This window comes from Serratia sp. PL7, assembly GCF_945957435.1.
In genome coordinates, this window is sequence record NZ_CAMFLB010000016.1 from 1 (window position 1) to 57,671 (window position 57,671).

Annotated in this window: 47 protein-coding genes and 1 riboswitch (1 of these 48 running past the window's edge); of the genes, 30 read left to right on the forward strand and 17 right to left on the reverse strand. The window is 55.2% G+C overall.

Features of this window, described 5'->3' with window-relative positions:
- The first annotated feature begins 488 nt into the window (after positions 1-488).
- The 4 genes from metA to aceK all read left to right on the forward strand — a co-directional run bounded on the left by metA (position 489) and on the right by aceK (position 6,552).
- A complete protein-coding gene (gene metA / locus N6G83_RS37355; RefSeq protein WP_024528042.1) occupies positions 489-1,418 on the forward strand; it encodes a homoserine O-succinyltransferase in 930 nt (309 codons plus the stop codon).
- Between the two features lie 375 nt (positions 1,419-1,793).
- Positions 1,794-3,392, forward strand: coding sequence for a malate synthase A (aceB, locus tag N6G83_RS37360; protein WP_173408592.1), 1,599 nt, complete (start codon positions 1,794-1,796; stop codon positions 3,390-3,392).
- A gap of 46 nt (positions 3,393-3,438) precedes the next feature.
- Positions 3,439-4,746, forward strand: a complete 1,308-nt coding sequence (gene aceA / locus N6G83_RS37365; protein WP_024528040.1) for an isocitrate lyase — start codon at positions 3,439-3,441, stop codon at positions 4,744-4,746.
- A gap of 60 nt (positions 4,747-4,806) precedes the next feature.
- A complete protein-coding gene (gene aceK / locus N6G83_RS37370; protein ID WP_024528039.1) occupies positions 4,807-6,552 on the forward strand; it encodes a bifunctional isocitrate dehydrogenase kinase/phosphatase in 1,746 nt (581 codons plus the stop codon).
- A 33-nt stretch (positions 6,553-6,585) separates the two neighbouring features.
- On the opposite strand, the gene edd is transcribed toward aceK, so the two are convergent.
- The 3 genes from edd to iclR form a co-directional block, all read right to left on the reverse strand.
- Positions 6,586-8,400 (reverse strand): phosphogluconate dehydratase, encoded by a 1,815-nt coding sequence (edd, locus tag N6G83_RS37375; protein WP_024528038.1) that lies wholly within the window; start codon positions 8,398-8,400, stop codon positions 6,586-6,588.
- A 65-nt stretch (positions 8,401-8,465) separates the two neighbouring features.
- The gene (gntK, locus tag N6G83_RS37380; RefSeq protein ID WP_024528037.1) at positions 8,466-9,005 is read right to left on the reverse strand and encodes a gluconokinase; all 540 of its coding nucleotides are present in this window, start codon (positions 9,003-9,005) and stop codon (positions 8,466-8,468) included.
- 258 nt (positions 9,006-9,263) lie between these two features.
- Positions 9,264-10,094: a glyoxylate bypass operon transcriptional repressor IclR gene (gene iclR / locus N6G83_RS37385; protein WP_024484007.1), complete on the reverse strand. Its 831-nt coding sequence runs from the start codon at positions 10,092-10,094 to the stop codon at positions 9,264-9,266.
- Between the two features lie 275 nt (positions 10,095-10,369).
- On the opposite strand from iclR, the gene metH reads away from it, so the two are divergent.
- Together metH and N6G83_RS37395 are read left to right on the forward strand one after the other, a co-directional pair.
- Complete coding sequence (gene metH, locus N6G83_RS37390) at positions 10,370-14,050, forward strand: methionine synthase (protein ID WP_024528036.1); 3,681 nt, start codon at positions 10,370-10,372, stop codon at positions 14,048-14,050.
- A 37-nt stretch (positions 14,051-14,087) separates the two neighbouring features.
- Positions 14,088-14,654, forward strand: coding sequence for a glycerol-3-phosphate responsive antiterminator (locus N6G83_RS37395; protein WP_024528035.1), 567 nt, complete (start codon positions 14,088-14,090; stop codon positions 14,652-14,654).
- A gap of 34 nt (positions 14,655-14,688) precedes the next feature.
- Here the strand turns inward: N6G83_RS37395 and N6G83_RS37400 are convergent, their stop codons facing one another.
- Positions 14,689-16,137, reverse strand: a complete 1,449-nt coding sequence (locus N6G83_RS37400) for an FGGY-family carbohydrate kinase (RefSeq protein WP_024528034.1) — start codon at positions 16,135-16,137, stop codon at positions 14,689-14,691.
- 20 nt (positions 16,138-16,157) lie between these two features.
- On the reverse strand, positions 16,158-17,438 hold the full coding sequence (locus tag N6G83_RS37405; RefSeq protein ID WP_024528033.1) for an MFS transporter: 1,281 nt from the start codon (positions 17,436-17,438) through the stop codon (positions 16,158-16,160).
- Between the two features lie 464 nt (positions 17,439-17,902).
- Between N6G83_RS37405 and N6G83_RS37410 the strand changes: the two genes are divergently transcribed.
- From N6G83_RS37410 to N6G83_RS37430, 5 genes are all read left to right on the forward strand, one after another.
- Positions 17,903-18,688, forward strand: a complete 786-nt coding sequence (locus N6G83_RS37410; protein WP_024528032.1) for an SDR family oxidoreductase — start codon at positions 17,903-17,905, stop codon at positions 18,686-18,688.
- Positions 18,689-18,758: 70 nt separating this feature from the next.
- Positions 18,759-20,213, forward strand: a complete 1,455-nt coding sequence (locus N6G83_RS37415; RefSeq protein ID WP_024528031.1) for an FAD-binding oxidoreductase — start codon at positions 18,759-18,761, stop codon at positions 20,211-20,213.
- Between the two features lie 55 nt (positions 20,214-20,268).
- Positions 20,269-21,603 (forward strand): MFS transporter, encoded by a 1,335-nt coding sequence (locus tag N6G83_RS37420; protein WP_024528030.1) that lies wholly within the window; start codon positions 20,269-20,271, stop codon positions 21,601-21,603.
- A 12-nt stretch (positions 21,604-21,615) separates the two neighbouring features.
- Positions 21,616-22,419: an electron transfer flavoprotein subunit beta/FixA family protein gene (locus N6G83_RS37425; RefSeq protein WP_024528029.1), complete on the forward strand. Its 804-nt coding sequence runs from the start codon at positions 21,616-21,618 to the stop codon at positions 22,417-22,419.
- Positions 22,416-23,354 (forward strand): electron transfer flavoprotein subunit alpha/FixB family protein, encoded by a 939-nt coding sequence (locus tag N6G83_RS37430; protein ID WP_199062688.1) that lies wholly within the window; start codon positions 22,416-22,418, stop codon positions 23,352-23,354. Before N6G83_RS37425 ends, N6G83_RS37430 begins: the two co-directional genes overlap by 4 nt.
- Here N6G83_RS37430 and N6G83_RS37435 read toward each other — a convergent pair.
- Both N6G83_RS37435 and N6G83_RS37440 read right to left on the reverse strand, forming a co-directional pair.
- Positions 23,351-23,623, reverse strand: coding sequence for a 4Fe-4S dicluster domain-containing protein (locus tag N6G83_RS37435; protein WP_024528027.1), 273 nt, complete (start codon positions 23,621-23,623; stop codon positions 23,351-23,353). The genes N6G83_RS37430 and N6G83_RS37435 overlap by 4 nt on opposite strands.
- Positions 23,620-24,873 carry an FAD-dependent oxidoreductase gene (locus N6G83_RS37440; RefSeq protein ID WP_024528026.1) on the reverse strand — a complete coding sequence of 418 codons (1,254 nt, stop codon included), beginning with the start codon at positions 24,871-24,873 and terminating at the stop codon, positions 23,620-23,622. Before N6G83_RS37440 ends, N6G83_RS37435 begins: the two co-directional genes overlap by 4 nt.
- A gap of 308 nt (positions 24,874-25,181) precedes the next feature.
- Here N6G83_RS37440 and N6G83_RS37445 point away from each other — a divergent pair, with 308 nt between their 5' ends.
- Positions 25,182-26,831 carry a Na/Pi cotransporter family protein gene (locus tag N6G83_RS37445; RefSeq protein ID WP_024528025.1) on the forward strand — a complete coding sequence of 550 codons (1,650 nt, stop codon included), beginning with the start codon at positions 25,182-25,184 and terminating at the stop codon, positions 26,829-26,831.
- A gap of 90 nt (positions 26,832-26,921) precedes the next feature.
- Here the strand turns inward: N6G83_RS37445 and panS are convergent, their stop codons facing one another.
- Complete coding sequence (panS, locus tag N6G83_RS37450; RefSeq protein WP_024528024.1) at positions 26,922-27,842, reverse strand: ketopantoate/pantoate/pantothenate transporter PanS; 921 nt, start codon at positions 27,840-27,842, stop codon at positions 26,922-26,924.
- 239 nt (positions 27,843-28,081) lie between these two features.
- A complete protein-coding gene (gene lysC / locus N6G83_RS37455; protein ID WP_024528023.1) occupies positions 28,082-29,449 on the reverse strand; it encodes a lysine-sensitive aspartokinase 3 in 1,368 nt (455 codons plus the stop codon).
- 110 nt (positions 29,450-29,559) lie between these two features.
- Positions 29,560-29,753: riboswitch (Lysine riboswitch) on the reverse strand.
- A 337-nt stretch (positions 29,754-30,090) separates the two neighbouring features.
- Between lysC and pgi the strand changes: the two genes are divergently transcribed.
- Positions 30,091-31,737: a glucose-6-phosphate isomerase gene (gene pgi / locus N6G83_RS37460; protein WP_024528022.1), complete on the forward strand. Its 1,647-nt coding sequence runs from the start codon at positions 30,091-30,093 to the stop codon at positions 31,735-31,737.
- Between the two features lie 62 nt (positions 31,738-31,799).
- On the opposite strand, the gene N6G83_RS37465 is transcribed toward pgi, so the two are convergent.
- Positions 31,800-33,236, reverse strand: coding sequence for a capsule assembly Wzi family protein (locus tag N6G83_RS37465; protein WP_024528021.1), 1,437 nt, complete (start codon positions 33,234-33,236; stop codon positions 31,800-31,802).
- Positions 33,237-33,344: 108 nt separating this feature from the next.
- Here N6G83_RS37465 and N6G83_RS37470 point away from each other — a divergent pair, with 108 nt between their 5' ends.
- Positions 33,345-33,602, forward strand: a complete 258-nt coding sequence (locus N6G83_RS37470; RefSeq protein WP_260524121.1) for a hypothetical protein — start codon at positions 33,345-33,347, stop codon at positions 33,600-33,602.
- The gene (gene psiE / locus N6G83_RS37475) at positions 33,484-33,867 is read left to right on the forward strand and encodes a phosphate-starvation-inducible protein PsiE (protein ID WP_260524119.1); all 384 of its coding nucleotides are present in this window, start codon (positions 33,484-33,486) and stop codon (positions 33,865-33,867) included. The genes N6G83_RS37470 and psiE overlap by 119 nt, the downstream gene beginning before the upstream one ends.
- Before the next feature lie 88 nt (positions 33,868-33,955).
- On the opposite strand, the gene malG is transcribed toward psiE, so the two are convergent.
- The 3 genes from malG to malE form a co-directional block, all read right to left on the reverse strand.
- A complete protein-coding gene (gene malG / locus N6G83_RS37480) occupies positions 33,956-34,846 on the reverse strand; it encodes a maltose ABC transporter permease MalG (RefSeq protein WP_024528020.1) in 891 nt (296 codons plus the stop codon).
- 12 nt (positions 34,847-34,858) lie between these two features.
- A complete protein-coding gene (malF, locus tag N6G83_RS37485; RefSeq protein WP_024528019.1) occupies positions 34,859-36,436 on the reverse strand; it encodes a maltose ABC transporter permease MalF in 1,578 nt (525 codons plus the stop codon).
- Between the two features lie 93 nt (positions 36,437-36,529).
- Complete coding sequence (gene malE / locus N6G83_RS37490) at positions 36,530-37,726, reverse strand: maltose/maltodextrin ABC transporter substrate-binding protein MalE (protein ID WP_024528018.1); 1,197 nt, start codon at positions 37,724-37,726, stop codon at positions 36,530-36,532.
- A gap of 354 nt (positions 37,727-38,080) precedes the next feature.
- Here malE and N6G83_RS37495 point away from each other — a divergent pair, with 354 nt between their 5' ends.
- From N6G83_RS37495 to ubiA, 6 genes are all read left to right on the forward strand, one after another.
- A complete protein-coding gene (locus N6G83_RS37495; protein WP_248006601.1) occupies positions 38,081-39,055 on the forward strand; it encodes a hypothetical protein in 975 nt (324 codons plus the stop codon).
- Positions 39,048-40,163 carry a maltose/maltodextrin ABC transporter ATP-binding protein MalK gene (malK, locus tag N6G83_RS37500; protein WP_024528016.1) on the forward strand — a complete coding sequence of 372 codons (1,116 nt, stop codon included), beginning with the start codon at positions 39,048-39,050 and terminating at the stop codon, positions 40,161-40,163. The genes N6G83_RS37495 and malK overlap by 8 nt, the downstream gene beginning before the upstream one ends.
- A 29-nt stretch (positions 40,164-40,192) precedes the next feature.
- Positions 40,193-41,488 carry a maltoporin gene (locus N6G83_RS37505; RefSeq protein WP_211134992.1) on the forward strand — a complete coding sequence of 432 codons (1,296 nt, stop codon included), beginning with the start codon at positions 40,193-40,195 and terminating at the stop codon, positions 41,486-41,488.
- 113 nt (positions 41,489-41,601) lie between these two features.
- A complete protein-coding gene (malM, locus tag N6G83_RS37510; protein ID WP_211134994.1) occupies positions 41,602-42,504 on the forward strand; it encodes a maltose operon protein MalM in 903 nt (300 codons plus the stop codon).
- 301 nt (positions 42,505-42,805) lie between these two features.
- The gene (gene ubiC / locus N6G83_RS37515) at positions 42,806-43,327 is read left to right on the forward strand and encodes a chorismate lyase (protein WP_024483987.1); all 522 of its coding nucleotides are present in this window, start codon (positions 42,806-42,808) and stop codon (positions 43,325-43,327) included.
- Positions 43,328-43,344: 17 nt separating this feature from the next.
- The gene (gene ubiA / locus N6G83_RS37520) at positions 43,345-44,211 is read left to right on the forward strand and encodes a 4-hydroxybenzoate octaprenyltransferase (RefSeq protein ID WP_024528013.1); all 867 of its coding nucleotides are present in this window, start codon (positions 43,345-43,347) and stop codon (positions 44,209-44,211) included.
- Positions 44,212-44,280: 69 nt separating this feature from the next.
- Here ubiA and plsB read toward each other — a convergent pair whose 3' ends face one another.
- The gene (gene plsB, locus N6G83_RS37525) at positions 44,281-46,746 is read right to left on the reverse strand and encodes a glycerol-3-phosphate 1-O-acyltransferase PlsB (protein WP_074031501.1); all 2,466 of its coding nucleotides are present in this window, start codon (positions 46,744-46,746) and stop codon (positions 44,281-44,283) included.
- Between the two features lie 322 nt (positions 46,747-47,068).
- On the opposite strand from plsB, the gene N6G83_RS37530 reads away from it, so the two are divergent.
- The 4 genes from N6G83_RS37530 to N6G83_RS37545 all read left to right on the forward strand — a co-directional run bounded on the left by N6G83_RS37530 (position 47,069) and on the right by N6G83_RS37545 (position 50,137).
- Positions 47,069-47,437 carry a diacylglycerol kinase gene (locus N6G83_RS37530; RefSeq protein ID WP_021180816.1) on the forward strand — a complete coding sequence of 123 codons (369 nt, stop codon included), beginning with the start codon at positions 47,069-47,071 and terminating at the stop codon, positions 47,435-47,437.
- 123 nt (positions 47,438-47,560) lie between these two features.
- Entirely contained in the window at positions 47,561-48,169 is a 609-nt protein-coding gene (lexA, locus tag N6G83_RS37535) for a transcriptional repressor LexA (RefSeq protein ID WP_021180815.1), read from the forward strand.
- A gap of 111 nt (positions 48,170-48,280) precedes the next feature.
- Positions 48,281-49,621, forward strand: a complete 1,341-nt coding sequence (gene dinF / locus N6G83_RS37540) for an MATE family efflux transporter DinF (protein ID WP_211135014.1) — start codon at positions 48,281-48,283, stop codon at positions 49,619-49,621.
- Between the two features lie 306 nt (positions 49,622-49,927).
- Positions 49,928-50,137 (forward strand): CsbD family protein, encoded by a 210-nt coding sequence (locus N6G83_RS37545; protein ID WP_024483982.1) that lies wholly within the window; start codon positions 49,928-49,930, stop codon positions 50,135-50,137.
- 115 nt (positions 50,138-50,252) lie between these two features.
- Here the strand turns inward: N6G83_RS37545 and zur are convergent, their stop codons facing one another.
- Entirely contained in the window at positions 50,253-50,762 is a 510-nt protein-coding gene (gene zur, locus N6G83_RS37550; protein ID WP_065684847.1) for a zinc uptake transcriptional repressor Zur, read from the reverse strand.
- A gap of 220 nt (positions 50,763-50,982) precedes the next feature.
- Here zur and N6G83_RS37555 point away from each other — a divergent pair, with 220 nt between their 5' ends.
- The 3 genes from N6G83_RS37555 (at position 50,983) to pspG (ending at position 53,096) form a co-directional block, all read left to right on the forward strand.
- Positions 50,983-51,555 (forward strand): sugar O-acetyltransferase, encoded by a 573-nt coding sequence (locus N6G83_RS37555; RefSeq protein WP_024528009.1) that lies wholly within the window; start codon positions 50,983-50,985, stop codon positions 51,553-51,555.
- 153 nt (positions 51,556-51,708) lie between these two features.
- Positions 51,709-52,719, forward strand: a complete 1,011-nt coding sequence (dusA, locus tag N6G83_RS37560) for a tRNA dihydrouridine(20/20a) synthase DusA (protein ID WP_024528008.1) — start codon at positions 51,709-51,711, stop codon at positions 52,717-52,719.
- Between the two features lie 158 nt (positions 52,720-52,877).
- Positions 52,878-53,096 (forward strand): envelope stress response protein PspG, encoded by a 219-nt coding sequence (gene pspG, locus N6G83_RS37565; RefSeq protein ID WP_024528007.1) that lies wholly within the window; start codon positions 52,878-52,880, stop codon positions 53,094-53,096.
- A gap of 297 nt (positions 53,097-53,393) precedes the next feature.
- Here the strand turns inward: pspG and N6G83_RS37570 are convergent, their stop codons facing one another.
- On the reverse strand, positions 53,394-54,383 hold the full coding sequence (locus N6G83_RS37570; protein WP_211135004.1) for a quinone oxidoreductase: 990 nt from the start codon (positions 54,381-54,383) through the stop codon (positions 53,394-53,396).
- Positions 54,384-54,550: 167 nt separating this feature from the next.
- Here N6G83_RS37570 and dnaB point away from each other — a divergent pair, with 167 nt between their 5' ends.
- Entirely contained in the window at positions 54,551-55,963 is a 1,413-nt protein-coding gene (gene dnaB, locus N6G83_RS37575; protein ID WP_024483977.1) for a replicative DNA helicase, read from the forward strand.
- Between the two features lie 17 nt (positions 55,964-55,980).
- On the forward strand, positions 55,981-57,060 hold the full coding sequence (gene alr / locus N6G83_RS37580; protein WP_065684850.1) for an alanine racemase: 1,080 nt from the start codon (positions 55,981-55,983) through the stop codon (positions 57,058-57,060).
- Positions 57,061-57,109: 49 nt separating this feature from the next.
- Here alr and N6G83_RS37585 read toward each other — a convergent pair whose 3' ends face one another.
- Positions 57,110-57,671, reverse strand: partial view of a transporter substrate-binding domain-containing protein gene (locus tag N6G83_RS37585; protein WP_065684851.1) — the 3' portion only. The gene runs 206 nt beyond the window's last position; 562 of the gene's 768 nt are visible here — the last part of the coding sequence; its start codon lies off the right edge, out of view — the gene reads right to left on this strand; it ends in the stop codon at positions 57,110-57,112.

Here is a 57,671-nt window from a genome sequence, read left to right on the forward strand (position 1 = left end):
AAGTGAAACGCCGTAGCGCCGATGGTAGTGTGGGGTCTCCCCATGCGAGAGTAGGACACTGCCAAGCATCAATTAAGCCAAGAGGCCATCCGTAAGGATGGCCTTTTTGCTATGGTTCAAAAACAGAAGATACTCCTCTCCTCAACCTTCTCCCACAGTATCAACCGAGAACATCAGGAACACCAGTGTGAGCAGCCCGGCGTTGTGGGTGAGCTCGTGCCACTTCAGGACGCTGGGAGTAAGAAGAAAGATGGGATATTACGCAGGGATGTCAGCGGACTCGATCGCTTCCCTCTCCTGAGGGTGAGGGGACCACTGCCAACTAAACAGACAAAAGACTCCCTGCTTTACTATTTACGAACAGTCCTCCCTACCAGGCAATGAAACATTTTCACCTTCCCGTTGAATCCTCGACATGACGCTAAAAAAGCGCTATCTTCGGGCATCTAGAAGTCTAAACGTATAAACGGATGTGTGAGGGATAAGCAATGCCGATTCGTGTTCCTGATGAGTTACCTGCGGTCAATTTCTTGCGTAATGAGAACGTGTTTGTCATGACATCCTCACGCGCAAAAACACAGGAAATCAGGCCGTTAAAGGTGCTTATTCTCAACCTGATGCCGAAAAAGATCGAAACGGAGAATCAGTTCCTGCGTTTACTTTCCAATTCGCCATTGCAGATCGATATTCAGCTACTGCGCATCGATAGCCGTGAGTCGAAGAACACGCCTACAGAGCACCTGAATAATTTCTACTGTAACTTTGACGATATCCAGAATGAGAACTTTGACGGGCTGATCGTCACCGGCGCTCCGCTAGGCCTGGTGGATTTCTGTGATGTTGCCTATTGGCCGCAGATCGAGCGAGTGATCGAGTGGGCCAAGGATCATGTGACTTCAACCCTGTTTGTCTGTTGGGCAGTGCAGGCCGCGCTAAACATCCTGTATGGCATTCCAAAGAAGACGCGTGAGGTGAAGCTCTCTGGGGTGTACCAGCATCGTACGCTGCACCAACATGCCTTGCTGACGCGGGGTTTTGATGAGACCTTCTTGGCTCCTCACTCCCGCTATGCCGATTTCCCAACCGAGATCCTGCGGCAGTACACCGATCTGGATATCCTGGCAGAATCAGAGCTGGCAGGTGCCTATCTGTTCGCCACCAAGGATAAACGCATGGCCTTTGTCACCGGGCATCCGGAATATGACACCCTGACGTTGGCGGGCGAGTATTGTCGCGATAACGATGCAGGCCTCAACCCGAGCGTACCGCTAAATTACTTCCCCAATGATAACCCCGAATTGACCCCCGCAGCTTCATGGCGAAGCCATGGTCACCTGCTGTTTTCCAACTGGTTGAACTACTACGTTTACCAGATCACGCCGTTCGATCTGCGTCATATGAATCCTACCCTCGAGTAACATTTTTCTCTGTACCGGGTGGCTGAATCGAGGCCACCCTGGTTTACCCCACCGTTTTTCCTGCCAAATCTGCAACGTTTCAGCATCTATAACTCATTTAAAAACAATATATTACCGGCGTTCCTGTATCGCAATGGAACCGGTTTCCTAGTTTGCCGTAAATGATAAATAATCTAATTAATTGATAATAAAAGGTTAATAAAATATTTATTAAAAAAATGGAAATCGTTTTTGATTTTTAGTTTTTGTTGGTTATTCTAGGATCCTGCGGGATGACATCTGACCAGTTGGCGGTCTTTTTTTCACCCGATTTCCGACAACAATGCTTCGCCTGGCCTGCAATGGTGGCGTGGAATGATGGAAAGGATCAAGACAATGACGCAACAGATGGTAGGCACAGAATTAGCGTTTACACAGGCTTTCGGCTCTGCAGAGCGGCAGATACTGACGGATGACGCGGTCGAGTTCCTGGCTGAACTGGTGGGGAAATTTACGCCACAACGCAATAAACTGTTGGCGGCACGCGCCAGCTGGCAAGAGAAAATCGATCGCGGAGAGCTGCCTGGATTTATTTCGGAAACGGATTCCATTCGACAGGGTGACTGGCAGATCCGCGGCGTTCCCGCTGACTTGCGCGACCGTCGGGTTGAGATTACCGGTCCGGTTGAACGCAAAATGGTGATCAACGCCCTCAATGCCAACGTCAAAGTGTTTATGGCCGACTTTGAAGACTCGCTGGCCCCAAGTTGGGACAAGGTTATCGACGGGCAGATCAACCTGCACGATGCGGTAAACGGCACCATTTCTTACACCAACGAAGCCGGCAAGATTTACCAGCTCAAACCCAACCCAGCGGTGTTGATTGCCCGCGTGCGCGGCCTGCATTTGCCGGAAAAACACGTGCAGTGGCAGGGGGAAGCGATCCCTGGTGGGTTGTTCGATTTTGCACTCTATTTCTTCCATAACTATCGCCAACTGCTGGCAAAAGGCAGTGGTCCGTATTTCTACCTGCCGAAAACCCAGTCCTGGCAGGAGGCTGCCTGGTGGAGCGAAGTCTTTAGCTTTACCGAGGATCGCTTCGAATTACCGCGCGGCACTATCAAGGCCACGGTGTTGATTGAAACCCTGCCTGCGGTATTCCAGATGGACGAGATCCTGTATCACCTGCGCGATCATATCGTCGGGCTGAACTGTGGCCGTTGGGACTACATCTTCAGCTATATCAAAACGCTGAAGAACCATGGCGATCGGGTGCTGCCGGACCGTCAGTCCGTCACCATGACCCAGCCTTTCCTCAGTGCTTATTCTCGCTTGCTGATCAAGACCTGTCACCGCCGCGGTGCTTTTGCGATGGGGGGAATGGCGGCGTTTATCCCCAGCAAAGACGCCGAGCAAAACGCGGTGGTGTTGGGCAAGGTGCGCGCGGATAAAGAACTGGAAGCGACCAATGGCCATGACGGGACTTGGGTGGCACATCCAGGCCTGGCCGATACGGTGATGGAGGTGTTTAACCGCATCCTGGGTGAGCGGCAGAACCAGCTAGATGTATTGCGTGAGAGCGATGCTCCTATCACGGCGGCGCAACTGCTGGAACCGTGTGACGGTGAGCGTACCGAAACCGGTATGCGCGCCAATATCCGCGTGGCGGTGCAATACATTGAAGCCTGGATCTCCGGCAATGGCTGCGTACCGATTTATGGCCTGATGGAAGATGCCGCCACCGCCGAGATTTCACGTACCTCAATCTGGCAGTGGATCCATCACGAGAAAAGCCTCAGCAATGGCCAACAGGTAACCAAAGCCCTGTTCCGCCAGATGCTGCAGGAAGAGATGCAGGTCGTACGTAAAGAACTGGGTGAAGCGCGTTATCACGCAGGCCGTTTCGAAGAGGCGGCACAGCTGATGGAGCGTATTACCACGCAAGACGAATTAATCGATTTCCTGACCTTACCCGGCTACGAATTACTGGCCTGAAACCGTTCCTGACCTTTAACCCTACAGTATTGAAAAGGATAAAAATATGACGACCTCTCGTACCCAACAGATCCAACAGCTGGAACAGGAATGGAAATCAGCACGCTGGGAAGGCATCACCCGCCCTTACAGCGCCGAAGACGTGATCAACCTGCGTGGCTCGGTCAATCCGGTTTGCACACTGGCGCAAAACGGAGCGGCGAAACTCTGGGAGTTGCTGCACGGCAAATCCCGCAAAGGGTACGTGAACAGCCTTGGGGCGCTGACCGGTGGCCAGGCGCTGCAACAGGCGAAAGCGGGCGTCGAAGCGATCTACCTGTCCGGTTGGCAGGTAGCGGCTGATGCCAACACCGCTGCCGCCATGTATCCCGATCAATCACTGTACCCGGTCGACTCTGTCCCGACGGTGGTTGAGCGTATCAACAATACTTTCCGTCGGGCGGATCAGATCCAGTGGGCAAACCAGATTGAACCCGGCAGCAAAGGCTATACCGATTACTTCCTGCCGATCGTGGCGGATGCCGAAGCCGGATTTGGCGGCGTACTAAACGCCTTTGAACTGATGAAGGCGATGATCGAAGCCGGTGCCGCCGGGGTGCATTTCGAAGATCAACTGGCGGCGGTGAAGAAGTGTGGCCATATGGGCGGCAAGGTCTTGGTACCGACCCAGGAAGCTATCCAGAAGCTGGTTGCGGCGCGCTTGGCTGCTGACGTTCTCGGTGTCCCAACCCTGCTGATTGCCCGTACCGATGCGGACGCGGCAGACCTGCTGACCTCCGATTGCGATCCGTATGACAGCGCCTTCGTGTCTGGTGAACGCACCGCCGAAGGTTTCTACCGTACCCATGCCGGTATTGAGCAGGCGATCAGTCGTGGGCTGGCCTATGCGCCTTATGCCGATTTGGTGTGGTGCGAAACCTCAACGCCGGACTTGGAAGCTGCGCAACGCTTTGCCGATGCGATCCATGCCAAGTTCCCGGGCAAACTGTTGGCCTATAACTGCTCACCGTCGTTCAACTGGAAAAAGAACCTGGACGATCAGACTATCGCCCGCTTCCAGGACGCGTTGTCCGCCATGGGCTATAAATACCAGTTCATCACGCTGGCCGGTATCCACAGCATGTGGTTCAACATGTTCGATCTGGCACACGCTTACGCACGTGGTGAAGGCATGAAGCACTATGTCGAAAAAGTGCAGCAACCAGAGTTTGCCGCGGTCGAGCGTGGTTACACTTTTGCTTCGCATCAGCAGGAAGTGGGGACCGGCTACTTCGATAAAGTCACCACCATTATTCAGGGGGGCACTTCCTCGGTAACGGCACTAACCGGTTCCACCGAAGAACAGCAGTTCTGATCCCCAGGGGCCTGGCGCGGTGTCAGGCTCTTGTTTCATTCCTGAATGGCAGAGGCAAAGATGGCGGAAAAACTGGAGCTGTTGATTGCACAGACGATCCTGCAGGGCTTTGATGCGCAATATGGCCGCTTTCTTGAAGTCACGGCCGGAGCGCAGCAGCGTTTTGAGCAGGCAGACTGGCCCGCCGTACAACAGGCGATGAAACGACGTATCCATCTTTACGATCACCACGTCGGTCTGGTGGTCGAGCAACTGAAATGTATCACCGGGCAGAAATATTACGATGCGGACTTCCCTAATAGGGTGAAGGCGGTTTATACCGAACTGTTGCCCGACTACCCGCGTTTTGAGATTGCCGAAAGCTTCTTTAACTCGGTTTACTGTCGGCTGTTCAAACATCGGGATTTAACCCCGGACAAACTGTTCGTTTTCAGTTCGCAGCCTGAACGGCGCTTTCGTGATATCCCCAGGCCATTAGCCCGGGATTTTACCCCCAACGGTGATTTGGCCGCCATGCTTCACAGCCTGTTGATCGACTTGCCGCTGCGTCTGCCATGGGAAGATCTGCCACGCGATATTCGCTATATCACCCAAGCCTTACTGCAAACCTTCAGCTCCCAACAGCTAGCGGGAGCGACGTTCCAAATTGGTAATGAGCTGTTCTACCGTAACAAGGCGGCCTGGTTGGTCGGTAAGCTGCGCGTGGTCGACGGGGTTTACCCGTTTCTGTTGCCGATCCACCACAGCGAGTCCGGCGCGTTGTTCATTGATACCTGCCTGACCAGCAAGGCCGAAGCCAGCATCGTGTTTGGCTTCGCCCGTTCCTACTTTATGGTGTATGCCCCATTACCAGCGGCGATGGTCGAATGGTTGCGGGAGATCCTGCCGGGTAAAACCACCGCCGAACTGTATATGGCGATTGGCTGCCAGAAGCATGGTAAAACCGAATGCTACCGCGAATACCTGAATTTTATGGCCCAGTCGCAGGAGCAATTCATTATTGCGCCGGGCGTGAAAGGCATGGTGATGCTGGTGTTTACGCTGCCGTCCTTCGATCGGGTATTCAAGGTGATTAAAGACGAATTTGCGCCGCAGAAAGAGGTTACGCAGGCGCAGGTGATGGCCTGTTATCAATTGGTAAAAGAGCACGATCGCGTCGGGCGGATGGCCGATACCCAGGAATATGAGAATTTTGTAGTGGATAAGGCGCGCATCAGCCCGCAACTGCTGGCGGAGTTGCAGCGCGAGGTGCCGGAAAAGCTGGAAGATCTCGGCGACCGCGTGGTCATCAAGCACTTGTATATGGAACGGCGGATGACACCGCTGAATCTGTATCTGGAACAGGCTGATGAACGGCAAATGCATGACGCCATCGAAGAATATGGTAATGCGATCAAACAGCTGGCTGCGGCCAATATCTTCCCCGGTGATATGCTGTTCAAAAACTTCGGCGTGACGCGTCATGGGCGCGTAGTGTTTTACGACTACGACGAGATTTGCTACATGACCGAAGTGAACTTCCGTCATATTCCGCCGCCGCGCTACCCGGAAGATGAACTGGCCAGTGAACCCTGGTACAGCATTTCACCCAACGACGTTTTCCCCGAAGAATTCCGCCATTTCCTGTGTGGCGACCGGCGTATCCGCAAGGTCTTTGAGGAGATGCACAGCGATCTGTTCGAGGCGGACTACTGGCGAGGATTGCAGCAGCGTATCAAGGAGGGGCACGTCGAGGATGTGTTTGCCTACCGTAAAAAGCGGCGTTTCAGCCAGCGTCTGCCTTCGGGGTACGCGCAGGCTGGCTGATAGCAGGCCCAGCAAACTGGGCCATGGCCAGGATTAAAACGTGATACAGCAGGCACCTTGTTCGGCCCCGGAAAGCTGGCTGCGTAACGCACCAAACAGTTCACGGCCACAGCCGATCCTTTCAGCGCTCAGATCGGGTTGATAGGGAGTGCGCTGGGCCAGCTCTTGTTCCGAGACCAGCAGTTGCAGCTCGCCGGTGCGGCCATTCACCCGGAGCATATCGCCGCTGTGTACTTTGGCCAACATGCCGCCGGTGTACGCCTCCGGGGTGACATGGATTGCGGAAGGAACCTTGCCAGAAGCACCGGACAGGCGGCCATCGGTCACCAGCGCTACCTTGAAGCCGCGATCCATCAATACCCCGAGCGGTGGCATCAGCTTATGCAGTTCAGGCATGCCATTGGCCTGTGGCCCCTGGAAACGTACGACCACTACGCAGTCCCGATCCAGCTTGCCCGCTTCGAAGGCGGGGACGATATCGTGCTGACTGTCGAATACGATCGCCGGGGCTTCGATAATCTGATTATCAGCAGGCACCGCCGACGTCTTCATCACCGCCCGGCCCAGATTACCGGCCAGCACCTTGGTGCCGCCATGGTGCTCGAACGGTTTGGTTAGGCTGGCAATCACGTTCGCGTCTAGCGAACTTGCCGCTCCCTCGCGCCAGGCTAGCTGGCCATTATCCAGCCAAGGCTCCTGGGTGTAGCGCTCTAGGCCGAAACCGGCGACGGTATGCACATCCTGATGCAACAGGCCGTTGTTCAGCAGCTCACGCACGACCAATTGCACACCGCCCGCCGCCTGGAACTGGTTGATATCCGCCGGGCCGTTGGGGTAGATGCGGCACAGCAGTGGTACCGAGTCGGAAAGCTCAGAGAAGTCATCCCAGTTGATGATGATGCCCGCTGCTCGAGCCATGGCCACCATATGCATCGTCAAGTTGGTCGATCCTCCGGTGGCCAGTAGCGATACGATGCCGTTAACCACCACTTTTTCATCCACCAATTGGCCTATCGGCAGGTAATTACCGGCGGTTTCTGTCAGGCGGGTGATTTGGCGAGCGGCAGCATCATTGAGCGCATCGCGCAGCGGCGTGTCTGGATGAACGAAAGAAGCGCCGGGCAGATGCAGGCCCATCACTTCCATCACCATCTGGTTGGTGTTGGCGGTGCCGTAGAAGGTGCAGGTGCCAATGCCATGGTAAGAGGCGGCTTCGGCTTCCAGCAGCGCATGGCGGTCGGCTTTGCCTTCGGCATACAGCTGGCGCACACGTACTTTCTCTTTATTTGGCAGGCCGCTGCTCATCGGCCCGGCTGGCACAAATATGGCAGGCAAATGGCCGAAGGACAGGGCAGACATCACCAGCCCTGGCACAATCTTGTCGCAGATACCCAGGAACAACGCGCCGTCGAACATGTTATGGGAGAGGCCTATGGCTGCGGACATGGCTATCACATCGCGGCTCATCAGCGACAGCTCCATGCCGTCCTGCCCCTGTGTCACGCCATCGCACATTGCTGGCACACCACCTGCGACCTGGCCAACGGCGCCAACGCTGTGCAACGCCTGCTTTAGCCGCTGTGGATAGCTTTCATAAGGCTGGTGGGCAGAGAGCATATCGTTGTAAGCGGTGATGATGGCGATATCGCTGCGCACCATGTTTTTCAGGGCGGCTTTATCGTCGGGCTGGCAGGCGGCAAAGCCGTGGGCCAGGTTGCCACAGGCTAGCTGCGAGCGGTGTACCGTCTGCGTACGGGCTTCATTAATGCGCGCCAGATAGGCGGCTCGGGTTTGTTTTGAGCGTTCAATGATGCGTTGTGTTACACGTGCCAGGGTGCTGTTAATCATACCATCCTCACAATGCAGCCCTAATGCGCGCGGCGAGGGCTAGTTATGTTGTTCAGAACATCTCGTTATGCACAGGCTTCTTGCGGCAGAAAGCTCTGGATATGTCGCACTGTGTCGGCAATCACTGCATCCAGCGGCTGATCGATATCGATGGCCTGGACGTCACTTTCATCTTGGCCCGGCTGCTCCAAAGTGGCGAACTGGGTGACCAGCATTTGGGATTTGAAGAAATGCCCCTTGCGGGCAGCCAGCCGAGCCTCAATCACCGGGAAGTCGCCGTGCAGATAGATGAACGACAGATTGTCGTTACCGGCTCGCAGCCGATCGCGATAATGTTTTTTCAGCGCAGAGCAGACGATGATGGAGACCGCATTGGTACGCTGCATGGCGAAAGCGGCGTCGTTCAGGGCAGCCAACCAGGGGGCACGATCGTCATCATTGAGCGGTTCACCTGAGGCCATTTTCTGGATGTTGCAACGAGGATGGAGAAAATCACCGTCCAGGAAGTTGGCAGATAGCCGTTGGGCCACGGCACTGGCGACGGCAGACTTGCCGCTGCCGGAAACGCCCATAATGACGTAAACACGATTCTGATTATTGATCATGGTTTGGTTCCCCACCTGCGAGTCATAGTTTGCTGCGGCTATATTATTTATGGATAATTGTTACCGGTAACATGTTATCGGTAACATTGTCGAGGGAAGCACCAAAGGTTGCAATCGGCTTTCGGTGGCAAGATCGCTAATTGTGATCGAATTCATACTTTTCGCAGGATGCGAAACAAAGTCTCTACAGCGCGATACAGAAAAATAACAGCGGGGATTTGCACATGACGTCGGGCGCCGAATGCTGCGCCCGTCTAATCACCGTACGCCGCCGTACTCCAGGCTGATTTCTTTCGCCGCGTGGATCACCAGCGCACCCAGTTCGGTAACGCGATCGTCGGTAATGCGTGATACCGGGCCGGAGATGGAGATGGCGGCAAAGGCTTCGCGGTGCTCGTCAAAGATACAGGCTGCCAGGCAGCGTAAGCCAAGGGCATGCTCTTCATCGTCGAACGAGAATCCCTGTTTGCGGATCACCGCCAACCCTTCTTTCAGGTTATGTGGCGTTAGCGTATGCGGAGTGTAGGTGTGCATGCCCTTTTTATGCAGCAGCCGGGTTACCTCATCGTCTTGCATGCTGGCCAGAAAGGCTTTGCCCGCACCAGAAGCATGCATCGGCAGCTTGCCGCCAATTGGGGCCGACATGCGCATCAACGCGGTGCATTGCACCTGATCGATAATCACCGCCTGATCTTCGGCTTTATCCATCACCGCCAGATTGACCGTTTCACCCGACTCTTCCATCAGGCGGCGCAGCGTAGGATGCACCATGGCCAGCAGGTTACGGCTTTGCAGGAAGCTGCTGCCCACCACAAACGCATGTGCCCCCATGGTCCACAGGCCAAGATCGCCTACCTGACGGACAAAACCCTGCTGCTGCATGGTTGTCAGCAGGCGATGGGTGGTGGAGTTGGGCAACCCGGCCTGCTGCGCTAGATCGGTCAGCGCTACGTTGCCCTGCGCTTCGGCAATATATTCCAATAGTTTCAGACCACGGGTCAGTGACTGGACCTGGCCGGTCGCCGTGCTGGTGGCGGGGGCGGCGGCGCGGGGTTTTTTACCGCGCTTGGCGGGAACGGGAGTGGCCATGATTCACCTTGTGCTTTCCGTATGATGGAATTCATTTTCGTTTTTTGTGTATGAATTGCAAGTTGCTTCTCCGCTCATCGGATCTGTTGCTCGGCGAACCTGAAAAACTCTCAATACCCGCTCGCACCTTTGCCGCCATAACCTGTGCTAGGATGTCAGACCCTCCATCTTTCAAGTTGCAGGATGCATGACGGGCGCAGCGTGCCGCGCCGCTACAACATTGGGATGTGGGGTAATAAGTCGTCGGGCGGATAATCGGGTGTGAAGGGGCTACAGTGATAAATCGAGTGGAACAACTGCGTCAGCAGCTATCGCAGCGTATTTTAGTGTTGGACGGCGGTATGGGCACCATGATCCAGAGCTATCGGCTGGAGGAGGCAGACTACCGCGGTGAGCGTTTTGCCGATTGGCAAAGCGATCTGAAAGGCAATAACGACCTGCTGGTGCTAAGCAAGCCGGAGGTGATCACTGCGATCCACAACGGCTACCTGGAGGCGGGGGCCGACATCCTCGAAACCAACACCTTCAACTCGACCACTATCGCGATGGCCGACTACCATATGGAGTCGCTGTCCGCGGAAATTAACTACCAGGCCGCTTTGCTGGCTCGCGCTTGCGCTGATGAATGGACGGCACGCACCCCGGAAAAACCGCGCTACGTTGCTGGTGTACTGGGCCCAACCAACCGTACCGCCTCTATCTCCCCCGACGTTAACGATCCGGCCTTCCGTAATGTCTCTTTTGATCAGTTGGTAGAGGCTTACCGCGAATCAACCCGCGCGCTGGTGGAAGGGGGCGTCGATCTGATCATGATCGAAACCATCTTCGATACCCTGAATGCCAAAGCGGCGGCCTTTGCGGTCGAAACCGAGTTTGAAGCGCTGGGTGTGACCTTACCGATCATGATTTCCGGCACTATCACCGACGCCTCTGGACGCACCCTTTCCGGCCAGACTACGGAAGCGTTTTACAACTCGCTGCGTCACGTCAAACCGCTGACCTTTGGCCTGAACTGTGCGCTCGGCCCGGATGAATTACGCCAATACGTGGCGGAGTTGTCTCGTATCTCTGAAAGCTATGTCACTGCCCACCCGAATGCCGGTTTGCCCAATGCCTTTGGTGAATACGATCTCGATGCCGAAGAGATGGCCAAACAGGTGGGTGAATGGGCGCATGCCGGTTTCCTCAATATTATCGGTGGCTGCTGTGGCACGACTCCGGCGCATATTGCCGCGATGGCTAAAGCGGTTGAAGGCGTACCGCCACGGCAGTTGCCAGCGTTACCGGTGGCTTGCCGCCTGTCCGGCCTGGAACCGCTGAATATTGATGCCAAATCGCTGTTCGTCAACGTAGGTGAGCGTACTAACGTTACCGGCTCGGCCCGATTCAAACGTTTGATTAAAGAAGAAAAGTATAACGAGGCGCTGGCCGTGGCCCGCCAGCAGGTGGAGAGCGGTGCCCAAATCATCGACATCAACATGGATGAAGGGATGCTCGATGCCGAAGCGGCGATGGTGCGTTTCCTCAGCCTGATCGCCGGTGAGCCGGATATCGCCCGCGTCCCGATCATGATCGACTCCTCCAAATGGAGCGTGATTGAAAAGGGCCTGAAATGCATTCAGGGTAAAGGCATCGTCAACTCGATCTCGATGAAAGAGGGCGAAGAAGCCTTTATCCACCATGCCAAACTGGTGCGCCGCTACGGTGCCGCCGTGGTGGTGATGGCCTTCGATGAGGTCGGTCAGGCGGATACCCGCCAACGCAAATTTGAGATTTGCCGCCGTGCTTATCAGATCCTGACCGAACGCGTGGGTTTCCCGCCGGAAGATATCATTTTTGACCCGAACATTTTTGCTGTCGCCACCGGTATCGAAGAGCATAACAACTATGCCGTCGACTTTATCGAAGCCTGCGCCGACATCAAAACCCACCTGCCGCACGCGATGATCTCCGGCGGCGTGTCCAACGTCTCCTTCTCGTTCCGTGGCAACGATCCGGTGCGTGAGGCGATCCACGCGGTGTTCCTGTATCACGCTATTCGCAACGGCATGGATATGGGGATCGTCAACGCCGGGCAGTTGGCGATCTATGACGATCTCAGCACCGAACTGCGTGAAGCCGTTGAGGATGTGGTGCTCAACCGCCGTCAGGACGGCACCGAGCGTCTGCTGGAACTGGCGGAGAAATACCGGGGCAGTAAAGACAATGAAGTGGCGGTTCAGCAGGCTGAATGGCGTGGCTGGCCGGTAGTGAAGCGCCTGGAATATTCGCTGGTCAAAGGCATTACCGAATTTATTGAGTTAGACACCGAAGAAGCGCGCCAGCAGGCGGATCGCCCGATCGAAGTGATCGAAGGGCCGCTGATGGCTGGCATGAACGTGGTGGGCGATCTGTTCGGCGAGGGCAAAATGTTCCTGCCACAGGTGGTGAAATCGGCCCGCGTGATGAAGCAGGCGGTGGCCTATCTCGAACCTTACATCGAGGCCAGCAAACAGAAAGGCACCACCGCCGGGAAAATTCTGCTGGCGACGGTGAAGGGCGACGTGCACGACATCGGCAAAAACATCGTCGGCGTGGTGCTGCAATGTAACAACTACGAAATTATCGATCTGGGCGTGATGGTGCCAACGGACAAGATCCTGAAAACCGCCCGCGAACAGAACGTGGATATTATCGGCCTGTCTGGCCTGATCACCCCGTCGCTGGACGAAATGGTGAACGTGGCAAAAGAGATGGAACGCCAAGGCTTTACTCTGCCGTTGCTGATCGGCGGGGCGACCACCTCCAAGGCTCATACCGCAGTGAAGATTGAACAGAACTACAGCGGCCCGACTACCTACGTGCAGAACGCCTCGCGTACCGTTGGCGTGGTTGCGGCGCTGCTGTCAGACACCCAGCGGGACGAGTTTGTCGCCCGCACCCGCAAAGAGTACGAAACCGTGCGTATCCAGCACGGGCGTAAAAAGCCGCGTACGCCGCCGGTCAGCCTGCAACAGGCGCGGGATAACGCCATGGTGCTGGATTGGGAAAACTACCAGCCACCGGTGCCGAACAAGCTGGGGGTGTTCCCGGTTGAGGCCAGCATTAACACGCTACGCCACTATATCGACTGGACGCCGTTCTTTATGACCTGGTCACTGGCGGGCAAGTACCCGCGCATTCTGGAAGATGAAGTGGTAGGGGAAGAGGCCAAGCGCCTGTTCCAGGATGCCAACGAAATGCTGGATATGTTGGCCGCTAACGGTAGCCTCAACCCGCGTGGTGTCTACGGTCTGTTCCCGGCCAACCGCGTTGGGGATGATGTGGAGGTCTACCGGGATGAAAGCCGTGAAGAGGTGCTGGTGGTCAGCCGCCACCTGCGTCAGCAAACGGAAAAGACCGATTTCCCGAACTACTGTCTGGCCGATTTTGTGGCCCCGAAAAGCAGCGGCAAAGCCGACTATTTTGGCGCATTCGCGGTTACCGGTGGGCTGGAAGAAGATGCTTTGGCGGCGGCCTATGATGCCAAGCATGACGACTACAACAAGATCATGGTCAAAGCGTTATCCGATCGTTTGGCAGAGGCCTTTGCCGAGTATCTGCACGAGCAGGTACGTAAGCTGCATTGGGGCTTTGCCGCCAATGAAAATCTGAGTAACGAAGAGCTGATCCGTGAGAATTATCAAGGTATTCGCCCGGCTCCCGGCTATCCTGCTTGCCCAGAGCATACCGAAAAAGCGGAGATCTGGCAGTTGCTGGACGTTAACCGCCATACCGGCATGGAACTGACCGAGTCCTTCGCCATGTGGCCTGGGGCAGCGGTATCCGGCTGGTATTTCAGCCATCCGCAGAGCAAGTACTTTGCCGTGGCACAGATCCAGCGCGATCAGGTTGAAGACTATGCGCAGCGTAAGGGGATGAAGATCAGTGACGTAGAGCGCTGGCTGGCCCCGAATCTGGGATACGATGCGGACTAATTTGCAGCCAGCAGGCTGAAAGAGACAGGGGAACAACGTGTCTATCGAAGAACTGTTAAAGCTGCATCCGGTGATCGCAGCGGTAAAAGATAATGAAAGCCTGCATATCGCGGTCAAATCGGACTGCCAGATCATCTCGGTACTGTACGGCAATATCTGCAATATTGGCCGCATCGTGCAGCAGGTGAAGGACGCGGGCAAATATGCTTTTGTGCATGTTGATTTGCTGGAAGGCAGCTCCAACAAGGAGATCGTGATTAATTTCCTGAAAATCGTCACGGCGGCAGATGGCATTATCAGCACCAAAGCCTCGATGGTGAAGGCAGCGCGTCAGCAAGGCTTCTACACCATTCACCGGCTGTTTATCATGGACTCGATTTCCTTCCACAATATCGACAAACAGGTGGCACAGTCGACGCCCGACTGCATCGAAATCCTGCCGGGTTGCATGCCTAAGGTGCTCGGTTGGGTGGCAGAAAAGATCGACTTGCCGATCATTGCCGGTGGCTTGGTGTGTGATGAGGATGATGCGCAAACCGCGCTGAATGCCGGGGCCATCGCCGTTGCCACCACCAATCACGACGTATGGAAGTTGAAATTGTAAGGGTAAGGGCACCGAATGCCGGTGCCCCTGCCTTTTAGTCGACCAACGGACTGAGTGCCTGTAGCAGCGGGTCCAGATGTTTGTTTACCTGTTGATATACCTGCTGATTCAACTGATTGTAGAACTGATGGTTAGCCATATTCGGTGCAAAACTGTCCCCCATTCGTACCAGCTTCTGCGCGGCCTGCTCGTAATCGCTAAAGACATTCACCGCCATTCCGGCGTTGATGGCACAGCCCACCGCTGCCGAACCTTTCATCACGTTACGGCTGGTGGGGATGCCAAACACGTCGGCAAAGATCTGCATAAACAGATCGCTGTTGGCCCCGCCGCCGGAAATAATCAGGTGCTTGAACGGGGTTTGCAGCTCCAGCGCCATCTTGTCCATATGGTTTTTCATGGTGAAGGCAATGCCCTCCAGCACCGAACGGTACATATGGGCACGGGTATGGCGGCCATCGAAGCCAATCATGGCCCCTTTACGGAATTCCGCTTCAGACGGTGGTGCCCAATCGTGGACGGTGATCAGGCCTTCACAACCCGCAGGAACGCGCTCTGCTTCCTGATTCAGTAACTCCTCAATGCTGGTCCCGGCGTCATGGGCATCCGACAGTGCGGCTGCGCCAAACTGATCGCGGAACCAACTGATGGTCCACATGCCACGGCGCACGCCCATGCACTCATACAGGTAGCGCCCTGGGATAGAAGCCTGGAAGGGCCAGAAGTTTTGCGCGTCCTTCACGTTGGCATGGCCGTGTACCATGGCCCCGATATAGGTGCCGAGGGAAATCAGCGCAACGCCTTCATCTAGTGAACCGGCTCCCAGCGCTTCCACCGCTTTGTCATGTGCGGTAGCTACCACCGGAATACCTGCGGGGATGCCAAGCTGTTGCGCCACCTGCTGAGTGATGTGGCCGAGGATTTCACCGGGTTTCACCACGTCCAGCACCATGTCGCGCGTCAGGTTGCAGCTTTGCCAGGCGGCGGGATCGGTGCTCCAATCGAGGCGGTCATTGTCCATCGGCCACCAACCGATGTAGTTGGCGCAGGTGTCTTTGAACTCACCGGTCAGGCGATGAGTGATGTAACCCGAAGTTGTCGTTACATAACGCACGCCCTGATAGGCATCGATATATTCGTAAGGCTTGTTCAGGCGTTTGTCCATCCAGTTAATCACCGGATAGGCCAGCTCACCGTTATCCTTCAACAGCACCCGGCAGCAGCGGACGATGCAAATGCCCATCGCCAGAATGTCCTGCGGCTTGCCACCACGTTCGCCAAAACGCTGCATGGCGCGGCGGAAAGCCACCTTAAGCGAATCCCACAGATCGTCGTCTGGGTGTTCCGCCAGCAGAGGGGCCGGGATATCCATCTTGCGTAACTGCTGTTTCCCTTCGCAAATTGCGTTGCCGCCCAGATCAAAAATCACCACTTTGGCGCTCTGGGTGCCCACGTCCACACCCATCAGGTACTTGCTCTTCATGTCGCAACTCCTTGAGATAATTATTCGGTGGCCGGCTGTGTTGTTGTGCTTTTGGCGCCGGCGCGCTTGATGTTGTTAAACAGCAGGAAGGTGAACACCACGACCAGGCAGGTTGCCCCTAACCCCATCAGCCACATATTGTGATAGGCCTCGGCGGCGGGCAGCGTGTCCTGCCAATGGCCGATAACCGGGTAAACAAACACGTCGGGCAGGAAGCCGATCACCGAGCAGATCCCCACGGTGGTGCCCATAATGTATTTTGGCGTTCTGGCTTCGCCGATACAGGCGAAATAAAGCCCGCGTGAGGCGTAGCAGGTGAAGGCCAGCAACAGGATCAGGCCAATCCCCACGGCGACCGAGGTCGGGTTCTGGTTGGTGATCAGCAAGACGGCCAGGGTGGCCAAGCTGACTAACGCCAGCAACTGAATGGCCCGCGTTGGCGATTTCAGCCGGGTGTAGGTGGTGATGATCCCACCGAGTGGCCCGCACATGGCCCGGAAGATTTTGTTGATCACAATCCCCATATAGCTGGCGGCGACCAGGGTCATACCGTACATTTCGGTCAGGTAGTTGGTGGAGTAGCTGAGGATGGCGTAGATGGTATAGACGCCAAAGATAATCATGCTGCAATACCAGGTGGTGCTGATTTTGAGCACCGAGAGAATATCCCCCAGGCTGAATTTATGCGGCTTTTCGCTCTCGTCACTGGTGACAAAGCCATCTGTGACAAAGAACCAACAGAGCATGCCCAACAGGATATATACGCCGCTGTAGATCAGGATCACTGCCTTCAGGCTGTTGGGGTTTTCCGGCGCAAACAGCGAGAAGATCCACATGGTGAATACGGCCAGGGCCATCACACCCACACCGCGTAGCCCCTCCATCCAACCCATGATTTTTCCCTGCTCTTCATGGTTGCCGAGCAGCGAGGCCGCCTTGATCGAGACCGACCACAACAGCAGGATGGTGGTGATCGCGAAGGCGACCTGGATCAGGATCATCACCCAGAAGGGCGGATAGACCGCCATCAGCAACCCCAGCAGGCCGGTGGCGATCATCGCGAAGGTCATCATCTTTCTATGGGAGAATTTATCGGCAATGATCCCGCTAGGGGCATACAGAATAATCGCGGTGATACCGAAAGTACTCATAATCAAGCCGATCTCGGTATTAGAGAACCCCATAAACTTGGCCATTGGGATTTGGTAAATATAACGCAGATAGGCGAGATCGAAACTTACTCCGCCGCTGATACTTATTATTGCCAGCGTTAACCAACGGTGGGAATTATTTTTTTCCATGGTGAAGTTCCGCATAAATACACCCATTAATGGTTAATGTTTGGTGTGCTTCCCGTCTTTTAACCGTTATTGGGTACATCGCGTTAAACAAAAAAAGAGAAAAGCAAGCTTCCCGCAGTGCAGGAAGTTACTTTTCTCTTCGTCTCTTTCAGTAACTGCGATAATAAATAGCACGGCAACCTATAATTCATCTGTGAGAGTTATCACAAAACTGAAGTAGGGAACATTAGGTGGGATCTGATCGCGTAGTAATTCACCGAGTTACTGCGAAATAAATAAATTTTAATATCAATTCGATCCGGTAAAAAATGAAACTGTGATAGGCGTCACGGAATAACCTTGACCCTATGTGTTATTTTTTTTGCCAGTTACTAGAGATGAAGAGAAAAGTAACTTCTCTGCCAAGTGCAGGGAGGTTGCTTTTCTCTTTTTTTTGCGTTTTTTCCAGACCAAGGGGCAAAATCATGTCAATAAACGCGTTAAATGAGTTCTCGTTAGATTTCTTCTCGCTAAAAGGCAAAACTGCGATCGTCACCGGTGGCAACAGCGGTCTGGGGCAGGCATTTGCCATGGCGTTGGCCAAAGCTGGTGCCAACCTGTTCATTCCAAGCTTTATCATGGATAAGGGCGAAACCCGCGAAATGATTGAGCAGCAAGGGGTGAAAGTTGAGTTTATGCAGGTGGACATTACTGAGAAAGGCGCGCCTGCCAGAGTGATTGCCCAGTGTCTGGAGACCTTCGGCTCGGTGGACATCCTGGTGAACAACGCCGGTATTTGTAAGCTGAATAAGGTGCTGGATTTTGGCCGCGCAGACTGGGATCCGATGATCGATATCAACCTGACCGCAGCCTTTGAATTGAGCTATGAAGCGGCAAAAATCATGATCCCGAAAAAGCAGGGGAAAATAATTAATATCTGTTCCCTGTTCTCTTATCTGGGCGGCCAATGGTCACCGGCTTATTCTGCCACTAAGCATGCGTTGGCAGGTTTTACCAAGGCCTATTGCGATGAATTAGGGCAATACAATATACAGGTGAATGGCATTGCACCGGGCTATTATGCGACAGATATTACGGTCGAAACGCGTAAAAATCCAGAAACGAATAAGCGTGTTCTTGACCATATTCCGGCTAATCGTTGGGGGGAAACGCAGGATCTAATGGGGGCGATGGTGTTTTTAGCCAGTCGAGCCTCTGATTATGTTAATGGCCATTTATTGGTTGTCGATGGTGGTTATTTGGTTCGCTAAATTAATGGGTGGTTCCTTTTAATTTTACTTAAGCCGATTTTATCTATTCTTAATTTAGGAAGGGTTATTTATGTCTCTGTCCCGTGAAGAAATTGTTGTTCAGTTAAAAGAACTTGTTGGCCCAGAGCGGGTGATTACCGACGAAAAAGTGCTGCAGAAAAACAGCGTAGACCGTTTCCGAAAATATGCTGATATTCATGGCGTGTTTACCCAGCCACTGCCTGCCGCCGTGGTTAAATTGGCCGACACTCAGCAAGTGTCCGATGTGTTGGCGTTTATGAATAAGCACGGCATTACTGGCGTACCGCGCACCGGGGCTTCGGCCACCGAGGGCGGGCTGGAAACGGTAGTGAAGAATTCCGTGGTGCTGGATGGCTCGGGAATGAATAAGGTCATCAACATTGATATCCGCAATATGCAGGCCACGGCACAGTGCGGCGTACCGCTGGAAGTGTTGGAAAATCAATTGCGTGTCCAGGGTTATACGACCGGCCACTCTCCGCAGTCCAAACCGTTGGCCCAGATGGGGGGCCTGGTGGCAACACGCAGTATCGGCCAGTTCTCTACGCTGTACGGCGCGATCGAAGACATGGTGGTTGGGCTGGAAGCGGTATTTCCGAACGGCAACATCACCCGGATTAAAAACGTGCCACGCCGGGCCGCTGGCCCAGATATCCGCCATGTGATTATCGGTAACGAAGGGGCGTTGTGTTTTATCACCGAAGTGACGGTGAAAATCTTCAAATACATGCCGGAAAATAACCTGTTCTACGGTTACATCCTCGATAACATGCCAACCGGTTTCGATATCCTGCGGGAAGTGATGGTTGAAGGCTATCGTCCTTCCATTGCCCGTTTGTATGACGCAGAAGACGGGACCCAGCATTTTACCCACTTTGCCGAAGGCAAATGCGTACTGATCTTTATGGCCGAAGGGGCCAAAGGGATTGCGCAGGCGACCGGCACGGGGATTGATGAGATCGTTAAACGCTATCCGGAATGTAAAAAGGTCGACAGCAAGCTGATTGAAGCCTGGTTCAACAATCTGAACTGGGGCCCGGAAAAAGTGGCGGCGGAACGTGTACAGATCATGAAGACCAACAATATGGGCTTCACTACCGAGGTTTCCGGCGACTGGGGCTGTATCAATGCGATTTACGAGAATGTGATCCGCCGCATCCGCGATGAGTTCCCACATGCCGGTGATATCACTATGCTGGGCGGCCACTCGTCACACAGCTACATCAACGGCACCAACATGTACTTTGTGTATGACTACAACGTGGTGGACTGCAAGCCGGAAGAAGAGATCGACAAGTATCACAATCCACTGAATAAAATCATCGTGGAGGAGACCATCAAGCAGGGCGGTTCGATGGTGCATCACCACGGCATCGGTAAACACCGTGTGCACTGGACCAAGGATGAACACGGCAGTGCCTACTACATCCTCAAGGCGCTGAAAGAGGTGTACGACCCGAATGGCATCATGAACACCGGCACCATTTATCCGATTGAAAAATAACAATCCTATCTGGCCCGGCTTGCCGGGCCTTTCGCACAGTCATTGGGGGGTAACGATGACAACACGGCTGCCTCGGCAAGTGCGCATGGATGATATTCCGCTTAACGCTTTTCACTGCAAAATGGCGGGGTTAACCTTTGGCGCTCACCTCACCGATGGCTATGTATTGGGAGTGATCGGCTTTGCGTTGGCCCAGCTCAAGCCGCAGATGGGGCTGACGCCGTTTTGGGAAGGAATGATCGGCAGCTCGGCACTGATTGGCCTGTTCCTTGGCAGCCTGGTATTGGGTTGGGTTTCCGACCATATTGGCCGTCAGAAAATTTTCAGCTTCAGTTTTGTCATCATCACGTTGGCTTCCGTGATGCAATTTTTCGCCACTACGCCGGAACAGCTGTTCTGGCTACGGGTATTGGTCGGGATCGGGCTAGGGGGCGATTACGCCGTAGGCCATACCATGCTGGCCGAGTTTGCTCCGCGTAAGCATCGTGGCGTCCTGCTGGGTTCCTTTAGCGTGATCTGGACGTTAGGCTACGTCGCCGCCGGATTTGCTGGCCATTTCCTTGCCGATCTGGGGCCGGAGTCCTGGCGCTGGCTGTTGGCCTCAAGCGCGGTGCCTGCGTTATTGATTATGCTATTACGCATTGGAACGCCAGAGTCGCCACGCTGGCTGATGCGCAAAGGGCGCATCGCCGAGGCTCATCTGGTGGTGCAGCGCTGCTTTGGTCCGCAGGTGATCCTCAATGACGAAATTCCGGTCGAAACCGCACGTCATATACACACCTTATTTTCGCCGCGTTACTGGCGACGCACCGCGTTCAACAGCCTGTTTTTTGTCTGTCTGGTGATCCCTTATTTCGCTATCTATACCTTCCTGCCTTCTATCCTTACCTCCCTGGGGCAGAACCAAAGCTTTGCTACCGACCTGCTGCTCAATGGCCTGCTGATGGTGGGGGCCTTGATGGGGATTGGCTTTACCCAATGGCTACCGCGTCGTCGCTTCCTGATCGGTGCGTTCTGGATCCTGGCTGCCAGCCTGGGGGCATTGGCCTTTGTGCCGCCGGGGCAGGGGATGATGCTGTTGCTGTTTGCCATCTTTACGCTGACGATTTCGGCGGTCAGTAATCTGGTTGGGGTGTTCCCGGCAGAAAGTTTCCCAACCGATATTCGTTCACTGGGGGTGGGTTTTGCCACTTCAATGAGCCGGCTTGGTTCGGCCATCGGCACCGCTTTGCTGCCGCTGTCGATGCTTTCGTTGGGGCTGCAAGGCACCATGCTGATCCTGACGGGCGTATTGGTACTGGGGGCGGTGGTCTCAATCATGTGGGCACCGGAAACCAAGGATATGACGCTGGTGGGCGCCTCCTCGGTAAAGCCGTTAATCGCCCACTGACAGGAGAAACGGATGAACCTGCTGTTGGCGATTAAGGTCGCACCGGATCTGGGCATGTTGGCAAAAAGCGATTGGCAACCCGATGAGCGGTTGCAGATTGATACCCGATTTGCCCGGCGTCTGTTAAGCGGCTATGACGAAAGCGCGGCGGAAATGGTGCTGATGCTACGTGATGAGAGGGAACTTAACCTGAGCGTCTTGACGGTGGCCGATGCTATGGCCGAACCGGCGCTGAAACAACTGATGGCACTGGAATATCAGCAGGCGGTACGCATTGAGCCTCCTGCGGAGTGGGATCTGCGTTTTAACCCTGCAACGGTTGCCGCCCTAATCGCGTCCTATCAGCAGCATATGGGATCCCAACAGGTGATCGTCATGGGGGCGCAAAGCCTGGAAGGGCAAAATAGCCAAACGCCTTTGCTGTTGTCAGAACGCCTCGGCTGGCCCTGTATCACCGGCGTTTGCCAATTAGCTGCGGCAGAAGAAGTGAGGGCCTTACGGGTTACTCGGCAAACGGCTTACGGGCAGGAGGTGATGACGGTGATGCCTCCTTTAGTGCTGGTGGTGGGGAACTCGCAACAGGCGAGTGCGTTACGCGTTCCCACGTTAAAGCAGAAGCTGGCGGCGGGTAAACGGCAGGTCCAACGTCTGTCACCCACCGACCTGGCAATAGCGGAGCAACCCGTCAGTGATGTGCAATTGTGTGGCTTAAGCTATGTGGAGCATCGTCGCGCCGGGGTAGTGATTGAGGGGGACAGCGTGGAGCAGAAAGTGCAGCGGTTGTGCCAGGATTATCTCGGTGAACGGTGGCCATGATGAATATTGCACTGATATTGGATGCGGATGCCCCCAACTTTCCAACGCAGGCCAGCCAGATTAATCAGTTCTTGCGGCTGAGCGAGCTTGCTGCAGAGAGCCTGGAGCTCTGGCTATTCAGCGATGAGGTGCCACAGAGTCTGCCACGCCTGGACGGCGAGGTGGCTCAAATACGTTGGGTTAGCGCTCCCCGGCTGGCAGAGACGCGATTAGCGGTATTGGAGCAGATGCGGCAAGCTTTCGCACCGCGATTACTGCTGTTTGCTGGCGATGAAGGTGGCGAGTTGGCCACGCGTCTGGCCTGCCGGAGTGGCGGTTCTGCCTGTTGTGCGGTGGAACAGGCGCAAATTAACGGCAGTGAATGCCGGGTAACCAAAGCCGTCTATGGCAACAATCTCACCGCCGAACTGGCGATGGTACGGGAACCTTGGTGCCTGAGCGTGGCCCGAAGCAGTGCGGTAAACGTTGAAATAGTGCCAGGCCCGGTGGCAGCCAGACGCTTTGAGCCAGCCAATATACCCGATGCCGAGTGGATACTGGCCTCGGCGTGTTCACCGCAACCCGCAGCGTCACCGCTGAGCCGGGCGCGCTATGTACTGGCCATCGGGGAAGGGGTTGGCAGTGTCCAGCAGGTTGTCCAGATGCAGCAGTTAGCGACCAACATGGGCGCAGAGTTGGCCGCCAGCAGGCCGGTAGTGATGAACGCCTGGTGCGAGATGGATCGCTTGCTGGGCATGTCCGGTGCCATCATTGCTCCCGAAGTGTGCATTGCTGCTGGGGTTTCTGGTGCTCCGGCGTTCGCCATCGGTATTCGCCATAGCAAGCTGATTGTGGCGATCAACCAGGATCCGCAGGCGGCCATTTTTGCCCAGGCTGACGTAGGAATTGTGGGTGATATGCACGAGGTGCTAGAGGCTCTGGCCAACGCCCTTTAACCGAAGCGGAACTCAATCCCGTTGCCCGCCTGCGGATAGCGCCAACGGGTGATGGTTTCTTCCCCACATAGCAGGCGGCAGGTACCGCATTCCAGGCAACCCTGTACGTCGAAACGCAGGCTGCCATCCGGCTGGAACTGGTACAGCCCGGCGGGGCAGGCGATCACCAAACGCATCAGCATCGTACGATCCTGTGCATCGGCCAGGATGATGTGTGGATCGGCGTGATCCCCCTGATAATGGTTGTGGCTGAGATCGGGCTGGTTCATAGGCTGCGCATTCCATTGACGGTATCTTTCAGTAATTGCTTCAGGCCGATGCGGCGCGCGTGGCGCCATAGTAGCTTACGCAACGGCGTAGGGGCATTTCCATTGACCTCAAACATCTCTTGCAGCACGTCGGCTGCCAACTGCGGGTAACGGCTAAACCAATGGGGCGATTGCAACATCATCTCCGGCAGACGCCGATACTGCTGGACCAGCGCCCAGAGCGAACTTTGCCGTAACCGTAGGGGATAATGCTGCAACTCTTGCCCGGCAATCAAGGTTTCCGCTGCTGCCTGTGCCGATAGCATTGCCAGATCCATACCTCGCACGGTATGCCCGGTATTGATACATAACCGGGCTGCATCGCCGACCAGCAGATAGCCAGGGCCAAACAGCGGTGGCATGCTTTCCGCTCCCCCTTCGGGGATCAGATGGGCGCTGTACTCCCGTAACTCGGTATTTTTCAGCAATGGCCGCACGGCAGGGTGCTGTTTGAACTGTTGCAGCATCTGCGGCAGGGCGATTTTACTTTCTGTGAGGCTGGAAAGATTGCACACCACGCCGAGCGACAGGCTATCGCGGTTGGTATATAGGAAACCCCCGCCGATTTTCCCTTGCGTGGGCTGGCCAGCGAACAGCCAGGCGCAACCTTGGTTATTCTCCAGTGCGAAACGCTCTTCCAACCGTTCGCGCGGCAGTGCCAACACCTCTTTCACGCCGATCGCCATCGTTGCTGCTGGTGGCTTTGGCTGCAATCCTGCATGCTCGCCAAGCAGCGTATTGGCCCCTTCTGCCAGGATCACCGTATTGGCGTATAACGCTTCACCCGCCGTCATAACGCCGACCACCCGGTCTTGCTGCACGATCAGTTCATCGACCTGTGTTCCGGTCAGGCATTGCGCCCCGGCGGCCTCCGCCTGCGCCATCAGCCAGGGATCGAAACGGGCGCGCAGCAGGCTGTAGGAACACGGCAAGGTATGGCGATAATCGAGTGTCACCGCGCTATTGCCGCTCACCATTGAGAGTCTTTCTTGGGTGATATGACGTTCCAGAGGGGCGGTAGCGGCAAAATTCGGCAGCAGATTGGCCAGGACATGGGAGTATAACCTGCCACCGCTAACGTTTTTACTGCCCGCCTGAGTACCCCGCTCCAGTAACAAAGTACTGATGCCCGCGCGTGCCAATAATAGCGCTGCAGTGCAGCCCGCAACGCCGCCGCCAACGATAATGGCTGCAAAACCAGGGTGTTCCATCAGCTCTGTTTACCAAGGGTTGAAGTGTGACGATTAGAATAACACTCGTCTGTCAGAGTTCATTGATATTGCACAGTTTTTGCGCGTTTGTGGCCAATTTTCGCCCGAGGGCAACCAAATTAGGCTACAATTGGAAACTGTTATATTCCGGGTAGTTGCATCATTTCGCTATCGCAATGATTGATAGCTCCCCCTCTGGATATTCCTTCTTGATAGCAATAAGCGATTTGCCGCTGTCCTGCTTAACTGGCGTCTGGCAGGCGGGATAGCCTGTGGTGCCTGCCGGGCGTCAATGGAGTGAGCCTTCCGTGTTGACCCTTCTTAATCTGCTTTCCGCCATTGCCATGCTGGTATGGGGAACTCACATCGTTCGTACCGGCATTATGCGGGTCTATGGTGCCAATTTGCGCCAGGTTCTGAGCAGCAGCATAGAGAAAAAACCGCTGGCCTTTGTGGCAGGTATTGGCGTAACCGCGTTGGTGCAAAGTAGTAATGCGACGGCGTTGCTGGTTTCTTCTTTTGTGGCTCAAGGGCTGGTGGGTCTTGGGCCTGCGCTGGTGATTATGCTGGGGGCCGATGTTGGCACGGCGATCATGGCGCGGGTGCTGACGTTCAATCTCTCCTGGCTTTCGCCGCTGCTGATTTTTGTCGGCGTGATTTTATTCCTTAGCCGCAAGCAAACCCGCGTAGGTCAGATGGGCCGAGTCGCCATTGGTCTTGGCCTGATTGTATTGGCGCTGGAACTGATTGTGGCCGCCGCTACGCCGATCACCCAGGGCTATGGCGTCAAAGTGATTTTCTCGTCATTGACCGGCGATGTGATGCTTGACGCGCTGATCGGTGCCCTGTTTGCCATTATCAGCTATTCCAGCCTGGCAGCGGTGTTGTTAACCGCGACGTTGACCGCCTCGGGCGTGATTTCTCTACAGGTGGCGCTGTGCCTGGTGATTGGTGCCAACCTGGGCAGCGGCCTGTTGGTGATGTTGAACACCAGCGGCCAGAATGCCGCAGGACGTCGCGTGGCGCTGGGTAGCCTGTTGTTCAAACTGTTGGGCAGTGCGCTGGTGCTGCCGTTTGTTTCCCTGATTGCGCACGGTATTGAGCGGCTGCCTGGTAATGCAGAAGAGTTGGTGATCTATTTCCACATGTTCTACAACCTGGTGCGTTGTCTGCTACAGGTGCCGTTGTCAGGGCCGATGGCGCGCCTGTGCGAAACGTGGATCGTCGATGCTCCTACGGAAGATCCCCGTTTGCGGCCACGCCACCTCGACGTCAGTGCCCTGGATACGCCAAGTTTGGCACTGGCTAATGCGGCGCGCGAAACCCTGCGGATGGGGGACGTAATAGAACATATGATGATCCTGCACCATGAGGTATTGCATGGTAAGCGCATCCAGGCCAAAGAAGTTCGCCGTCTGGACGATGACGTTCACGTGTTGTATACCGCCATCAAACTCTACCTGGCGCAGATCCAGAAGGAAGACCTGGGAGAGGCGGATTCGCGCCGTTGGGCAGAGATCATCGAAATGGCCCTCAACCTGGAGCAGGCTGGCGATATTATCGAACGTATGGCTAGTGATGTGGCGGATCAATCACATGGCGCGCGCAGTTCGTTCTCCGCCGAAGGTCTGGCCGAGCTGGACCAACTGCATGAAAAGTTGACTGACAATCTGCGCCTTAGCCTGTCGGTGTTTCTCTCCGGTGATATCACCAGTGCCAAGCGGTTACGCCGCTCCAAGCACCGTTTCCGCATTCTGGATCGTCGTTACGCCCATGCGCACGTCGATCGCCTGCATCAGCAAAACGTGCAAAGTATCGAAACCAGCTCGCTGCATCTGGCGTTGTTGGGGGATATGAAGCGGCTTAACTCGCTGTTCTGCGCGGTGGCCTATAACGCGCTTGATCAGGATGAGAAAGACGATGACCGTGACTGGGAGGAAAGTCCTAGAACGCCATAGTGAATGAAGGGCCGTTAATGGCCCTCAGATTGATGACAAAGTCGACCGTAGGGGCGCCACATGCTACGCCCCTTGTGAGCCTGTTTGCTATTAATCCTGTTTCTTGATCGGGCGACCTGACCAGTAACCTGCCAGCAGTGAGCCGGAGAGGTTGTGCCACACCGAGAACAATGCACCCGGCAGCGCGGCCAGTGGTGAGAAGTAGATCTTGCCCAGCGTTGCCGCCAGTCCGGAGTTTTGCATACCGACTTCAATGGCCAGCGTACGGCAGGTGGACTCATCGAACCCAAACAGTTTCCCACCCCAGTAGCCGCTCAATAACCCAATCCCGTTATGCAGGATCACCGCAATAATCACCACAAAGCCTACCGAGGCAATATGACTCTGGCTACCCGCGACCACCGCACTGATGATCGCCACAATACACACCATCGACAGGGCTGGTAGATAGGGTTCAACCCGCTTGACGGTTTTGGTGAAGCTGTGGTGGACGATCAGGCCCAGCCCAATCGGGATCACCACGATCTGCAGAATGCTGAATAACATCCCCATGATATCCACGCTGATTTTTGCATCGACATACAGGCGTGTCAGCAGTGGGGTGGCAAAGACACCAACCAGCGTAGAAACGGCCGAAATGGTCACTGACAGGGCGACATCGCCTTTAGCCAGATAGATCATCACGTTGGAGGCGGTGCCGCTGGCTACGCTGCCTACCAGCACCATACCGGCGGAGAGATCCGGCGGCATACGGAACAGCATCGCCAGCAGCCAGGCGGCCAGCGGCATAATCAGGTAATGCAGGAAGATCCCCGCCGCTACCGGACCGGGACGCGACAGAACACGCTTGAAGTCATCCAGGCGCAGGGTGACGCCCATGGCAAACATGATCAGCATCAGCAGCGTACTGACGTAAGGGCTGATACCGGTAAAGGTCGACGGGGTGTAGTAGGCCGCAATGGACAGCAGCACGGCCCATAATGGGAATAAGCGTGTGATTTTTGCCAGCATGAGAGGGGTTATCCTTTGCCAATATTGAACGGGTGTGTGTTGTGGTGGGCCCAGTGCGCTGGGCCTCTGTAGATTCAGTTCAGGCCAATCGATCTCCCCTCACCCGGCCCTCTCCCGATATGGCGTCCAGGGATGCCTGTTGTACTGTGGTGGGGAGAGGGGGCTACAGGTAGGTGCAGATATTAACCTGTGGCACGTTCAGTGCCCTCTCACTAAAGGAGAGGGTTAGGGTGAGGAGCTTACTCAAACAGATTGTGATGCAGCGTTTGTACCACGCGCTCCGCATCATCGCCTGGCACCAGGAAGCACAGGTTATAGCTGCTGGCTCCGTAACAGATCATGCGGATATTGAACGGATCCAGTACGCCGAACACCTCTTTACCGACGCCGCAGGCCTGTGACAGCTTGTTGCCGATCAGGGCGACCAGGGCCAGATTTTCTTCCACTTCCACCCGGCACAGCGAGGACAGTTCGGTGAGCAGAGAGGTGGTTAACAGGCTGCCGCCAGTGGTGGTGGAACCGGTGGTATCCATGGTTAATGCCACGCTGACTTCAGAAGTAGTGATCAGATCGACCGAGATATTATGCCGGGCCAGAATGTTGAACACCTCGGCCAGGAAGCCGCGTGCATGCAACATGTTCAGGCTGTGCAGCGTCAGCAGGGTTTGCTTGCGGCGTAAGGCAAGCGCGCGGAATAGCGGCGGGTTTTCCGTGGTATTGCACACCAGCGTGCCACCCGCGGCAGGATCTTTGCTTGAGCCGACAAAGACCGGGATGTTGCTGCGCACGGCAGGTAGCAGAGTGGCCGGGTGCAGTACTTTGGCACCGAAGGTGGCCATTTCCGCCGCTTCTTCAAAGGCAATTTTATCGATACGTTTGGCGGCAGGCACCACGCGTGGGTCGGTGGTATAAATACCCGGAACATCAGTCCAGATATCCACGCGGCTGACGTTTAATGCTTCACCCAGCAGGGCCGCAGTAAAGTCACTGCCACCACGGCCCAGCGTAGTGGTACGGCCTTTGGGTTCGCAGCCGATAAAGCCCTGGGTGATCACCAACGCCTGTTGCAGGCGCGGCTTCAACAGGGTTTGAGCCAACTCGGTCAGCGCGGCGCTGTCCGGCACGGCGCGGCCGAAATGGTCGTCGGTACGCATCACTTTACGCACATCGAACCATTCTGCCTGTACCTTACGATCGCGCAGAATTTCCACAAACAGCAGGGTAGACATCAGCTCGCCATGGCTAACCAGTTCATCGGTCAGTGCGGCTGAGGTGGCCAGCGCAGCGGCTTCCGACAGCGTGGTGATATTTTCCAGCATGCGGTCGATTTCTTCGCGAACCACCATCGGGTTATCGAGGCGATCGAGAATGGCGTATTGAATGCGGCGGATTTCGGCCAGTTGTTCGTTGCGCTTGTCGGTGTCGCAGCCTTCGGCCAGGGCCACCAACAGGTTGGTGATACCGGCAGAGGCGGACAGAACCACCAAGCGGACATCGGGATTGGAAAGAACCACGTCGGCGCTGCGATTCATCGCCTCGAAATCGGCCACGCTGGTGCCGCCGAATTTGGCTACTACGGTTGCGTTTTGGGGTGCTGCTTGAGTCATGTAAAACCTCGTGTCAGGGACGCCATTCAAATTGGCATTTAATTTCCATAAGCCTTGGCACAAGGGAAGAGCGGTAAACAGGGAGCAGGCGTAGAGGTTGAGGCTACGATACACCCAGAAGCGCCCCACCTTGCTGACTGCTCATTCAGAGCAGCCCATGGTGACAACTCAGGGGATTCAGCCCCTGTAGCCGACGTGATGGTTGCCGTAAGCATCTCGCCTCGGCGTCGCTCCCCCTCCAGTGCCGTCATCGGATAATGGCTCCTCTGACACTCTACCTGGGCGACGCGCCTCTTCTGGCTTGCACAGTGGATGTGCAAGTAGGCTGTTAGGAATAACGGGTTTATTGGCTACTGTCAACGGGAAGACGCTGAGGGATTTTCATCTGCGCTCAGCGGGGAGCAGAGCGACCGAATATTGCGGACTGCGCATCAAGAGAAAAGCGTGGTGAGAGGGACGTTTCAGCGTTGTGATAACAGGCTGTTAGGTGAAATATCAGCAGATTGTTGTGGAAAGGTAAAAATGGGGTGCGGCGGTCTGAGAGTTAACGCCTATCGCAAGAAAAGAGATCATAATCACAGGCGAACAGGCTACAATCGGTCCATCACCTCATATTCATTCTCAAGCATAAGAGCGCCGCTATGAAAAATATCAATCCTAGTCAAACCGCTGCTTGGCAAGCCCTGCAGCAACATTTCGAACAAATCAAAGACGTCCAGATCCGTGACCTGTTTGCTCAGGATAGTGAGCGTTTCTCCAAGTTCTCTGCCACTTTCAACGATCAGATGCTGGTGGATTACTCCAAAAACCGCATCACCGCAGAAACCCTGGAGAAGCTGCAGGCACTGGCGAAAGAAACCGACCTGCAAAGCGCGATCAAATCGATGTTCTCCGGTGAGAAAATCAACCGTACGGAAGATCGTGCCGTGCTGCATGTTGCCCTGCGTAACCGCAGCAACACGCCAATCATTGTTGATGGCAAGGACGTGATGCCAGAAGTCAATGCGGTGCTGGCGAAGATGAAACAGTTCTGCGACCGCGTCATTGGCGGCGACTGGAAAGGTTACACCGGCAAACCGATTACCGACGTGGTCAACATCGGCATCGGCGGCTCAGATCTCGGCCCTTATATGGCAACCGAAGCGCTGCGCCCCTATAAAAACCACCTGAACATGCACTTTGTTTCCAACGTAGACGGCACCCATATCGCCGAAACGCTAAAACCGTTGGATCCGGCGACTACGCTGTTCCTGGTGGCGTCTAAAACCTTCACGACTCAGGAAACCATGACCAACGCCCACAGCGCGCGCGACTGGTTCCTGAGCACCGCTGGCGATCAGCAGCACGTCGCGAAACACTTCGCCGCGCTGTCTACCAACGGTAAAGCGGTGGCCGAGTTTGGTATCGACACCGACAATATGTTCGAATTCTGGGACTGGGTGGGGGGCCGTTACTCTCTGTGGTCGGCAATCGGCCTGTCTATCGCGCTGTCTTTGGGTTTTGAAAACTTCGAGCAGCTGCTGAGCGGTGCGCATGAGATGGACAAGCACTTTGCCCAGACGCCTGCCGAGCAAAACCTGCCGGTGCTGTTGGCGCTGATCGGTATCTGGTACAACAATTTCTTCGGCGCAGAGACCGAAGCGATCCTGCCGTACGACCAGTATATGCACCGTTTTGCCGCTTATTTCCAACAGGGCAACATGGAGTCTAACGGCAAATACGTTGACCGTAACGGCAATCCGGTAGATTACCAGACCGGCCCGATTATCTGGGGTGAACCAGGCACCAACGGCCAACATGCGTTCTATCAGCTGATCCATCAGGGGACCAAGCTGGTGCCTTGCGACTTTATCGCTCCGGCCATCAGCCATAATCCATTGAGCGACCACCACGCCAAACTGCTGTCGAACTTCTTCGCACAGACAGAAGCGCTGGCGTTCGGTAAATCTCTGGACGTGGTTGAGGAAGAGTTCGCCGCACAGGGTAAAACGCCGGAAGAGGTCAAGCACGTTGCCCCATTCAAAGTGTTTGAAGGCAACCGCCCAACCAACTCCATCCTGCTGCGTGAGATCACCCCGTTCAGCCTGGGTAGCCTGATTGCCCTGTATGAGCACAAGATCTTCACCCAGGGCGCGATCCTCAATATCTTCACCTTCGACCAATGGGGCGTAGAGCTGGGTAAACAGCTGGCTAACCGTATTCTGCCGGAACTGGCGGGTAAAGAAGCGGTGACCAGCCACGACACCTCAACCAACGGTTTGATCAATCGCTTTAAAGCCTGGCGTTAAGTTGCTCTGAATAGCCGCCAATAAAAAACCCGCCGCGGCGGGTTTTTTGATATCTGTAGGGATCACAGATTGATTGGTACTGCCATGCTGACACCGGCACCCACGTCATCGGCGGTGCTGTTGTTGTTATCGGTGTACCACAGGCTGGTATCAAACTTCACTTGTGAAGCGAAGTTATAACCCCAACCCAACTGAATGCCTTTCAGCGTGTCAGATTTCGGGAATGCCTGGTTGATGCTCTGGTTCAGCGGGTTCACCTTGGCATACACCAGGCGAGTGCTCCAGCGCTGGCCATCGTCCAGCACCAGTTCGACACGGCCGGACAGCATTTGCCCGTCACCGCCCATAGCGTGACCCAGCGGGTAACCCTGCTGGTAGTAACCGTCTTTATAGGTGTAGTGGTTATACACATAACCCTTACGGCTCATATCTGCGCGGGTATCAGCCCCTTCGATATACCAGTTGATAACGGTTGGGCCCCACTCTGGGTGACCTTCCAGGCCGAGCAGGTAGGTGTTTTGTGATGGCAGGTAGCCGGCTTCATCTTCCCCCACCAACTGGCCATACAGGCTGACCGGCATACCGATCAACGGCTGCATTTTCAGCTTGAAGTCGAAACCGGCAAGCTGGTTGCCCGGATCGTTACCTTGGCCGGAGTCGTCGTTATCGCGGCCGATAAAACCATCCCAGAATGAGCTGAAGGACTGCGGACGACCATCGCCACCCCACTGCATAATGCGTGAGGCACCCAGTTCCAGGAAGTCGGTTGGCATCATGGTCAGACGGCCACCGATCAGTTTGGTGTTAGGTACTGCGGTATATTGTGACAGTTGACCTGCGGTGAGCTGATATTGCCAACGACCAATCCAGGACAGCCAAGGCGTTTCAAACGGGGATTGATCGGCACGTTGCAGCATAAAGCCAGCCACCGGGCGTGCCGCGTCGGAACGGATCAGGCTGCCGTCATAGCCAGGACCCCACCATTGAGAGACTTCACCGAATGACAGCCACTGGTTCCACACTTTGATGGCACCGTATGAGCCGTTCAGGTTGAATTTGGAACCATCGGAGACGCGCTGATCGCCTTCCACGGCACCTTGCAGACGCACGTCCCAGAACTCGCCGTTGGCCCCGGCGCCGATGGTCAGGCTGCTGTCGGCATAGTGACTCTGACCGAAGCCCTGCGGCGTGCCAGGCTTGTCGGTAGAGGTATAACCGGTGACGGTAATATTGGCTTTTAAGTCACCCACCCGGCGCTGTACGCGGTCAATGACGGTTTTTTCTGTGTTGGTCACCGGTTTGGCTTGCGCCAGCACCGAGTTGATCTCTTCCTGGCTTAGCGGCCAGGTAGACAGGCTGACGTTAATCACACCGCGATCGGATAACCAGGCGAGGTCATTGCGCAGATCGTTATCAGGAGTCACCAGTCCGCCGGCGTAGCTGGCAAACGAACAGGTGAAAAGGCCTGCCGCGACCAGTGCGTGGAGTTTAGCTCGCATGAAAGTTCCTTTCTAGATTACGGGAATTTAGAGGCATAATGCCTGAGGCTGCGCCCATGATAGAGGACATTTCAATTTGCTACAAATATATACAAGCGTAATCAATTCATGCAACTGATTGAAAATAGGGTGGTTCGCCTGAAGATAAACCCTCAGGGCAACTTTAGGAAAAAGCCCATTAGGAATTTCTGCACTTATAACTGGCCGAACGACGGGAGAAGTCATGGCAAAAACATCACGATCATTGATGATCGCAAAAGGGCTACAGCGGGTACTAAACGTGGGGTTGCTGCTATTGGCGGCGATTCTGGTAGTTTTTTTGGTCAAAGAAACCTTTCATTTGGCGAAAGTATTATTCGTCAGTAACGAGGAGTCTTCTTCGTACCAGCTGATTGAGGGGATCGTGATTTATTTCCTCTACTTCGAATTTATTGCCTTGATTGTTAAATACTTTGAGTCGGGCTATCACTTCCCGCTACGCTACTTTATCTATATTGGCATCACCGCGATTATTCGTTTGATCATCGTTGATCATGAGAACCCTTTCGACACGCTGGTTTATTCCGGCGCCATATTATTACTGGTGGTGACCTTGTATCTGGCCAATACCGATCGGCTGAAGCGGGAGTAACCATAAAAATGGCGGCCCAGCGAAGGCCGCCAAAGACACAGTTCATAGAGAGAAACAAAGTACATCAAACGTATTGCAGTGGCATAAATTAACCTTTCACCCCTCCCGCCGTCAGGCCACCGACCAACCAGCGCTGCGCCAGCAGGAATACTGCAGTGATCGGAATGGCGGACAACACCGCTGCGGCGGCAAAGTCACCCCATAGATAGTTCTGCGGATTCAGATATTGCTGCATGCCGACGGCCAGCGTGTAGCTGTTTACGTCGCGTAACAACAGTGAAGCTACTGGCACCTCGGTGATCGCCGCGATAAACGACAGAATAAACACCACCGCCAGGATCGGGACTGAAAGGGGCAGCAGCACCAGGCGGAACGCTTGCCAAGGCGTGGCACCGTCCAGGGCGGCGGCTTCTTCCAACGAGTTATCGATGGTTTCGAAGTAGCCTTTAATGGTCCAGACGTGCAGCGCAATACCGCCCATATAGGCGAATATCACACCGCCATGGGTATTGAGGCCGATAAACGGAATGTACTGCCCCAGACGATCGAACAGGGCATACAGTGCGACCAAAGACAGCACTGCCGGGAACATCTGGAAGATCAGCATGCTTTTCAGCAGGGTACTTTTGCCACGAAAACGCATGCGGGCAAAGGCGTAGGCACAGGTGGTAGAGAGCGTCACGATCCCCACTGCGGTGATCGCCGCGACTTTAATCGAGTTCCACAGCCATAACAGTACAGGGAAAGGCGGTGGAGTGACGCTGCCATCCGCCTGGGTAACGCTCATCCCTAGCGCCAGCCGCCAGTGATCCCAAGAGATTTGATCCGGGATCAGACTGCCGGTGGCAAAGTTACCGGAGCGTAGCGAAATCGCCACCACCATCAGCAACGGGAACATGATCAGGGCAATAAAGCTCAGCATCAGAATATGGGTGATCCACAGGCGTACGCGCTGGGATTTGGGTTGCACCATGGCCATTGTCGTTCTCCCTTAGTCAAAGTTCATTTTGCTGGCTTTCAGGTTCAGGATCGCCAGTGCGCCAACCAACAGGAAAATCAGCGTGGCAATGGCCGCCGCCAGCCCGAAGTCCTGACCCCCACCGCCTTCAAACGCGATGCGATAGGTGTAGCTCACCAACAGATCGGTATAGCCGGCCGGTGTGGTGGTGCCGATCATGTCTGGTCCGCCGCGGGTCAGCAGTTGGATTAGCACGAAGTTGTTAAAGTTGAAGGCAAAGCTGGCAATCATCAGCGGCGTCAACGGCTTGATCAGCAGCGGCAGGGTGATACGGAAAAAATTCTGCATCGGGCTGGCGCCGTCCATTGCCGAGGCTTCATACAGATCGTCGGGAATGGCTTTCAGCAGGCCCATACACAGGATCATCATGTACGGATAACCCAGCCAGGTATTGACGACCAGGATCATGCTTTTGGCGGTGAGTGGATCGGTGAACCAGGCCGGTTTAATGCCGAACAGCGCGTTGAGCATCAGGTTGATTTCACCGAAGCTCTGGTTAAATAACCCTTTGAAAATCAGAATGGAAATAAACGAAGGCACCGCGTAGGGCAGGATCAGTAATACCCGATACACCGCTTTGCCTTTCAGCGCTTCCCACTGCACCACGCAGGCCAGCACCATGCCTACGGCCACGGTGAGGATCACGGTCATCACCGAGAAAATAATGGTCCAGACAAAGATGGAGATAAACGGCTTCTGGATGCCTTCATCGTTGAGCACCCGTAAGAAGTTTTTCCAGCCGATGGTGACGGTATAACCCGGGCTGAGGGTGTCGGTCGCCCAATGGCCCTCGGCGTTAACGGCCTGATAAAAACCGATCTCCGGGTTAGGGCGATATTGTACCTGGGTCTGGTTATCGGTCAGCGTGCTGCCGTCTTTGGCTAGCGTGTACAACGGGCTGGTGCCGGAGAACTGGCGCAGGGAGCTCATGCGCAACTCGCCACCTTCTGGCAGGATGGCAACAATCTGGCTCAGCGTCTGGCGATTCTGGGTGATCACGCGCAGCGTAGCGCGCTCACCGGCGGGTTCAGCGCTTTCAACCGCCAATTTCAACGTTTGTGGCTCACTGGCGTTGAGGCTAAACGGCGCGGATATCAGTAGTTGGCCGCTATCTGGATGAGTTAACTGCAAACGCCACTGTTGGTTTTCTGCCGGATACAGTCCAAAGGTGAAGGTTTTACCGGTCTGGAATTGGCGTTGCATCAGCACCGACTGAGCGCGTTCGAAGGTCAGCTGGTTGGTGCTACTGTAGTTGGTAAAGGCGATGGCGATGGTGCAAATCAGCGGGAACAGGACGAACAGCCCCATTCCGGCGACGCCAGGATAGACGTAGCGCCAGGCATAGGCACGGCGGTTGGCGAACACGTAGAGTCCTGCACTGACCAACACCAGCGTCAGGATGGCGAACAGATATTCTCCCTGTGCATACATCACCACAATCAGATAGCAGGTCACCAGGCTGAACAGGCCGACAATCAGCCATTTCAGTATGTCACTCTGCCACCACTTCGATTTTTTTCGCGCGGGTGTTCCGGCGTGAGCAAGTTGCATAGGGCTTTCCTTTCAGGTGTTACCGCGAGAGACCAGCGGCCTCTCACACAGCAGGGCAAAGGCGGGCATCACAGCCCGCCAATGGCCAGGGTATTACTTGGTGATACGGGTATGAGCATCTTCCAGTGCGGCTTTCACCGTCTGGCGGCCTGTGATGGCGTTGATCACGGCGCTACGCATTGCATACCAGAAGGTACTCATCTGCGGGATGTTTGGCATGATTTCGCCGTTTTGTGAGTTCTGCATGGTGGCGGCAATCTTCGGATCTTTTGCCAGCTGTTCCTGGAACGATTTCAGCGCCACGGCACCCAACGGTTTATCTTTGTTAACGTCAGCCAGGCCCTGATCGGTAATCAGGTAGTTCTCCAGGAACTCGGTCGCCAGTTCTTTGTTAGGGCTGGCGGCGTTGATGCCTGCGGTCAGCACGCCAACGAACGGCTTGGACGGTTTGCCCTGGAAGGTTGGCAGCAGCGTGACGCCATAGTTGATTTTGCTTTGCTCGATGTTGGTCCAGGCCCAAGGCCCGTTGATGGTCATCGCCGTCTGGCCCTTGTTGAAGGCGGCTTCGGCAATCGAGTAGTCGGTATCGGCGTTGATGTGCTTGTTTTTCACCAGATCGACGATGAACTGCAGGCCAGCCTGTGAACCGGCGTTGGCTACGCCCACGTCTTTGATGTTGTATTTGCCATCTTCAAACTTGAAGGCATAACCGCCATTGGCGGCAATAACTGGCCAGGTGAAGTAGGGTTCTTGCAGGTTCCACATGATGGCGCTTTTGCCTTTGGCGCGCAGCTCTTTATCCAGCGCCGGGATCTCTTCCCAGGTTTTTGGCGCTTCTTTGATCAGGTCTTTGTTATAAATCAGCGACAGGGCTTCCACCGCGATCGGGTAACCGATCAGCTTGCCGTCAAAGCGTACCGCATCCCAGGTGAACGGATAGATTTTTTCCTGGAAGGCTTTGGAAGGGTGGATTTCTGCCAACAGGCCCGATTGCGCGTAGCCCCCAAAACGGTCGTGAGCCCAGAAGATGATATCCGGGCCGTCACCGGTAGCGGCAACCTGCGGGAACTTCTCTTCCAGTTTGTCCGGGTGTTCGATGGTCACTTTGATGCCGGTGTCTTTCTCAAACTTTTTACCTACCTCGGCCAGGCCGTTATAGCCTTTATCGCCGTTGATCCAGATAACCAGTTTGCCTTCTTCTATTTTGGCGAAAGCGGAGGAGGAGAGCACCAGCGTCGTTAATGCTGAAAGCGCCAGCGTGCGTACGGTTGTTGTCATTGTGCGATTCATAAATCCAATCCTTCTGTGGGGACTGCGGTAAGGAGAGCGGTTACGCGCTAATAGTGGGTCACAACCCGCTGTGTTCTCATCCTCCCCCCGTCTACGCCCCATGCCTGAGTAGTGTGATCCAGCTAGCAAACCGCCCTATTCTGTGGTGTCGGACACTAAAAGGCAGGGCTATTTTTGCAAGGAAGATCACAGATTTGCCTTATGCCGGGAACTTTCGCCGCGCATCGTCGTTCTCTCATCCTCCCATCTCCTCCCCCATGAAAAATCCTGTTACGGATGATTACCCCTCCTTGCCATTACCTCACTATTGGCAACATTGATTTTTACCGCCTAACGCTGCAGGAACCCTGACCTATGTCACCAGTGCGTACCGCTACTCACCCCACGTTGTACCGGATCCATCCGGTCAGTTTCCGCGATGGAAACGGCGATGGTGTGGGCGACGTACACGGCATGATGGCGGCGCTGCCCTATCTGAAAGCACTGGCGGTGGACGGGTTGTTATTGCCGCTGGCGCTATCACCTGAGGCTGGAGCGGAAGTGGCCGGGCACGGGCTGTCACTTTGGCACAGTGAAGGCACTCAGCGTATCTGCCGCAGTGCCGCTCCCGAACAGCACTATGCCCGCAGCGCGTTGGCGCTGGAAGTGGTGCCGTTTAGCTGCGAAAAGCTGGTGGAGGTATTACATACGCATCGTCACCAACTGGGCGAAAAAGTCTGGAGCACTGGCGAAATCGATCAGCCGCGGGTGGTCAGCCATTGGGGGCAAGGCGATCTGCGTTCTGCGCAGGCTTTCCTGACCCTGCTGGCATTGCTGCCCGCTCCTATCTGTTTGTATCAGTGCGAAGAATTGGGCTTGCCACACGCGGCGGATCTGCAAGAACCGCAGGGGGCACAAACCCCGATGCCTTGGCATGAAGCGCCAGAGCAGGTCACCGTAGGAGAGATCCACTGGTATCAACAGGTGGCGATAGAACACCGTGCGCTGGCCATCAGCCGCCAGCAACACGACCACCATTCAACCTTACGTTACTGCCAGGCCCTATTGGCCCTGCGTCAGCACCCGGTGATCCAATGTGGTGCTCTGAACCAGATCAGCCAGGAAAATGGCGTTATTCGCTTACTTATTACCCATCAGGATCAATGCCTTGAAGCGCTGATCAACCTACAGCCTTATACTCAGCCGGCCGCACCGGCTGAGGCGACCAAGCCTATGGCATGGCAGTACGGTGCGCAGCAAGAGGGTCATCAATGGGTCTTGGCGGGCTTCGGTTCCGCCATCTTCACACGAAATGTTAACTGCGAAAGCAGGGGAGTAACGCATGGCTAGCGTCACACTGCGCAGCGTTTATAAGGCCTTCGGCGAGGTCGTGATTTCCAAAGACGTCAATCTGACTATCGATGACGGCGAGTTTGTGGTGTTTGTCGGGCCATCCGGCTGCGGCAAATCAACGTTGCTGCGCATGATCGCCGGGCTGGAGGATATTACCTCTGGCGATCTGTTCATCGGCGAAAAACGGATGAATGAGGTGCCGCCTTCCGAGCGCGGTATCGGCATGGTGTTCCAGTCTTACGCGCTGTACCCACATCTGTCCGTGGCCGACAACATGTCATTTGGCCTGAAGCTGGCCGGGGCTAAAAAAGCGGAAATCAATCAGCGGGTTAATCAGGTGTCCGAAGTGCTGCAATTAGCGCATTTGCTGGACCGACGTCCAAAAGCCCTGTCCGGTGGGCAGCGTCAGCGTGTGGCGATTGGCCGTACGCTGGTGGCTGAACCCGATGTGTTCCTGCTGGACGAACCACTTTCCAACCTGGATGCCGCACTGCGGGTGCAGATGCGCATTGAGATCTCACGTCTGCACAAGCGGCTGCAGCGCACCATGATTTACGTCACTCACGACCAGGTCGAAGCGATGACGCTGGCCGACAAAATCGTGGTGCTGGACGCCGGGCGTGTGGCCCAGATCGGTAAGCCGCTGGAACTCTATCACTACCCGGCCAACCGCTTTGTCGCGGGCTTTATCGGCTCGCCGAAAATGAATTTCCTGCCGGTGAAAGTGACCGGAGTGGAAGCGCTGCGGGTACAGATCGAACTGCCGATGCCTAATCGTCAATTGGTATGGCTGCCGGTTGAAGGGCAGGGCATTGAGGTGGGGACCAACCTGTCGTTGGGTATCCGCCCAGAACATCTGTTACCGAGTTCCGAATCTGAAGTGACATTGATGGGTGAAGTACAGGTGGTGGAGCAGCTCGGCAACGAGACGCAAATCCATATCCAAATTCCGGCAATTCGTCAAAACCTGGTTTACCGCCAGAACGACGTGGTGCTGGTAGAAGAAGGTGCAACATTCGCCATCGGCCTGCCGCCACACCGCTGCCACCTGTTCCGTGAGGATGGGACGGCGTGTAAACGGCTGCATCAGGAACCGGGTGTTTAAAGCATCAAGGTCTGTATAACAGGAGAATAATGATGACTACTCTGCGCAAACTTCCTCTGACTCTGGCTGTCGCCGCCGGTGTCTTATCCTCATCAGCGATGGCGGTGGATTTCCACGGCTACGCACGTTCCGGTATCGGTTGGACCGGGAGCGGCGGTGAGCAACAGTGTTTCCAGACCACCGGTGCCAGCAGTAAGTACCGTCTGGGTAACGAATGTGAAACCTATGCGGAACTGAAACTGGGCCAGGAAGTGTGGAAAGAGGGCGACAAGAGCTTCTACTTCGACACCAACGTGGCCTATTCCGTGTCGCAACAGTCTGACTGGGAATCTACCAGCCCGGCCTTCCGTGAAGTTAACGTGCAGGGTAAAAACCTGATCGACGCGTTGCCAGGTGCCAACATGTGGGCCGGTAAGCGCTTCTATCAACGTCATGACGTTCATATGATCGACTTCTACTACTGGGACATTTCAGGTCCTGGTGCCGGTCTGGAAAATATCGATCTGGGCTTCGGCAAGCTGTCTGCTGCCGTGACTCGTAACACCGAATCTGGTGGTTCCTTAGGTTATATCGACAATGAACGTGATGAGCGTCCAACCGTCAACGATACCTACGATCTGCGTTTGGCTGGCCTTGAGCTGAACCCGGGCGGTACGTTGGAACTGGGTGTGGATTATGGCCGTGCAAACGCACAAGACCATTACCACCTGGCCGACGGGGCAAGCAAAGACGGTTGGATGTTTACTGCGGAGCATACCCAGAGCATCCTGGGCGGCTACAACAAGTTTGTGGTGCAGTACGCTACCGATTCCATGACTGCGCAGAACAACGGCCGTAGCCAAGGGGCTTCCATTGATGACAACGGCAAGATGATCCGCGTGCTGGATCACGGTGCCATCGACTTCAACGATGATTGGGCAATGATGTACGTTGCCATGTATCAGGACGTTAACCGCGATAATGACAACGGCACCACCTGGTACACCGTGGGCGTGCGCCCAATGTACAAATGGACGCCAATCATGAGCACCCTGATGGAAGTTGGCTACGACAACGTGAAGTCTCAACGTACTGGCGATCGTAACGGCCAATACAAAGTCACCCTGGCACAACAGTGGCAAGCGGGTAACAGCATCTGGTCACGTCCGGCGATCCGTGTCTTCGCGACCTACGCCAACTGGGATGAGAAGTGGGGCTACGCAAACAACGATTCCGGTGCGGGCTACAACGCAGGTACGGCTTATAACGATACCAGCATGCATACCTTCAGCCGTGGTAAAGACAGCGAAGTCACCTTCGGTGCCCAGATGGAAATCTGGTGGTAATACTGGCTTGACGGGAGGGCACCTGTACGCCCTCCCTCTTACCGTTTAACCGGCAGTAGTGCGCTTGCCTGCCCGCTGCCGGGATACACGCTCAAAGCGAGAGGGTAATAACAATGAAAAAAAATCTACTGTCACTCTGCCTGTCTCTGGCGTTGACCGTCGGCGCATCGCTGGCGACCTATGCCGATACCCCGGCCAATGTTTCCGTCGCTCCGGCCATCAGTGCCGCCACCCTGCAAAGTTTGCCTTGGCAGCCGCTGGTGCCGCCGGTTAGCCAGGATGTCCAACTCAATAACGTCAGCCCACAGATCAATCAGGGCCAGATCCAGGGGGCCGTTGCCGCATTTGCGCTGCCAGCCGATCGGGGATCGCTGGAAATCCAACTGAGCAGTCTGGCCAATAAAAACTCAATCTATGCCCCAAGCGTATTGGTGCTGGATGAACATATGCGCCCGGCGGCCTATTATCCGAGCAGCTATTTCGCTTACCAGCCACCGGGCGTGATGTCTGCCGATCGGCTGGAGGGCACGTTGAAACTGACTCCGGCGCTGGGGCAAAAACAGATTTATCTGTTGGTGTACACCACTCAGCAGGATCTGGCTAAAACCACCACCCTGACCAACCCAGCCAAAGCCTACGCCCAAGGGGTGGGTAACGCGGTACCGGACATCCCGGATCCGATCGCCAGCCACAGCACCAGCGGCACGTTGAAGCTGAAGGTGACGGCAGAACAAGGCGCCAGCAATATCATGATCGGCATGCTGCAATCGGCTCCGGCAACGCCACCGGTCGTAGTGGGGGCCACCGCTCCGGCAATTGCGGCTCCAGCACCGGTTGCTACCGCACCGGCAGAGCCGATGCTCAATGACACCGAGGCTTACTTCAATAACGGCATTAAACAGGCGGTCAAGGCGGGGGATATCGATAAAGCGCTGAAACTGATGAATGAGGCCGAAAAACTGGGTTCCACCACCGCTCGTGAAACGTTTATTGGCAGCGTGAAAGGCAAGGGGTAATCCCCCACGCTACTGATGCTGGCTTGATGATTGGTGCGCTTTGGCGCACCTTTTTTCATCTGCAAGTCACTTACATCCAGCAGGCGGGGGCTTTCTTGCTCAAGCTTGGCGCCAACAGCGCGAACTCCCTCGCGTTATGATATCTTCCACTACGGCAGCCTGCCGTTTTACCCCCTGATAATGGGGGGCGCGTTACGTCACGAATCTGCCTGCCGCTTTTGCATTTCTGCGTTACAATGGATTTCTGTTAACAGTTTGTATGGCTTGGCGCGGCACGCAGCCTCTGGCCTGGAGTAGCAAAATGTCTGGCAATAGGGATCCCATCCTGCCGCCTATTGAGTGGCTGTCTGAACATTCCTCAATACCTGCCGCCGTTAGCGATTGGCTGATGGAGTTAGGTTCCATGACCCGCCGTTTTGAGCGCCACTGTGGCCGCGTGCAGGTAGAACCTCAGCGTGAATGCTTCATCACTCGTGACCAGCTTGCCGAAGAGGCGGTTCATCTGCCACATAGCGAGCGCTATTGGCTGCGTGAGATCGTCTTACTGGGTGACGGCGAGCCTTGGCTGCTGGGGCGTACGGTGATCCCACAGGAAACACTGACCGGGCCGGATCTGGCGTTGGTCGATCTGGGGACGTTGCCACTGGGCCGTTATCTGTTCAGCAGTGAAAGCCTGACTCGTGATTATATCCATGTTGGCCAGCAGAAGGATCTGTGGGCGCGGCGTTCTCGTCTTCGTCTGGCGGGAAAACCATTATTACTGACGGAACTGTTTCTACCGGCCTCTCCACTGTATGCGGTGGAAAAGGGCACTCCGGCATAATTAGGGGAGAAAGAACTTTGGAAGGGAGCGTGATTCAAAGCAAATGGCAGGCCTATTGCCATCTGATGCGTATCGATAAGCCGATTGGCACGCTATTGTTGCTGTGGCCTACCTTGTGGGCATTGTGGTTGGCAGGGGGGGGAGTTCCCTCGCCGTCGGTATTGCTGGTGTTTGTGCTCGGCGTTTTCCTGATGCGTGCTGCGGGTTGCGTGGTAAATGACTATGCCGATCGCGCTTTCGATGGGCATGTGAAACGCACCGCTGGCCGCCCGATGCCGAGCGGCCGCGTCAGTGAAAAAGAGGCCAAGATCCTGTTTGTCTCGCTGGTGCTGGTTTCCTTTGCGCTGGTGTTGACGTTGAACGCCATGACCATCTGGCTGTCGCTGGCGGCTCTGGCGCTGGCCTGGGTTTACCCGTTTATGAAGCGGGTGACCAATCTGCCACAGGTGGTGCTGGGGGCGGCGTTTGGCTGGTCGATCCCGATGGCCTATGCTGCTGTCAGCGAGTCGCTGCCACTGAGCTGCTGGCTGCTGTTTCTGGCCAATATCTGCTGGACGGTGGCTTACGATACCTTGTATGCCATGGTCGATCGTGATGACGATTTGAAGATTGGTATCAAGTCCACCGCGGTGCTGTTTGGCCGCCATGACAAGCTGATCGTCGGGTTGTTGCAGTTTGCTACGCTGTTGCTGATGCTGTGGGTGGGTTATCTAGTGCAACTGGGAGGCGCGTTTTACTGGTCGCTGTTGTTGGCGGGAGCGCTGTTTATCCATCAGCAAAAGCAGGTGGCTGGCCGCGAGCGCGATGCCTGCTTCCGTGCCTTCCTGAATAACAACTACGTTGGTTTGGTGTTGTTCATCGGTATTGCGCTTAGCTACGTGTGATTTGCCCAATGCAGAAAGTAAAAAGGCATCCATTATCGGATGCCTTTTTCGTGGTAACCGACCAGCAGGTTACTCGTCTTCTTTTGCCACTTCCGCCGCTAGCGCTGGGGTATTGGTTTCTTCCGGCATGCTGACGCTTTCGATGGTCAGTTTGATTTCCGGGGTGATCAGATCGCTCAACATGGTGTAAACCTCCATGGTGTGCTCGCGGATCGCATCGCCAATATCATTGATAAAGCCTTCTTCACGCAGCGTCGCCACCAGGGTGGAGAACACCGCCTTATCGAAGAACTCCGGCGCGTTGATGCCGTGCAGCACCGACAAACGCTGGGCCATAATGCGGCTCTCTTTCTCCAGGGCACCCCGGTTGATACTTGGGTTGGCGCTGAGGATCGACATGGTGATGGCATAGCGTTGCAGGGTTTCACGAACCCCGGCGGCCAGCAGCTGTAACGGACGGATGCGCGCAGGATTCAGCACCAGTTCATCGCCTTTGCTACAAATCAGTTGCTGACGTATCAGCTCTTCGATCAGCGGTTGCAGCACTTCGGCTAGCTGTTCTTTGTCGTAGCGCAGGAACAGCTCTGCCTTCAGCATCGGATAGATCAGGCTGACCTGACGCAACAGCTCAACGCGCGACACGCGGCGGTGATGCATCACGATAGAGGCGATCAGCGAAGGCAGTACCAGCATATGATGGATATTGTTGCGATAGTATGTCATCAGCACCGCCTGCTCGCGCGGTAGAATGATGATGTCGCCGATGTTGTCCTTCTCCACTTCAAACTTGTTCATGTTTAAAGCGTGATCCAGCAACTGGTCTGGCGTTTGTGTTGGTACGGTGGCGTCCGGTGCATACGGCACGTTACGCATTAACTGTAAGTAGCATTCCAACTGCTCAAGCAACTGCTCACGGGTCAGCGAACGTTGGCGTGAGGCCAGCAGCGCGGTGGAACACAGGTTCATGGCGTTGGCGGCGGCAGCGTTGTTGATACGCACCATGATCTGAGCGGCCAGATCGTTGACCGCAGGCGTCAGCCAGCTTGGGCGCTGTGCTTCGATCGGGTCGATAGACTCACGCCAATGCGGGACGTTGTGGTTCAGGTACGTAGTCAACGGCAGCGGTTCGCCAAAGTTCACGTAACCCTGGCCGAGGTTGCGTAGCTTGCGCAAGCCGCGCACCATTTGCAGCAGGCTCTCTTTCTCTTTGGTCGCACCACGCAGCTCTTTGGCGTAAGTACCTACTTCCATCACGTGCTCGTAACCGATATAAATCGGCACCAGGGTGATCGGACGAGTGCCGCCGCGCAGCATAGCCTGAATGGTCATCGACAGGGTGCCGGTTTTCGGTTCCAGCAGGCGGCCGGTACGGGAGCGCCCGCCTTCAACAAAGTATTCTACCGAGTAACCACGGGTGAACAGTTCACCGAGGTATTCACGAAATACGGTTGAATAGAGTTTGTTGCCCTTGAAGGTGCGGCGGATAAAGAACGCGCCCAGGCGGCGGAATATCGGCCCGGCAGGCCAGAAGTTCAGGTTAATACCCGCTGCGATATGCGGTGGCACCAGCCCTTGATGGTAGAGCACGTAGGACAGCAGCAGATAGTCCATATGGCTGCGATGACACGGCACATAGACGATCTCGTGGCCATCCTGCGCCAACTGACGCACACGTTCGGCGTTGGTGACGTTGATGCCCTGATACAGGCGGTTCCAGGTCCAGCTCAACACGCGGTCGGACAGGCGCACCGTTTCATACGAGAAATCGGCAGCAATCTCTTCCATCAGCGCAATTGCGTTCTGCTGGGCCTTTTCGTGGGAGATTTTTTTGCTGCGCGCTTCGTCTTCGATCGCTTTTTCAATCGCCTTGGAGGACAGCAGCTTGTTGAACAGATCCTGACGGGCAGGCAGGCTTGGCCCAACGGCGGCCAGGCGCTGACGAGCGAAGTGCATGCGGGCGACACGGGCCAGTTTTTGCGCGATGGTTTTATCGGTGCCGTGCTCGGTTGCCATCCGGCGTAGTGACACGGTGTTGGAGAAACGGACAAAGCTGTCGCGCCCCAGCCACAGTACGGCGAAGAACTTCTGTACACCGTTCAGCAGGCGCAGGTGCGGCGTGCCGTGGCCTTCGCGCCCAGGGGAACGGCCAAACATCACCGATACCGGCAACATCTGAATATCGAGATCCGGGTTGCTGCGGTGCAGATCCAGATAATCGTGGAACAGTTTTACCGATTCTTCTTTGGGGGTGTAATAGCGGAATACGCGTGGGCCATCGTGGATAAACACGTAGCTTGGCAGCACGGTGCCATCGATTTCCAACGGGTTAAGGGGATCGGGCAGATCTTGCGCCAGACACTGGGTGCGCAAGGTGAGTAAATCCGCCTTGGAATTATAAGGTAAAACATACAAAATCGGTCGTGAGGGATCCAACCCTAACTCCGTGACCGGATCTGAAGGGATAACCTTACTTCTTACCAACATTTTTAGTGGTAAGTTCAATATCTTATAATAGATTTTACGCCAACCTGACATGACAACGTGAAGCCTCTTGTTAGCAATTCGCCGCAAGCATACCAGAAACCGGGTAGCAGATCTGTGGCGTTGGGAAATCCACGACCGTTCACGGCCATGGAAGTACATAGTTGAATTATACCTGATGGATATCAAATTGACCGCTCTAGCGCATTCATGCTCTCGCGGCATTGGTATGACATAGCTAGGTGATTAAGGTATTCCAACCTTGCTGTATACTGCGCTGCGATAAAAATGTGATTGGGCTGGCAAATCTGTCTGGAACGTTGCGGCTGGCAACATGCGGGTACATGATTCATCTTGGAGAAAGGCGTTCTTAACTATGGCAAATCAAGCAACTGGCCTGACGCGTATCATTAAAGCAGCAGGCTATTCCTATAAAGGTTTAACCGCCGCCTGGCAGAACGAAGCCGCCTTCCGCCAGGAACTGGTGGCGACGGTAGTGGCTATCATCGTGGCGGTTTGGCTGGACGTAGGGGCGATCGCGCGCATCTTGTTGATCGGCTCGGTGCTGTTGGTGATGATTGTCGAAATCCTCAACAGCGCGATTGAGGCCGTTGTCGATCGCGTGGGTACGGAATATCACGAGCTTTCCGGGCGGGCCAAAGATATGGGCTCGGCGGCGGTATCGCTGGCAATCATTCTGGCACTGTTCGTTTGGGCTTCGGTACTTTGGCAGCATTTGGCGTGAAAACCTGCGGGTATCGTTGCGATCCCGCTCGCTACCTGCTGATTTTTATTTATTCTTCGGTTCCCAATCCAGACTTAGCTGTATATACTCACAGCAAGACTGTATAAACAAACAGGGGGCGGAATGAAAGCACTAACTACCAGACAGCAAGAGGTCTACGACCTGATTCGCGATCATATTTCGCAAACGGGCATGCCACCGACGCGTGCCGAGATCGCAATGCGCCTGGGGTTCCGCTCACCAAATGCTGCAGAAGAGCACTTGAAGGCGCTGGCTCGCAAAGGCGTCATCGAGATCATCTCCGGCGCATCACGCGGTATCCGCCTGCTGATGGAAGATGAAGAGGGGTTACCTCTGGTGGGCCGTGTGGCTGCCGGTGAACCTCTGTTGGCTCAGCAGCACATTGAAGGGCACTATAAGGTGGATCCTTCTCTGTTCAAGCCTAATGCCGATTTCCTGCTGCGCGTTAGCGGCATGTCGATGCGCGATATCGGTATCCTGGATGGCGATCTGCTGGCGGTACATAAGACTCAAGACGTGCGCAACGGCCAGGTTGTCGTCGCCCGTATTGAAGACGAGGTCACGGTCAAGCGCCTGAAGAAACACGGTAACGTCGTCGAACTGCTGCCAGAAAACAGTGAATTCCAACCGATTGTGGTCGATCTGCGTCAGCAGAACTTCACCATCGAAGGCCTGGCGGTGGGTGTGATCCGCAACGGCGACTGGATCTAACCGCTTTACCACGTATTACAGCCCTTTAAAACGGCCAACCTCGCCCCAACTCTGGGGCGATGTCATTTCTAAGCTACGCTAAAATCCATGTTTGTACGGGAACATATCGCCATGCGCCTGCTTTCTGCCTTCACCAGTGACACCGACAAAGCTCTGTGGCGCCTGGCGTTGCCGATGATCTTCTCCAATATTACCGTGCCCCTGCTTGGCCTGGTGGATACCGCCGTTATCGGCCATCTCGATAGCCCTAGCTACCTTGGCGGGGTCGCGGTGGGGTCAATGGCCACCAGCTTCCTGTTTATGTTGTTGCTGTTCCTGCGTATGAGCACCACCGGGCTGACTGCGCAGGCGCTGGGGGCGCAAGATCCCTACCGGCTGGCTCGCGCCTTTATGCAGCCGTTATTGTTGGCGCTGGTGGCCGGGCTGGCAATTGTGCTGTTGCGAGCCCCATTGATCACCTTGGCGCTGAACATTGTGGGGGGCGATCGGGAAGTATTGGTACAGGCCAGGCTATTTTTGGAGATCCGCTGGCTCAGCGCTCCGGCGGCATTAGCCAATATGGTGCTGCTCGGCTGGTTGCTGGGAGTTCAGTACGTGCGGGCGCCGGTGATCTTGCTGATCGTCGGTAACCTGCTGAACATCGTGCTGGATATCTGGCTGGTGATGGGGCTGGGTTGGAACGTGCAGGGGGCCGCGGCTGCCACGGTGATTGCTGAATACGCCACGCTGTTGCTGGGCTTGTGGTTAGCATGGCGGGTACTGCGCATGCGGGGGATTTCGCTGGCGATGCTGCGTACCGCCTGGCGTGGGGATCTGCGCCGCCTGCTGGCACTTAACCGCGACATTATGCTGCGCTCGTTATTACTGCAACTGTGTTTCGCCTCGTTAACCATTCTGGGAGCCCGTATGGGCGGAGAAGTGGTGGCGGTGAATGCGGTGCTGATGAATTTACTGACCTTTACCGCCTACGCGCTGGATGGTTTTGCCTACGCGGTGGAAGCCCATTCCGGCCACGCCTATGGTGCGCGGGACGGGCGGCAACTGCATAAAGTATGGCGTGCAGCCTGTCGGCAGGCTTGCCTGGTTGCCTGTGGTTTTGCCGTTATTTATCTGTTTGCCGGGCAGCAGATCGTGGCGGGCTTAACCTCGCTGCCGGAATTGCGTGCGCTGGCAAATCATTATCTGCCTTGGCAAGTAGTGCTGCCCCTGGTGGGGGTTTGGTGCTACCTGCTGGATGGCATGTTTATCGGCGCCACCCGTGGCGCAGAAATGCGTAACAGCATGGCGGTAGCCGCAGTGGGCTACGGGCTGACGTTGTTCACCCTGCCGGTATTGGGCAACCACGGTTTATGGCTGGCTCTGGCGGTATTCCTGGCACTGCGCGGGGCGGCTTTGGGCTGGGTATGGCATCGTCATAGCGTGCAGGGCACCTGGTTTTCATCCCTCCATTAGCGATGGATAGGCCAGGCTCGTTGATGATATGGGATGATTTTTCACATTTAGTTACATGTGCTTGGGGCTGTTTTAGTTCGCTTGCTTACTGTTTTAATGGCGTTTTTTGCTATTAAGACTTTTCCTAACCCTATTTCATGCTGCTTTTCGAGCACTTTTCGTGATGGGTGACTATAGTTAATCACGTGGCTGGCGAATTAAGCCCGCGCTTAATTGGCAACGGACGCATTAGATAACCTTAAACTTGACTCAGTTAAGTCCAGCCAGATTTATCTAAAACTGACAACCAAGAGTAACGGAGAGATTATGAACAAAGATCAAGCCGACGGTAACTGGAAGCAGTTTAAAGGTAAAGTGAAGGAAAAATGGGGCAAGCTGACCGATGACGATATCACCGTGATCGAAGGGAAACGCGAACAGCTGGTCGGTAAAATCCAGGAACGCTATGGCTACCAGAAAGAGGCAGCCGAAAAAGAAGTCAAAGCCTGGGAAGAACACAGCAAGTATCGTTGGTAGCGCGATGAGCCGCTGAGTATTGCGGCGCTACGACACCATCCGGCCTGGCAGATTTCCCCCCTGCCACGGCCACGGGAACAAGGATGTACCCGCTCCCTCCTGCAATCCAATCCGCTTATTTTTTCTTTACCACAATGCTGTGGTCATGATCGCAATCGTGTTGGTTCTCACAATTTTCTACCACCACACAGCCAGAACACAGACCGTGGGCTTCCACTACGCTGTGGCGCAGCACAAATCCTGATTCTTGAGCCAGTTTCTGCAAGGTTTCTTCTACCCCTTCGGTAGTACGCTCCGTGACCTGTCCGCAGCGATCGCAGATAAACAGGGCAGAGGTATGCATAGGTTGTTCGAAGTGGTGGCACAGCACATAGCTGTTTGCCGATTCAACGCGGTGGATAAACCCCTGTTCCAGCAAGAAATCCAGTGCACGATAGACGGTAGGTGGTTTGGCCTGCGGCTCTGCCACACGCAGTAAATCCAGCAAATCGTAAGCGCTGATGGCGCCGGGTTGCTCAGCCATCAGGCGTAACACTTCCAGCCGTTGCGGGGTCAGTCGCACGTTGCGTTGCTGACAGAGTTGTTCAGCCTGCGCGAGCAGCTTTTCCTGGTTGGTTGAGTTCATGGCAAGTATCCGGCTATGCAAAGAAGCCGATTTTATCATGTTTCAACGCAATCGCCGAGGGTTGCCCCGCTTTCCCTGGATAACGCGGCTAATAGGGCGATTTTTCGCAGCAAGACTAGGCAGAATGAGATGCGGGTCACGGTTTGCCGCTTTATGTCATAGGTTCCACTCGGGCACGGCGGTATAACCCATATGGAGCCAAACCTTTCAGGAGCCTGGGATGTCAGAAAGAGAGAAATTGCTGCGCGGCGAGGTCTATAACAGTCGTGATGATGAGCTGATTGCCATGTACCATCGGGCGCGGAGCCTGACTAAACAGCTCGCAGCATTGGATTCACATCAGTCTGAAGAGAAACAGCGTCTGTTGCGTGAGCTGCTTGCGGCCTGGGGGGATGACAGCTGGATTGAATTACCGTTCTGGTGCGACTACGGGCAGCATATCAGCATTGGCAGGAACTGTTTTATCAACGTCAATGCGGTGTTTCTTGACTGCAACACCATCACCATTGGCGATAACACGCTGATTGGCCCGAACGTGCAAATCTACACGCCAAGCCACCCTCTCAAGGCCAGTGAGCGGTTTACCGGCAATGCTGATTTTCCGTTCCATACCTCAGCCAGGCCGGTGGTGATTGGCAGTAACGTCTGGATTGGCGGCAACGTAGTGATCCTGCCTGGAGTCACCATTGGTGATGGTACCACCATCGGCGCGGGCAGCGTGGTGACCGAGGATATTCCAGCTAACGTGTTGGCGCTTGGGCAGCCGTGCCGCGTGATCCGACAATTGGAATAGGGCTGTGTGAAAACGTTACCGCTCTGAGATCCTAATCAGGATGAACGACGATTTTCCCAAGAGCGTGGATTGTCGTTATAATAGCCGTTTGCGGCATCGGCACAGCGCGTCGGTTGTCGAGTCCCGGACTTATCAGGTAGCCAGTAACTCAGCATGACGAAAGATATTAACAACACCCAATACGCCGCCAATCGTTTCTCCATTGCTCCTATGTTGGACTGGACCGATCGCCATTGCCGTTACTTCCATCGTCTGCTGAGCAAGGAAACGCTGCTGTACACCGAAATGGTGACCACCGGTGCGATCATCCACGGTAAAGGTGACTATCTGGCATACAGCGAGGAAGAACACCCCGTGGCATTGCAGTTAGGGGGGAGCGATCCGGCAGCATTGGCGCACTGTGCCAAACTGGCGGAACAGCGTGGCTATGACGAGATCAACCTCAATGTCGGTTGCCCGTCGGATCGAGTACAGAACGGCATGTTTGGTGCTTGTCTGATGGGGCAGGCGACCTTGGTGGCCGACTGTATCAAGGCGATGCGCGACGTGGTGTCGATCCCGGTGACGGTAAAAACCCGTATTGGCATCGATGACCAGGACAGCTATGAGTTCCTGTGCGATTTTATCTCTACCGTTGCTGGGCGCGGGGAATGCGATATGTTCACCATTCATGCCCGTAAAGCCTGGCTTTCCGGCCTGAGCCCGAAAGAAAACCGCGAAGTCCCTCCGTTGGACTATCCGCGCGTTTATCAGTTGAAACGTGACTTCCCGGCGCTGACCATTGCGATCAACGGCGGCGTGAAAACGCTGGAAGAGGCCCAACAGCATCTGCAACATCTGGACGGTGTGATGATGGGGCGCGAGGCGTACCAAAATCCAGGCATTCTAGCGCGGGTAGACAGCGAGATTTTCGGCCGCCAGAGCGAGGTGATGGACAGCGTGGCGATTATCGAATCGCTGTATCCGTATATCGAGCGCGAGCTAGCGAACGGCACCTATCTGGGCCACATCACTCGCCATATTCTTGGCCTGTTCCAGGGGATCCCTGGCGCGCGGCAGTGGCGCCGTCATCTGAGTGAAAATGCCCATAAGCCAGGAGCTGATGTGCGCACCGTCGAACAGGCTTTGGCTCTGGTGCGTTCACCGCGTACTGAAATGGCATAATCGACAAAAAACTTGACTAAAAGTTGGTTTTTTTGACTAATAGCGTCACGAGGTGTGGCGCTATTTTTTCATCATTTCAATAAGTTATCATTAACTTCAAGTTGGCACGTTTCTTGTAAAGAACAAGATAGACCTATTGTTTTGCCAAGGAGCAACCCATGTTAGAACTCTTCTTTCTGATCGGCTTTGTCGCCATGCTGCTGGTAACCGGTATTTCATTGCTGGGCGTGATGGCTGCGTTATTTGTGGCCGCGGCTTTTATGCTGCTGGGCGGGCTGTTTGCCATGGTGTTTAAACTGCTGCCGTGGCTGATCCTGGCGGTGATTGGCGTGTGGATATACCGCTCGATGCAGAAACCACAGATACGGCGCTATTAATATTTTTTGCCGAAATATCAGTCAGTCACGCTGAAACTCACCCTGCAGATTGCTTGCCAGTGTGGTGGTGATCACAGCTTGATGTTTTAAATGTGAATACGGCACATTAAACATATTTTTTACTTATCGAGGCTGCTAGGATGACTCCCGCAGCAGTGATGCTAATCATTTTCATCACCGCGAGAGCTGACAAGAGTGTTGCTTAAAGCAACCCCCATCTCTGGCGGACTCTGCTCTACCCCTACAAAACGCAGTAAACTAGAAAGGGCTCCTTATGGAGCCCTTTCTTTATTGGCGCTACAGACCAGGGATCAGCAGGCTGGAGCCGCTGGTTTGGCCGCTTTCCAGGACCTGGTGTGCCCTCTGGGCATCTGCCAATGCAAACTTCTGTGTCGCTTTCACATCAACTTTAATCGCACCGCTGCCAATCAGCGAAAACAGCTCGTTACTGGCAAACTGCAATTCCTGACGGTTGGTGATGTAACCATTGAGCGAAGGGCGGGTGACGTAAAGTGAGCCTTTCTGATTGAGTAACGCCAGATCGACGCCAGTAACCGGGCCAGAGGCATTACCAAAGCTTACCATCAGCCCGCGGCGCTTCAGGCTGTTCAATGAGTCTTGCCAGGTACTTTGCCCTACGGAGTCATAGACCACGTTAACCTTTTCGCCGTTGGTCAGTTCAGCTACGCGCTGGGCGATGTTTTCCTGGCGATAATTGATGGTGGCCCAGGCGCCGGCACGCAATGCCTGCTCGGCTTTCTCGTCAGAACTCACGCTGCCGATCAGTTTGGCACCCAACGCTTTGGCCCACTGGCAGGCGATCAGCCCAACCCCCCCGGCGGCGGCATGGAACAGGAATACCTCGCCCGGCTTGACCTCATAGGTTTGTCGTAGCAGATAATGTACGGTCAACCCTTTGAGGAATGAGGCTGCACCTTGTTCGAAAGTGAGGTTATCCGGCAGGATAGCCACCTTTTCCAACGGGACGTTGTGAACTTCACTGTAGGCACCCAGTGCGGACTGGGCATAAACCACGCGATTGCCCGGTTTGACCGCGCTGACACCTGCCCCGACCTTGATGACCACCCCGGCCGCTTCGGTACCTAACCCGCTTGGGAAGTTTGCCGGTGGGTACAGGCCGCTGCGTACGTAAGTATCGATATAGTTGATACCGATCGCCTTGTTCTCGACCTGAACCTCCCCGGCAGCGGGATCGACAGGAGTAAAATCAACATACTGCAGCACTTCCGGGCCGCCGGTGGCGGAGAATTGGATGCGTTTTGACATGTCGCTACCTCGTTTAAATGGCTATTTTCACCCTACGCTTATCAGCCCAGACTATCTAGCCCGTTGCGCAGTGATTAATCCTTTTTTGCGCAGGGAATCATGACTGAAAATCACGTATACTCTTGCGTCAGCTTCCCCCATTCGCAACTGAATAAAGAATAGGCTTCATGGCAGGCAAAAAACCAACCAACAAGACAAACACGTACGAACCCAGAGACCGCCAGATGGAAGGGCTGAAGATGCCGCCACATTCGCTGGAGGCGGAGCAGTCCGTGTTGGGCGGTTTGATGCTGGATAACGAACGCTGGGATAACGTGGCGGAGCGCGTAGTCGCCAACGACTTCTTCAGCCGCCCACACCGCCTGATCTTTACCGAAATGCAGCGTCTGCTGGAGATGAGCCGGCCTATCGACCTGATCACGCTGTCCGAGTCGTTGGAACAGAGGGGCGATCTGGAGACGGTGGGCGGTTTTGCCTATCTGGCAGAATTATCGAAAAACACCCCTAGTGCGGCCAACATTGGTGCGTATGCCGATATCGTGCGTGAACGAGCGGTCGTCCGTGAAATGATCTCCGTCGCCAACGAAATCGCCGATGCGGGTTACGATCCGCAAGGGCGTAGTAGTGAAGATCTGCTCGATCTGGCCGAATCCCGGGTATTCCAGATCGCGGAAAACCGCGCCAGCAAAGATGAAGGCCCTAAAGGCATCGAACGTATTCTGGAAGATACCGTCGCCCGTATCGAGCAGCTCTATCAACAGCCGCACGACGGTGTTACCGGCGTAGACACCGGCTATCACGATCTCAACAAGAAAACCGCCGGTCTGCAAAAGTCTGACCTGATCATCGTCGCGGCCCGTCCGGCAATGGGTAAAACCACCTTCGCGATGAACCTGTGCGAACACGCTGCGATGACGCAGGATAAACCGGTGCTGATCTTCAGCCTGGAGATGCCCTGCAACCAGATCATGATGCGTATGCTGGCCTCGCTATCGCGCGTGGATCAGACCCGTATCCGTACCGGCCAACTGGATGATGAGGATTGGGCGCGGATCTCGAGCACCATGGGGATCCTGCTGGAGAAGCGCAATATGTATATTGACGACTCCTCTGGCCTGACGCCCACCGAAGTGCGCTCCCGCGCGCGGCGTATTTTCCGTGAACATGACGGGATTAGCCTGATCATGATCGACTACCTGCAGTTGATGCGCGTGCCGTCACTCTCCGACAACCGTACCTTGGAAATTGCCGAAATTTCCCGCTCGCTCAAAGCCTTGGCGAAAGAGCTGCAGGTGCCGGTGGTGGCGCTGTCACAGTTGAACCGTAGCCTGGAACAGCGCGCCGATAAGCGCCCGGTCAACTCCGACCTGCGTGAATCCGGCTCCATCGAGCAGGATGCTGACCTGATTATGTTCATCTACCGTGATGAGGTTTATCACGAGAACAGCGATCTGAAAGGGATTGCCGAAATTATTCTGGGTAAACAGCGTAACGGCCCGATCGGTACCGTACGCCTGACCTTTAACGGCCAATGGTCGCGCTTCGATAATTATGCGGGGCCACAATATGATGATGAATAATCAGCTAAGGAATTGAAATGAAAGCGGCAACTGCTGTCATCGATCGCCGCGCTCTGCGACATAACCTGCAACAGATCCGTCGCCTGGCGCCGCAAAGCCGCCTGATTGCCGTGGTGAAAGCCAACGCCTATGGACATGGCCTGCTGGAAACGGCTCACACCTTGCAAGATGCCGACTGTTACGGCGTAGCGCGTATCGGCGAAGCGTTGATGCTGCGTGCCGGTGGCATCGTTAAACCGATCCTGCTGTTGGAAGGGTTCTTCTGTGCTGAAGATCTGCCCGCGCTGGTGGCGAATAATATCGAAACCGCCGTTCACAGCATCGAACAGCTCGAGGCGCTGGAGCAGATTGAACTGGCGCACCCGGTGTCGGTATGGATGAAGCTGGATAGCGGTATGCATCGTCTGGGCGTGCGTCCGGAACAGGCAGAGGCGTTCTACCAGCGTTTGAGCGCCTGTCGCAACGTAGTGCAGCCGGTCAATATCATGAGCCACTTCAGCCGTGCCGACGAGCCGCTGGTGGATGCGACCGAAAAGCAAATCAGCTGCTTTGAGCGCTTCGCCAATGATAAGCCGGGCCTGAAGTCGATCGCGGCTTCCGGCGGGATCTTGCTGTGGCCACAGGCTCATTTTGACTGGGTACGCCCAGGGATTATCCTATATGGCGTATCCCCGTTGGAGGAGCCTTATGCCGATCACTTTGGGCTGCAACCTGCCATGACGCTTAAATCCAGTCTGATAGCCGTGCGTGAGCATCGTGCCGGAGAGCCGGTTGGCTACGGCGGACTATGGGTGAGTGAACGAGATACCCGCCTGGGTGTAGTGGCGATGGGGTATGGTGACGGTTACCCACGCAGTGCGCCTTCTGGCACTCCGGTATGGCTGAACGGACGTGAAGTACCGATTGTCGGCCGTGTCTCCATGGATATGATTTCCGTCGATCTGGGGCCGGATGCCAGCGATAAAGTGGGTGATGAAGTGGTGCTGTGGGGCAATGAGCTGCCGGTTGAACGGGTGGCTGCCTTTAGCGGCATCAGCGCCTATGAGCTGATCACCAAGCTGACCCAGCGCGTCACGATGGAATATATCGGCGAGTAATTTCCCTCATCTTCTCCCTGCGGGAGAAGATGAGGAGGCATTCGTCAGCTTACTTCTTCACCGCCAGCCACTGGCCGATAATCTTCTGGTACTCCCCGCTGGCCTTGCTCAAGTGCAGCCATTGATCGACATACAGCTTCCAACTCATATCATCACGCGGCAGCATATAGGCCTTCTCGCCGTATTGCATCGGCTTATCCGGGTTCACCGCACACAGCTTGGGATAGCGTTTTTGCTGGTACAGGGCTTCGGAGGCATCGGTGATCATCACGTCGGCCTTGCGGTCCACCAACTGCTGGAAAATGCCCATATTATCGTGGGACAGCGTCAGGTTGGCCTTGGGCAGATGGGCACGGACAAAGGCTTCGTTGGTGCCACCGGCAGGCTCGATCAGCCGCACTGCAGGTTTGTTAATCTGCTCAACGGTGCGGTATTTTTTCACGTCGGTACAACGCACCAGCGGGATTTTGCCATCGGTATCAAGCCGCTCGGCAAAAAACACCTGCTTTTGGCGCTCCAGCGTCACTGAGATCCCCCCCATGGCGATGTCACACTTCCCGGCCACAAAGTCAGGTGTCAGGGTTTTCCAGGTCGTTTTTACCCATTTCACC

Coding starts and splice junctions, on each gene's coding strand:
- pgi (WP_024528022.1), top strand. CDS start 30,091: ATGAAAAATATCAATCCTAGTCAAACCGCTGCTTGGCAAGCCCTGCAG.
- N6G83_RS37415 (WP_024528031.1), top strand. CDS start 18,759: ATGTCTCTGTCCCGTGAAGAAATTGTTGTTCAGTTAAAAGAACTTGTT.
- dnaB (WP_024483977.1), top strand. CDS start 54,551: ATGGCAGGCAAAAAACCAACCAACAAGACAAACACGTACGAACCCAGA.
- gntK (WP_024528037.1), bottom strand. CDS start 9,005: ATGATCAATAATCAGAATCGTGTTTACGTCATTATGGGCGTTTCCGGC.
- N6G83_RS37420 (WP_024528030.1), top strand. CDS start 20,269: ATGACAACACGGCTGCCTCGGCAAGTGCGCATGGATGATATTCCGCTT.
- N6G83_RS37465 (WP_024528021.1), bottom strand. CDS start 33,236: ATGCGAGCTAAACTCCACGCACTGGTCGCGGCAGGCCTTTTCACCTGT.
- edd (WP_024528038.1), bottom strand. CDS start 8,400: ATGATTAACAGCACCCTGGCACGTGTAACACAACGCATCATTGAACGC.
- N6G83_RS37555 (WP_024528009.1), top strand. CDS start 50,983: ATGTCAGAAAGAGAGAAATTGCTGCGCGGCGAGGTCTATAACAGTCGT.
- iclR (WP_024484007.1), bottom strand. CDS start 10,094: ATGGCCACTCCCGTTCCCGCCAAGCGCGGTAAAAAACCCCGCGCCGCC.
- panS (WP_024528024.1), bottom strand. CDS start 27,842: ATGCTGGCAAAAATCACACGCTTATTCCCATTATGGGCCGTGCTGCTG.
- pspG (WP_024528007.1), top strand. CDS start 52,878: ATGTTAGAACTCTTCTTTCTGATCGGCTTTGTCGCCATGCTGCTGGTA.
- malE (WP_024528018.1), bottom strand. CDS start 37,726: ATGAATCGCACAATGACAACAACCGTACGCACGCTGGCGCTTTCAGCA.
- zur (WP_065684847.1), bottom strand. CDS start 50,762: ATGAACTCAACCAACCAGGAAAAGCTGCTCGCGCAGGCTGAACAACTC.
- N6G83_RS37425 (WP_024528029.1), top strand. CDS start 21,616: ATGAACCTGCTGTTGGCGATTAAGGTCGCACCGGATCTGGGCATGTTG.
- N6G83_RS37410 (WP_024528032.1), top strand. CDS start 17,903: ATGTCAATAAACGCGTTAAATGAGTTCTCGTTAGATTTCTTCTCGCTA.
- dusA (WP_024528008.1), top strand. CDS start 51,709: ATGACGAAAGATATTAACAACACCCAATACGCCGCCAATCGTTTCTCC.
- N6G83_RS37405 (WP_024528033.1), bottom strand. CDS start 17,438: ATGGAAAAAAATAATTCCCACCGTTGGTTAACGCTGGCAATAATAAGT.
- plsB (WP_074031501.1), bottom strand. CDS start 46,746: ATGTCAGGTTGGCGTAAAATCTATTATAAGATATTGAACTTACCACTA.
- lysC (WP_024528023.1), bottom strand. CDS start 29,449: ATGACTCAAGCAGCACCCCAAAACGCAACCGTAGTAGCCAAATTCGGC.
- aceA (WP_024528040.1), top strand. CDS start 3,439: ATGACGACCTCTCGTACCCAACAGATCCAACAGCTGGAACAGGAATGG.
- ubiC (WP_024483987.1), top strand. CDS start 42,806: ATGTCTGGCAATAGGGATCCCATCCTGCCGCCTATTGAGTGGCTGTCT.
- N6G83_RS37430 (WP_199062688.1), top strand. CDS start 22,416: ATGATGAATATTGCACTGATATTGGATGCGGATGCCCCCAACTTTCCA.
- N6G83_RS37545 (WP_024483982.1), top strand. CDS start 49,928: ATGAACAAAGATCAAGCCGACGGTAACTGGAAGCAGTTTAAAGGTAAA.
- metA (WP_024528042.1), top strand. CDS start 489: ATGCCGATTCGTGTTCCTGATGAGTTACCTGCGGTCAATTTCTTGCGT.
- N6G83_RS37495 (WP_248006601.1), top strand. CDS start 38,081: ATGTCACCAGTGCGTACCGCTACTCACCCCACGTTGTACCGGATCCAT.
- malG (WP_024528020.1), bottom strand. CDS start 34,846: ATGGCCATGGTGCAACCCAAATCCCAGCGCGTACGCCTGTGGATCACC.
- aceB (WP_173408592.1), top strand. CDS start 1,794: ATGACGCAACAGATGGTAGGCACAGAATTAGCGTTTACACAGGCTTTC.
- N6G83_RS37400 (WP_024528034.1), bottom strand. CDS start 16,137: ATGAAGAGCAAGTACCTGATGGGTGTGGACGTGGGCACCCAGAGCGCC.
- malF (WP_024528019.1), bottom strand. CDS start 36,436: ATGCAACTTGCTCACGCCGGAACACCCGCGCGAAAAAAATCGAAGTGG.
- N6G83_RS37470 (WP_260524121.1), top strand. CDS start 33,345: ATGCAACTGATTGAAAATAGGGTGGTTCGCCTGAAGATAAACCCTCAG.
- aceK (WP_024528039.1), top strand. CDS start 4,807: ATGGCGGAAAAACTGGAGCTGTTGATTGCACAGACGATCCTGCAGGGC.
- N6G83_RS37505 (WP_211134992.1), top strand. CDS start 40,193: ATGATGACTACTCTGCGCAAACTTCCTCTGACTCTGGCTGTCGCCGCC.
- lexA (WP_021180815.1), top strand. CDS start 47,561: ATGAAAGCACTAACTACCAGACAGCAAGAGGTCTACGACCTGATTCGC.
- malK (WP_024528016.1), top strand. CDS start 39,048: ATGGCTAGCGTCACACTGCGCAGCGTTTATAAGGCCTTCGGCGAGGTC.
- N6G83_RS37570 (WP_211135004.1), bottom strand. CDS start 54,383: ATGTCAAAACGCATCCAATTCTCCGCCACCGGCGGCCCGGAAGTGCTG.
- N6G83_RS37440 (WP_024528026.1), bottom strand. CDS start 24,873: ATGGAACACCCTGGTTTTGCAGCCATTATCGTTGGCGGCGGCGTTGCG.
- psiE (WP_260524119.1), top strand. CDS start 33,484: ATGATCGCAAAAGGGCTACAGCGGGTACTAAACGTGGGGTTGCTGCTA.
- alr (WP_065684850.1), top strand. CDS start 55,981: ATGAAAGCGGCAACTGCTGTCATCGATCGCCGCGCTCTGCGACATAAC.
- N6G83_RS37435 (WP_024528027.1), bottom strand. CDS start 23,623: ATGAACCAGCCCGATCTCAGCCACAACCATTATCAGGGGGATCACGCC.
- N6G83_RS37530 (WP_021180816.1), top strand. CDS start 47,069: ATGGCAAATCAAGCAACTGGCCTGACGCGTATCATTAAAGCAGCAGGC.
- malM (WP_211134994.1), top strand. CDS start 41,602: ATGAAAAAAAATCTACTGTCACTCTGCCTGTCTCTGGCGTTGACCGTC.
- dinF (WP_211135014.1), top strand. CDS start 48,281: ATGCGCCTGCTTTCTGCCTTCACCAGTGACACCGACAAAGCTCTGTGG.